The organism is Rhodococcus baikonurensis (assembly GCF_040489275.1).
Lineage (GTDB): Bacteria > Actinomycetota > Actinomycetes > Mycobacteriales > Mycobacteriaceae > Rhodococcus_F > Rhodococcus_F baikonurensis.
Genome location: NZ_JBEUOQ010000003.1, coordinates 567,927 through 624,216, shown reverse-complemented (window position 1 = coordinate 624,216; position 56,290 = coordinate 567,927). Strand labels below are relative to the sequence as shown.

At 62.8% G+C, this 56,290-nt stretch carries 58 protein-coding genes (2 of these 58 only partly in view); 16 read left to right on the top strand and 42 right to left on the bottom strand.

Annotated features, from left to right (window positions below):
- From ABWI03_RS10680 to mftA, 18 genes are all read right to left on the bottom strand, one after another.
- On the bottom strand, positions 1-903 hold the 5' portion of the coding sequence (locus tag ABWI03_RS10680; protein ID WP_298774395.1) for an HAD-IB family phosphatase. It extends 396 nt beyond the left edge of the window; the window shows 903 of its 1,299 coding nt (coding positions 1-903); the start codon lies at positions 901-903; its stop codon lies beyond the left edge, outside the window.
- Positions 904-985: 82 nt separating this feature from the next.
- Complete coding sequence (eutC, locus tag ABWI03_RS10675; protein ID WP_298774389.1) at positions 986-1,759, bottom strand: ethanolamine ammonia-lyase subunit EutC; 774 nt, start codon at positions 1,757-1,759, stop codon at positions 986-988.
- Entirely contained in the window at positions 1,756-3,180 is a 1,425-nt protein-coding gene (locus ABWI03_RS10670; RefSeq protein ID WP_019744243.1) for an ethanolamine ammonia-lyase subunit EutB, read from the bottom strand. The genes eutC and ABWI03_RS10670 overlap by 4 nt, the downstream gene beginning before the upstream one ends.
- A complete protein-coding gene (gene eat, locus ABWI03_RS10665; protein ID WP_003941913.1) occupies positions 3,177-4,649 on the bottom strand; it encodes an ethanolamine permease in 1,473 nt (490 codons plus the stop codon). Before eat ends, ABWI03_RS10670 begins: the two co-directional genes overlap by 4 nt.
- A 165-nt stretch (positions 4,650-4,814) precedes the next feature.
- A complete protein-coding gene (locus tag ABWI03_RS10660; protein ID WP_298774380.1) occupies positions 4,815-5,375 on the bottom strand; it encodes a DUF779 domain-containing protein in 561 nt (186 codons plus the stop codon).
- Between the two features lie 91 nt (positions 5,376-5,466).
- Positions 5,467-6,990 carry an aldehyde dehydrogenase gene (gene adh / locus ABWI03_RS10655; RefSeq protein ID WP_007730158.1) on the bottom strand — a complete coding sequence of 508 codons (1,524 nt, stop codon included), beginning with the start codon at positions 6,988-6,990 and terminating at the stop codon, positions 5,467-5,469.
- Between the two features lie 143 nt (positions 6,991-7,133).
- Positions 7,134-8,447 carry a sigma-54-dependent transcriptional regulator family protein gene (locus tag ABWI03_RS10650; RefSeq protein WP_007730155.1) on the bottom strand — a complete coding sequence of 438 codons (1,314 nt, stop codon included), beginning with the start codon at positions 8,445-8,447 and terminating at the stop codon, positions 7,134-7,136.
- Positions 8,448-8,552: 105 nt separating this feature from the next.
- Positions 8,553-10,034, bottom strand: a complete 1,482-nt coding sequence (gene mftG, locus ABWI03_RS10645; protein ID WP_298774373.1) for a mycofactocin dehydrogenase MftG — start codon at positions 10,032-10,034, stop codon at positions 8,553-8,555.
- Positions 10,031-11,428, bottom strand: a complete 1,398-nt coding sequence (gene mftF, locus ABWI03_RS10640) for a mycofactocin biosynthesis glycosyltransferase MftF (protein ID WP_166811277.1) — start codon at positions 11,426-11,428, stop codon at positions 10,031-10,033. The genes mftG and mftF overlap by 4 nt, the downstream gene beginning before the upstream one ends.
- Positions 11,429-11,525: 97 nt before the next feature.
- On the bottom strand, positions 11,526-12,218 hold the full coding sequence (mftE, locus tag ABWI03_RS10635; RefSeq protein ID WP_298774371.1) for a mycofactocin biosynthesis peptidyl-dipeptidase MftE: 693 nt from the start codon (positions 12,216-12,218) through the stop codon (positions 11,526-11,528).
- A 517-nt stretch (positions 12,219-12,735) separates the two neighbouring features.
- Positions 12,736-13,974 carry an HNH endonuclease signature motif containing protein gene (locus ABWI03_RS10630; RefSeq protein WP_298774369.1) on the bottom strand — a complete coding sequence of 413 codons (1,239 nt, stop codon included), beginning with the start codon at positions 13,972-13,974 and terminating at the stop codon, positions 12,736-12,738.
- Between the two features lie 52 nt (positions 13,975-14,026).
- A complete protein-coding gene (locus ABWI03_RS10625) occupies positions 14,027-15,976 on the bottom strand; it encodes a mycofactocin system FadH/OYE family oxidoreductase 2 (RefSeq protein WP_298774366.1) in 1,950 nt (649 codons plus the stop codon).
- Positions 15,976-16,803, bottom strand: coding sequence for a mycofactocin-coupled SDR family oxidoreductase (locus ABWI03_RS10620; protein ID WP_095970291.1), 828 nt, complete (start codon positions 16,801-16,803; stop codon positions 15,976-15,978). Before ABWI03_RS10620 ends, ABWI03_RS10625 begins: the two co-directional genes overlap by 1 nt.
- A complete protein-coding gene (locus ABWI03_RS10615) occupies positions 16,800-18,731 on the bottom strand; it encodes a mycofactocin system FadH/OYE family oxidoreductase 1 (protein WP_298774361.1) in 1,932 nt (643 codons plus the stop codon). Before ABWI03_RS10615 ends, ABWI03_RS10620 begins: the two co-directional genes overlap by 4 nt.
- Positions 18,732-18,757: 26 nt before the next feature.
- Positions 18,758-19,936, bottom strand: a complete 1,179-nt coding sequence (mftD, locus tag ABWI03_RS10610; protein WP_003942047.1) for a pre-mycofactocin synthase MftD — start codon at positions 19,934-19,936, stop codon at positions 18,758-18,760.
- A gap of 55 nt (positions 19,937-19,991) precedes the next feature.
- Positions 19,992-21,209, bottom strand: a complete 1,218-nt coding sequence (gene mftC / locus ABWI03_RS10605) for a mycofactocin radical SAM maturase (protein ID WP_003942089.1) — start codon at positions 21,207-21,209, stop codon at positions 19,992-19,994.
- A gap of 76 nt (positions 21,210-21,285) precedes the next feature.
- Entirely contained in the window at positions 21,286-21,573 is a 288-nt protein-coding gene (gene mftB, locus ABWI03_RS10600; RefSeq protein ID WP_007728309.1) for a mycofactocin biosynthesis chaperone MftB, read from the bottom strand.
- A complete protein-coding gene (gene mftA, locus ABWI03_RS10595; protein ID WP_063836238.1) occupies positions 21,558-21,653 on the bottom strand; it encodes a mycofactocin precursor MftA in 96 nt (31 codons plus the stop codon). The genes mftB and mftA overlap by 16 nt, the downstream gene beginning before the upstream one ends.
- A gap of 150 nt (positions 21,654-21,803) precedes the next feature.
- On the opposite strand from mftA, the gene mftR reads away from it, so the two are divergent.
- Together mftR and mftM are read left to right on the top strand one after the other, a co-directional pair.
- Positions 21,804-22,403 carry a mycofactocin system transcriptional regulator MftR gene (gene mftR, locus ABWI03_RS10590; RefSeq protein ID WP_021343507.1) on the top strand — a complete coding sequence of 200 codons (600 nt, stop codon included), beginning with the start codon at positions 21,804-21,806 and terminating at the stop codon, positions 22,401-22,403.
- A gap of 29 nt (positions 22,404-22,432) precedes the next feature.
- A complete protein-coding gene (gene mftM / locus ABWI03_RS10585; RefSeq protein WP_298774356.1) occupies positions 22,433-23,266 on the top strand; it encodes a mycofactocin oligosaccharide methyltransferase MftM in 834 nt (277 codons plus the stop codon).
- Between the two features lie 6 nt (positions 23,267-23,272).
- Here mftM and ABWI03_RS10580 read toward each other — a convergent pair whose 3' ends face one another.
- On the bottom strand, positions 23,273-23,476 hold the full coding sequence (locus tag ABWI03_RS10580; RefSeq protein ID WP_007728313.1) for a DUF4287 domain-containing protein: 204 nt from the start codon (positions 23,474-23,476) through the stop codon (positions 23,273-23,275).
- Positions 23,477-23,617: 141 nt separating this feature from the next.
- Here ABWI03_RS10580 and ABWI03_RS10575 point away from each other — a divergent pair, with 141 nt between their 5' ends.
- Positions 23,618-23,830, top strand: coding sequence for a TOBE domain-containing protein (locus tag ABWI03_RS10575; RefSeq protein ID WP_003942061.1), 213 nt, complete (start codon positions 23,618-23,620; stop codon positions 23,828-23,830).
- A gap of 16 nt (positions 23,831-23,846) precedes the next feature.
- Here ABWI03_RS10575 and ABWI03_RS10570 read toward each other — a convergent pair whose 3' ends face one another.
- Positions 23,847-24,272 (bottom strand): DUF6314 family protein, encoded by a 426-nt coding sequence (locus tag ABWI03_RS10570; RefSeq protein ID WP_298774354.1) that lies wholly within the window; start codon positions 24,270-24,272, stop codon positions 23,847-23,849.
- Positions 24,273-24,375: 103 nt separating this feature from the next.
- Here ABWI03_RS10570 and ABWI03_RS10565 point away from each other — a divergent pair, with 103 nt between their 5' ends.
- Positions 24,376-24,852 (top strand): MaoC/PaaZ C-terminal domain-containing protein, encoded by a 477-nt coding sequence (locus ABWI03_RS10565; protein ID WP_095970295.1) that lies wholly within the window; start codon positions 24,376-24,378, stop codon positions 24,850-24,852.
- A 233-nt stretch (positions 24,853-25,085) separates the two neighbouring features.
- The gene (locus tag ABWI03_RS10560) at positions 25,086-25,871 is read left to right on the top strand and encodes a thioesterase family protein (protein ID WP_298774351.1); all 786 of its coding nucleotides are present in this window, start codon (positions 25,086-25,088) and stop codon (positions 25,869-25,871) included.
- 11 nt (positions 25,872-25,882) lie between these two features.
- Here the strand turns inward: ABWI03_RS10560 and ABWI03_RS10555 are convergent, their stop codons facing one another.
- Positions 25,883-27,550, bottom strand: coding sequence for an ABC transporter permease (locus tag ABWI03_RS10555; RefSeq protein WP_298774349.1), 1,668 nt, complete (start codon positions 27,548-27,550; stop codon positions 25,883-25,885).
- Positions 27,547-28,482, bottom strand: a complete 936-nt coding sequence (locus ABWI03_RS10550) for an ABC transporter ATP-binding protein (protein WP_124568260.1) — start codon at positions 28,480-28,482, stop codon at positions 27,547-27,549. The genes ABWI03_RS10555 and ABWI03_RS10550 overlap by 4 nt, the downstream gene beginning before the upstream one ends.
- 68 nt (positions 28,483-28,550) lie before the next feature.
- Here ABWI03_RS10550 and ABWI03_RS10545 point away from each other — a divergent pair, with 68 nt between their 5' ends.
- Together ABWI03_RS10545 and ABWI03_RS10540 are read left to right on the top strand one after the other, a co-directional pair.
- Positions 28,551-29,045, top strand: a complete 495-nt coding sequence (locus ABWI03_RS10545) for a GbsR/MarR family transcriptional regulator (protein ID WP_007728322.1) — start codon at positions 28,551-28,553, stop codon at positions 29,043-29,045.
- Between the two features lie 83 nt (positions 29,046-29,128).
- A complete protein-coding gene (locus tag ABWI03_RS10540) occupies positions 29,129-29,668 on the top strand; it encodes an RNA polymerase subunit sigma (protein WP_166811255.1) in 540 nt (179 codons plus the stop codon).
- Here ABWI03_RS10540 and ABWI03_RS10535 read toward each other — a convergent pair.
- The 3 genes from ABWI03_RS10535 to ABWI03_RS10525 are packed head-to-tail and all read right to left on the bottom strand — an operon-like array spanning position 29,665 to position 32,973.
- On the bottom strand, positions 29,665-30,348 hold the full coding sequence (locus ABWI03_RS10535) for a MadR family response regulator transcription factor (RefSeq protein ID WP_124568258.1): 684 nt from the start codon (positions 30,346-30,348) through the stop codon (positions 29,665-29,667). The two genes, ABWI03_RS10540 and ABWI03_RS10535, sit on opposite strands and share 4 nt — an antisense overlap.
- A complete protein-coding gene (locus ABWI03_RS10530; RefSeq protein ID WP_095970300.1) occupies positions 30,345-31,736 on the bottom strand; it encodes a MadS family sensor histidine kinase in 1,392 nt (463 codons plus the stop codon). Before ABWI03_RS10530 ends, ABWI03_RS10535 begins: the two co-directional genes overlap by 4 nt.
- Before the next feature lie 31 nt (positions 31,737-31,767).
- Entirely contained in the window at positions 31,768-32,973 is a 1,206-nt protein-coding gene (locus ABWI03_RS10525) for an iron-containing alcohol dehydrogenase (protein ID WP_003942060.1), read from the bottom strand.
- Between the two features lie 434 nt (positions 32,974-33,407).
- Between ABWI03_RS10525 and ABWI03_RS10520 the strand changes: the two genes are divergently transcribed.
- Together ABWI03_RS10520 and ABWI03_RS10515 are read left to right on the top strand one after the other, a co-directional pair.
- On the top strand, positions 33,408-33,770 hold the full coding sequence (locus ABWI03_RS10520) for an RNHCP domain-containing protein (RefSeq protein WP_166811251.1): 363 nt from the start codon (positions 33,408-33,410) through the stop codon (positions 33,768-33,770).
- A 14-nt stretch (positions 33,771-33,784) separates the two neighbouring features.
- On the top strand, positions 33,785-34,204 hold the full coding sequence (locus ABWI03_RS10515) for an RNHCP domain-containing protein (protein WP_095970469.1): 420 nt from the start codon (positions 33,785-33,787) through the stop codon (positions 34,202-34,204).
- Here the strand turns inward: ABWI03_RS10515 and ABWI03_RS10510 are convergent.
- The 4 genes from ABWI03_RS10510 to mdo all read right to left on the bottom strand — a co-directional run bounded on the left by ABWI03_RS10510 (position 34,101) and on the right by mdo (position 38,539).
- Positions 34,101-34,502 carry a hypothetical protein gene (locus ABWI03_RS10510; RefSeq protein WP_298774336.1) on the bottom strand — a complete coding sequence of 134 codons (402 nt, stop codon included), beginning with the start codon at positions 34,500-34,502 and terminating at the stop codon, positions 34,101-34,103. The genes ABWI03_RS10515 and ABWI03_RS10510 overlap by 104 nt on opposite strands.
- Before the next feature lie 73 nt (positions 34,503-34,575).
- Entirely contained in the window at positions 34,576-36,099 is a 1,524-nt protein-coding gene (madC, locus tag ABWI03_RS10505) for a MadC family VWA domain-containing protein (protein ID WP_298774333.1), read from the bottom strand.
- The gene (locus ABWI03_RS10500; protein ID WP_124568254.1) at positions 36,096-37,178 is read right to left on the bottom strand and encodes a MadB family AAA-type ATPase; all 1,083 of its coding nucleotides are present in this window, start codon (positions 37,176-37,178) and stop codon (positions 36,096-36,098) included. The genes madC and ABWI03_RS10500 overlap by 4 nt, the downstream gene beginning before the upstream one ends.
- Before the next feature lie 86 nt (positions 37,179-37,264).
- Positions 37,265-38,539: an NDMA-dependent methanol dehydrogenase gene (gene mdo, locus ABWI03_RS10495; RefSeq protein WP_003942095.1), complete on the bottom strand. Its 1,275-nt coding sequence runs from the start codon at positions 38,537-38,539 to the stop codon at positions 37,265-37,267.
- Positions 38,540-38,900: 361 nt separating this feature from the next.
- Between mdo and ABWI03_RS10490 the strand changes: the two genes are divergently transcribed.
- A complete protein-coding gene (locus ABWI03_RS10490) occupies positions 38,901-39,956 on the top strand; it encodes a ferredoxin--NADP reductase (protein WP_095970470.1) in 1,056 nt (351 codons plus the stop codon).
- On the opposite strand, the gene ABWI03_RS10485 is transcribed toward ABWI03_RS10490, so the two are convergent.
- Entirely contained in the window at positions 39,928-41,235 is a 1,308-nt protein-coding gene (locus ABWI03_RS10485) for a glycosyltransferase 87 family protein (RefSeq protein WP_298774326.1), read from the bottom strand. The genes ABWI03_RS10490 and ABWI03_RS10485 overlap by 29 nt on opposite strands.
- 38 nt (positions 41,236-41,273) lie before the next feature.
- Positions 41,274-42,011, bottom strand: a complete 738-nt coding sequence (locus ABWI03_RS10480) for a DNA alkylation repair protein (RefSeq protein ID WP_298774323.1) — start codon at positions 42,009-42,011, stop codon at positions 41,274-41,276.
- Positions 42,012-42,371: 360 nt separating this feature from the next.
- On the opposite strand from ABWI03_RS10480, the gene ABWI03_RS10475 reads away from it, so the two are divergent.
- Positions 42,372-42,740 (top strand): SPW repeat domain-containing protein, encoded by a 369-nt coding sequence (locus tag ABWI03_RS10475; protein ID WP_019744276.1) that lies wholly within the window; start codon positions 42,372-42,374, stop codon positions 42,738-42,740.
- Between the two features lie 39 nt (positions 42,741-42,779).
- On the opposite strand, the gene ABWI03_RS10470 is transcribed toward ABWI03_RS10475, so the two are convergent.
- Entirely contained in the window at positions 42,780-43,544 is a 765-nt protein-coding gene (locus ABWI03_RS10470) for a glutamate racemase (RefSeq protein ID WP_298774315.1), read from the bottom strand.
- 42 nt (positions 43,545-43,586) lie between these two features.
- The gene (locus ABWI03_RS10465) at positions 43,587-44,765 is read right to left on the bottom strand and encodes an NAD(P)/FAD-dependent oxidoreductase (RefSeq protein ID WP_234036938.1); all 1,179 of its coding nucleotides are present in this window, start codon (positions 44,763-44,765) and stop codon (positions 43,587-43,589) included.
- A gap of 184 nt (positions 44,766-44,949) precedes the next feature.
- On the opposite strand from ABWI03_RS10465, the gene ABWI03_RS10460 reads away from it, so the two are divergent.
- The 5 genes from ABWI03_RS10460 to ABWI03_RS10440 are packed head-to-tail and all read left to right on the top strand — an operon-like array spanning position 44,950 to position 47,493.
- Entirely contained in the window at positions 44,950-45,417 is a 468-nt protein-coding gene (locus tag ABWI03_RS10460; protein ID WP_003941912.1) for an Asp23/Gls24 family envelope stress response protein, read from the top strand.
- The gene (locus ABWI03_RS10455) at positions 45,414-45,791 is read left to right on the top strand and encodes a hypothetical protein (protein ID WP_124568249.1); all 378 of its coding nucleotides are present in this window, start codon (positions 45,414-45,416) and stop codon (positions 45,789-45,791) included. The genes ABWI03_RS10460 and ABWI03_RS10455 overlap by 4 nt, the downstream gene beginning before the upstream one ends.
- A gap of 1 nt (position 45,792) precedes the next feature.
- A complete protein-coding gene (locus ABWI03_RS10450) occupies positions 45,793-45,972 on the top strand; it encodes a hypothetical protein (RefSeq protein ID WP_003942043.1) in 180 nt (59 codons plus the stop codon).
- Positions 45,959-46,933, top strand: coding sequence for a DUF6286 domain-containing Asp23/Gls24 family envelope stress response protein (locus ABWI03_RS10445; protein WP_124568248.1), 975 nt, complete (start codon positions 45,959-45,961; stop codon positions 46,931-46,933). The genes ABWI03_RS10450 and ABWI03_RS10445 overlap by 14 nt, the downstream gene beginning before the upstream one ends.
- The gene (locus ABWI03_RS10440) at positions 46,930-47,493 is read left to right on the top strand and encodes a hypothetical protein (RefSeq protein ID WP_298774305.1); all 564 of its coding nucleotides are present in this window, start codon (positions 46,930-46,932) and stop codon (positions 47,491-47,493) included. Before ABWI03_RS10445 ends, ABWI03_RS10440 begins: the two co-directional genes overlap by 4 nt.
- Before the next feature lie 116 nt (positions 47,494-47,609).
- On the opposite strand, the gene tuf is transcribed toward ABWI03_RS10440, so the two are convergent.
- The 9 genes from tuf to ABWI03_RS10395 form a co-directional block, all read right to left on the bottom strand.
- Complete coding sequence (gene tuf / locus ABWI03_RS10435; RefSeq protein ID WP_003941926.1) at positions 47,610-48,800, bottom strand: elongation factor Tu; 1,191 nt, start codon at positions 48,798-48,800, stop codon at positions 47,610-47,612.
- A gap of 125 nt (positions 48,801-48,925) precedes the next feature.
- Complete coding sequence (gene fusA / locus ABWI03_RS10430; RefSeq protein ID WP_007728394.1) at positions 48,926-51,028, bottom strand: elongation factor G; 2,103 nt, start codon at positions 51,026-51,028, stop codon at positions 48,926-48,928.
- Positions 51,029-51,228: 200 nt separating this feature from the next.
- Positions 51,229-51,699, bottom strand: a complete 471-nt coding sequence (gene rpsG, locus ABWI03_RS10425) for a 30S ribosomal protein S7 (RefSeq protein ID WP_003941856.1) — start codon at positions 51,697-51,699, stop codon at positions 51,229-51,231.
- On the bottom strand, positions 51,699-52,073 hold the full coding sequence (rpsL, locus tag ABWI03_RS10420; protein ID WP_003941908.1) for a 30S ribosomal protein S12: 375 nt from the start codon (positions 52,071-52,073) through the stop codon (positions 51,699-51,701). Before rpsL ends, rpsG begins: the two co-directional genes overlap by 1 nt.
- Positions 52,074-52,494: 421 nt before the next feature.
- Positions 52,495-52,995 (bottom strand): DUF3558 domain-containing protein, encoded by a 501-nt coding sequence (locus ABWI03_RS10415; protein WP_234036799.1) that lies wholly within the window; start codon positions 52,993-52,995, stop codon positions 52,495-52,497.
- A 23-nt stretch (positions 52,996-53,018) separates the two neighbouring features.
- Positions 53,019-53,567, bottom strand: coding sequence for a DUF3558 domain-containing protein (locus tag ABWI03_RS10410; protein WP_095970315.1), 549 nt, complete (start codon positions 53,565-53,567; stop codon positions 53,019-53,021).
- Positions 53,568-53,649: 82 nt separating this feature from the next.
- Positions 53,650-54,261, bottom strand: coding sequence for a TetR/AcrR family transcriptional regulator (locus tag ABWI03_RS10405; RefSeq protein WP_003942008.1), 612 nt, complete (start codon positions 54,259-54,261; stop codon positions 53,650-53,652).
- Between the two features lie 60 nt (positions 54,262-54,321).
- The gene (locus ABWI03_RS10400) at positions 54,322-55,107 is read right to left on the bottom strand and encodes an enoyl-CoA hydratase family protein (protein ID WP_283376710.1); all 786 of its coding nucleotides are present in this window, start codon (positions 55,105-55,107) and stop codon (positions 54,322-54,324) included.
- A gap of 25 nt (positions 55,108-55,132) precedes the next feature.
- On the bottom strand, positions 55,133-56,290 hold the 3' portion of the coding sequence (locus ABWI03_RS10395; RefSeq protein WP_033236424.1) for an acyl-CoA dehydrogenase family protein. 3 nt of this gene lie beyond the right edge of the window; the window shows 1,158 of its 1,161 coding nt (coding positions 4-1,161); the start codon falls outside the window, past its right edge — the gene reads right to left on this strand; it ends in the stop codon at positions 55,133-55,135.

Below are 56,290 nucleotides of genomic sequence, written 5' to 3'. Positions count from 1 at the left end.
GTCCGCAACGCCACCACATCCACGCAGGCGCCCGGACAGAACACCGTCCTCGACGATGGGCCGCACGCCCATCACGTGATCGGCGTCCAATCCCAGCTGTTCCGCCCAGACTCGAACGACCGGTTCGGCCGACGCGGAGATGATTCGCACGTCGAACCCATGAGCGCCGAGAGACTTCACCAAATCTTCGATCTGCGCGTAGTAGCGCACCGAGCCGTCGACTTCCGTCGTACCGACGATCTGATCGGATCCTTCTGCAGCAGCGAGATTCTCGGCACGCGCTGCGCGCGCGTACTCGGTGACCTCATCCTCGGTGTGCCCCGCCATCAACTGCACGGCCCACGCATACGCGGCCTTGGTCCGGCGGTGATCGTAGCCGTCGAATGCGGCCTGACCGTCGCGCGTCTTCTCCTCGAGCACCGCAACGATCTCGTCCGCGCAGTCGACGTCGGTGCTGGTTGCCAGGGGTTGACCCGGGGCGGTCTCCGAGCCACACGCGGCGGAAAGGGCGGCAGCGCCTGCTGGAGTCATGAAGCGACTGGTGGTTACCCAGTCGCCCCCGGCGGGCTGTAACACCTTGTTGTTCTTGATCATCCAGAATGCAGTGGCGCTTCCGATGTCGTTCTTGACAACTGTGTTGTCCCAGTCGAAGAGCGCCAACGGAGCACCGTCATCGACATCACCTGCAACTCCACACGTTCCGAACTCCGTCATCACGGCATCCAACCTCACACGGTTGTCGCCGTACCACGCCAGACTGGGATCCAACGCCGCGCAGGATGAACCACTCTGCGCTGCATCCTCTTTCGTGGCGCTCTCGGCCGAACTACATGCAGTTGCACTCAACAGGACACTACCTACGGCCAACGCGCACAGGGCGCGGGCATGCAGCGAACGGAACATCGATTCCCTCATTTTCGTCGTGATTCGGGTACGACGGCATACCCGAGTGTCGATCGACCCGGGTATGCCGTGCAGCTGTCAACTAATCGAGCGTCAGCACTTCTCCCGACGCAACGGCGTCGGCGCGAGAGGTGTCCTTGAGGTCGACGCCGGAGCGGCCCAATTGGCGCGCTCCCGCCACCAGCCCAAGGACAACACGAGCAGCCTGCTCGTATCCGAGACCCTCGGGTGGGTGGACATTGGAAATGCAGTTTCGATCCGCGTCGGTGCGACCGACGCGGGGGAGGTGAGTCAGATAGATACCGACGCTGTCCGCAACGGAGAGCCCTGGACGTTCGCCGATCAGGACGATCGCCGTCTGCACTCCCATCGCTGCGGCGATGTGATCGCCCAGCGCCACACGGGCGTTGGTAGCAATCACGGGCGGCGCGATGGAGTACCGCTCCCCCAACACCGTGACCAACGCGGACAGGAGTTGCTCGCCGTGGTCCATCAGTGCTCGCGGGGAGAGTCCGTCGGCGAGGATGAACCCGATTTCCTTGTCGGAACTCGCGATCGCGCTCAGGTCCGCGGGCCGGCGCCCTAGGTCGGGCCTCCGGAGATACTCGCTGCGGGTGGAGACGCTGCTCGCGACCACCACCGGAGCCCCGATACCCACCCCTTCGACCCGACTGGCGAGAGTCTCGGAATCGAGAGGCTCGTGGACCGCGTCGCGAGCTGCGGCGTGCGCCGCCTTGAATTCGAGAACCCGCTTGGTGGGCAACGAATCACCGGCGCGGCCCAACCCGATACGCGATTGTGTGGTCTTGCGCAGTGGACCCCAGAAATCGAGGATCGGTGCCTGATCTTCTGTCATGAGTTCACCGTCAGAGCCCGCAGCGGCGACATCTCGGCATCGATCGGAAGAACCCGACCGTTTGCGTCGGTCATCCCCAAATTGTGGAGCCAGGTCTCGAACTCCGGGGCAGGCTGCAAGCCGAGAACCTTACGCACGTACAGCGCGTCGTGGAACGCCAGACTTTGATAGCCGAGCATCACGTCGTCGGCGCCGGGCACCGCGATCACGAACGCCGCGCCGGCGACGCCCAGCAAGGTGAGCAGGTTGTCCATGTCGTCTTGATCGGCTTCGGCGTGGTTGGTGTAGCAGACGTCCACTCCCATCGGCAGCCCGAGGAGTTTTCCGCAGAAGTGATCTTCCAAGCCCGCGCGAATGATCTGCTTGCCGTCGTAGAGATACTCGGGACCGATGAAGCCGACCACGGTGTTGACCAGCAACGGTTCGAGATCACGTGCCACGGCGTATGCCCGTGTTTCGAGCGTCTGCTGATCGACCGGGGCTCCGCCGGTGCCGTAGTGGGCACCTGAACTGAGGGCGGATCCCTGCCCCGTCTCGAGGTACATGACGTTGTTGCCGACCGTTCCGCGGTTCAAGGAGCGCCCGGCCTCGTTGCCCTCACGCAGGAGCGGAATATTCACTCCGAAACCGGAATTGGCGCCTTCGGTACCGGCAATCGATTGGAAGACCAGATCGACCGGCACCCCCGATTCGATCAGTCCGATCGTGGTGGTCACGTGCGAGAGCACGCACGACTGAGTCGGGATCTCGAATCTCTGACGGATGTCGTCGAGCAGGTGGAGCAGATCCGAGGTGGCCTGGGGCGAGTCCGTCGCGGGGTTGATACCGATGACGGCGTCGCCACATCCCATCAGGAGACCGTCGAGCGTTGCCGCCGCAATGCCGCGTGGATCGTCCGTCGGGTGATTCGGCTGGAGTCGAGTGCTCAGCCGTCCAGGTAGCCCGATGGTCGTGCGGAACCCCGCGGTGACCGTGATGGCCTTCGCGACGGCGATCAGGTCCTGATTGCGCATGATCTTGCTGACCGCGGCAACCATTTCCGGGGTGAGTCCGGGACTCACGGCGGACAAGCGTGCGGAAGCTTCCGGCGCCGACGCAGTCTCGAGCAGCCAGTCCCGCAGTCCGCCAACCGTCAGGTGGGCCACCGGTGCAAAGGCGAGGCGATCGTGGCTGTCGATGATGAGCCGAGTTACCTCGTCGTCCTCGTACGGAACCAACAGATCTTCGAGGAATACGGTCAACGGAAGGTCAGCCAGAACCCATTGGGCAGCAGCACGTTCGGCGTCGGAACTTGCCGCGCATCCGGCGAGCTCGTCGCCCGAGCGCAGCGGTGTCGCTTTTGCCATCAGATCGACGAGACCGTCGAACGAGTAGTTGGTTCCGGATACCTGCTGGTGATACTTGGCCATCCCGCGACTCATCCCAATTCTTCTTCCGCCTGTGCAAGTACAGCAAACTCCTCGTCCGGCGAGTTGGCAACAAGGTGGTGGCGACTGTAGAGACCGAAGTACGCCATCAGAACTCCGAAGGCGACCAAGGTCAACAGTGCTGCAACGGGATCGACCAGGAAGGTGGCCACCACCGATACTGCCGCGATCACGAGCGCAAACGAGGTGGTGGCGATACCACCGGGCGTACGGTACGGGCGCGGCATGTTCGGCTCGCGCTTACGAAGGACGATGTGACTCACCATCATCAGGACGTAGCTCACTGCCGCGCCGAACACGGCCATGTTGAGCAACATGGCACCTTCACCGGTGAGTGAGAGCGCGAAGCCGATGATTCCGGGAACGACGAGAGCGAGAGTGGGCGCCTTGCGCTTGTTGGTCACCGACAGGTTTTTCGGCAGGTAACCGGCGCGGGAGAGCGCAAACGTCTGACGGGAGTACGCGTACATGATCGAGAAGAAGCTCGCGACCAGACCGGCGAGGCCGATGTAGTTGACGGCCTTCGCCGCTCCGCTGTCCCCCAGAGCCTCGACGAGCGGATTTCCGGAGGTCGACAGGGCGTCGGCGCCGAGCGCACCGGTGGCGAGGAAGAGAACCGTTGCGCCTGTGACGATCAGGATCAACATGCTGATGATGATGCCGCGGGGTACGTTCTTCTCCGGCTCACGCGCTTCCTCGGCGGCCAGTGGCACACCCTCGACAGCAAGGAAGAACCAGATCGCGAAGGGCACGGCGGCCCAGATTCCGAGCAGACCGAACGGCAGGAACGACGAAGATCCGACCGCGCTGGTGTCGACGGCGATATCGGTGAGGTTGGACGAATCGAAAAGGCCGACAGCCGAAACCGCGAACACGACCAGGCCGACGAGTGCAATGGCGGTGATGATGAACATCGCCTTGAGTGCCTCACCGGCGCCGGTGAGGTGAATGCCGATGAAGATCGCGTACACCGCGAGGTACACCCACCACCCGTCGGTGATCCCGAACAGGTTCAGGGATTCGACGTATGCACCGATGAAGGTCGCGATCGCCGCGGGCGCGATCGAGTACTCGATGAGAATTGCTGTGCCGGTGGCAAATCCGCCCCAGGGCCCCATAGCCCGTCTGGCGAACGTGTATCCGCCACCCGCGGCCGGAAGTGCCGACGACATCTCGGCCATGCCGAGCACCATCGCCAGGTACATACCCGCGATGACAACCGCCGCTATGAGAAGGCCACCGAAACCACCTTCGGCCAGACCGTTGTTCCAGCCGGCGTAGTCGCCGGAAATCACATAGCTGACGCCCAACCCCGCAAGCAGCACCCACCCTGCTGTTCCCTTTCGGAGTGTTCGTTTCTCCAGATACGAATTGTCTTCCGCATGGAAGTCTGCGCCGTCGTGGTGTGCACCCGCGGCACCGGCGTTTTTGCCGGTTGCGTGGTCGGAAAGAGACATGTCCATCCTCTGAATCGGTCAAGAATGAGACGACACACGGTGGATGCGTCGCGTGAAATGAACGGTATGTGGGCGATGTGCGGAGAAGGTCGCCTGGAGATGACCGTGCTGTTAACTGGCTGTCATGTGCGCGGCCCCGAGTCTGTTCAGATCTTCTTCAGGCGGCCGTTCTCAGGATCGGGCGGCCGTGCCCGGCACCGGGCAGGCATCGACGGCCTCGGCGACCACCTGGGGAACCGTCGGAGGCAAAGGTCGCACGCCCGCTTCCCAGTCAGCGCCTGCGAGAATGCTCGACGCGCCGAGTGCTTCGTTTTCGTCCGGTGTGAATGCCCTTGCTCGACTGAGGAATCTGAATCCCTCAGGAGACTCCAGGCTGAATCCACTACCGCGGCCGGGCACGACGTCCAGCACCAACTGGGTGTGCTTCCAGGCTTCGAACTGTGATCCGGAAATCCAGACCTGGACTGCGTCGGTTCCGGTGGGAAGGTCTTCGGGAATCTCCCCGACAGCAAGTCGGAGATCGACGATTCCGAGTAGTACGTCGCGGTCCCCGACGATGAATTCGCCTGAGGGATAACACATCGGGGCCGAGCCGTCGCAGCATCCGCCGGATTGATGCATCATCAGTTCGCCGTGAGTCCCGCTGAGGCGGCGCAGGAGGTCAGCCGCCCCAGCGGTGGTCACCAACCGGGGTGGAACGGCGCCGGTATCGGGTGTGTCCGTGGCGCTCATTCCAACCTCCGTGTGTTTGTGCAGGTTTCGCGTGTTGCAGTCGTGCTCACCGGCACCCGCAGCGAGGGGCTCACGGGTGCCGGTGGGTCGATCAGAAGAAGCCCTGAGCCTTCTGGGCGTAGCTGACCAGGAGGTTCTTGGTCTGCTGGTAGTGCGAGAGCATCATCAGGTGGTTCTCGCGGCCGATGCCGGACTGCTTGTATCCACCGAAAGCGGCGTGTGCCGGGTACTGGTGGTACGTGTTGGTCCAGACGCGACCGGCCTGGATGTCGCGGCCCGCGCGGTACGCAACTCCGCCGTCGCGGGACCAGACACCGGCACCCAAACCGTAGAGGGTGTCGTTGGCGATTTCGATGGCCTCGTCGTAGTCCTTGAACGAGGTGACCGAGACGACGGGTCCAAAGATCTCTTCCTGGAAGATGCGCATCTTGTTGTTGCCGGTGAACACCGTCGGCTGGACGTAGTAGCCGCCGGACAGGTCTCCGCCGAGTTCGGCCCGCTCGCCGCCCGTGATGACCTTGGCGCCTTCGGCCTTGCCGATCTCGATGTACGAGAGGATCTTCTCGAGCTGGTCGTTGCTGGCCTGCGCACCGATCATGGTGTCGGTGTCGAGCGGATCCCCTTGGCGCACAGCCTTCGTGCGGATGGCCGCCATTGCGAGGAACTCGTCGAAGATGTCTTCCTGGATCAGCGAACGTGACGGGCATGTGCAGACCTCGCCCTGGTTGAGGGCGAACATCGTGAAGCCCTCGAGTGCCTTGTCCTGGTAGTCGTCGTTGGAGGCGAGGACGTCGGAGAAGAAGATGTTGGGGCTCTTGCCACCGAGTTCGAGGGTCACGGGGATGAGGTTCTGCGACGCGTACTGCATGATCAGGCGACCTGTGGTGGTTTCACCGGTGAACGCGATCTTCTTGATACGCGGGCTCGACGCCAGCGGCTTGCCGGCCTCGACGCCGAAGCCGTTGACGATGTTGAGAACACCGGCAGGCAGCAGGTCACCGATGATGCCGATGAGGTGCAGGATCGACACGGGTGTCTGCTCGGCAGGCTTGAGCACGATGGCATTGCCGGCAGCGAGGGCGGGAGCAAGCTTCCACACGGCCATGAGGATCGGGAAGTTCCACGGAATGATCTGGCCGACTACGCCGAGCGGCTCGTGGAAGTGGTACGCCACGGTGTCGGAGTTGATTTCCGAAAGCGAACCTTCCTGTGCGCGAATGGCTCCCGCGAAGTAACGGAAGTGATCGATGGCGAGAGGAATGTCGGCGTTGAGGGTCTCGCGGATCGGCTTGCCGTTGTCCCACGACTCGGCGAGTGCGATCGATTCGAGGTTCTCCTCCATGCGATCAGCGATCTTGTTCAAGATGATCGCGCGCTCGGCGACCGAGGTCTTGCCCCAGGCCGGAGCTGCTGCGTGCGCTGCGTCGAGAGCGAGTTCGATGTCTTCTGCGGTGGAACGAGCCACGTCACAGAAATTCTGTCCGGTCACCGGTGTCGGGTTCTCGAAGTACTGACCCTTGACCGGAGCAACCCATTCGTTGCCGATCCAGTTGTCGTATCGAGACTGGAAGGACATGATCGCGTCGGCGGTACCTGGGCGGGCGTACACGGTCATTGCAAGCTCCTATGTAAACGTGATCTTCCTGGGCGCACCCACCAAATCGGTGACTGCAATCCCACCCCCCGGTGGGGTGTGATTCACAACACTAGGAGTTGCAACGTTGCAAGTACGTTGCGTGCGAGAAACGCAGATGATTCTCAGATGCCCAATTGGCGGTCGAGGAGATCAATTCTTGCCTGGACCTGTGAATACAGCGGAGATTGAGGATCCAATGTGGACAGGTAGGCCTCCCACACGACGGAGTCTTCGCGCCCATGTACGGACGTGGTCCACCGGGCCAGAAGGTTGGCGTCACCTCCACGCAGCAGTGCCGCCTGAACCCTGGTGCGTAGCTCTTCCCGCACCTCTTCGATGCCGGGAGAGGCCGAGCCTGCCAGCACCGGGCCCGAATACAGTTTCATCGCCGTCGCTGCGTCTCCGCGATCCAGCGCTGCCCGCACGTCGCCGACGTCTGTCGTGAACTCCGTGATGATCCGATAAGGACGCGAAGCCAAACGGTCGGCACCGAAAACCTTACGAAGACGCGACATTTCCGCACGAATGGTCACTGCGTCGAGTTCACCCTCGTCGAGCAGGACCGCAAGGTGGTCGGAGCTGAGCCCCTCCGGATGTTCGGAGAGCAGAAGGAGAATCTCGGCGTGACGCTGCGAAATCGGGATGCGGTCACCGCCGCGAACCAGCGTCGGCCGGCCTGCTCCGAATGTTTCGAGGCGCGGAGCCGTGGCGCTGAGCGGGATGGGCGAGTTCAAGAGGTGGAATCGCAATTCCGATTCGGCGGCCGCAACAGTTGCACGGATCAGTGACAGCACTTCGGGAACCGCGACCCTGGGACCACCGGTGATGTCGATGGCACCGAGGATTTGCCCAGTGGTGGGATCGTGGACGGGTGCGGCCGAACAACTCCAGTCGTGCACGGTTCGGTTGAAATGCTCGGATCCGAATATCTGTACGGAGTGATCGAGAGCAAGAGCCGTTCCCGGCGCATTGGTGCCGACACGATCTTCGCTCCAGTCGGCGCCTTCGACGAAGTTCATGGACAACGCCTTGTCCTTGGCCGAATTGTCACCCTCCACCCAGAGCAAACGACCGTGTGCGTCGCTGATCGCGATCAGCAATCCGGTCTCGGCAGCATCCTCCACCAGGAGTTTCCGAATCACCGGACGAATCAGTGACATGGGATGCGCGGAGCGATATTTTTCGAGCTCCAACCCTTCGAGCATCTCGGGGTTGCCGACAACATCAGGGTTTACCCCCTTGTTGCGGCTTCGCATCCAGGACTCGAGCACGACCGAACGGACATGGGAGTCGTCGGTCAGCCCTTGGCCGGGCACGCCGCGGGCATCGATGAACGACTGATGGGCAGACGAAAGTCGCCGCGCAAGTAACGCGACGTCATCGCCTGGCCTGACCGCCACCCACGGGTTGCCAGGCACAGCCTGTTCACGTGCCATATTTTGCGTTCCTCCGCTCCGTGGACCACTGTAACGCCGATCACAGCCCGTAGGCGAGAACGACCATTCGGTATGACTGTCGACCCGGCCCGCTGCCCCTCGCGGTCACTCGTCACCGATCAGGATGGCGCCTGCCCGTTCCGCGACCATCACCGCGGTCGCGTGTGGGCCGCGGGTCGGAATCGTCGGCAGGATTGACGTGTCAACAATACTGAGTCCTGTCGCGCCGATCACACGGCACCGATCATCGACGACTGCGAACGGGTCCGATTCGGCACCCATTACGCAGCTACCGGACATGTGCAAGGACGTACCGAGGCGAGATTCGATCCACTCGTCGGTGTACTCCACGACGGGGCGGCCGATCAACCCGGTCTCGGCGATCGACTCGAGAAGGTTCTCGGCGATCTGCATTCCTTCCCGAATGGCTGCTCGATCGTGCGTCGACGCGACGTAGTTGTATCGAATACGCGGCGCCCCAGCGGGATCCCCCGATGCCAGTTCGATACTTCCCCGGCTGCGCGGCGCCATGAGGACCACTCCGACGCCGTGATCCATTCGAGGCACACCGGGAACCAAATCCGTGAAAGATGCGGTGTACGGACGGATTTCAAGCTCGGCTAGATTGAGAGCAGTCTCCAGCACCGGTGTCTGCGAGCGAATCGTGCGAGGCGTCGAAAAATGGTAAGGCAGCAGCACTTCCGGATGGTCGACGAAGTTCTGTCCGACGCCAGGCCTGTCGAGAATGACGGAAACTCCTTGCTCTGCAAGTTGTTCCGCCGGACCAACACCGGAATTCAAGAGAATGTGCGGCGTCGCCACAGCACCCGAACACACGATCACGTGGTCGGCACGAATGCGTCGGACGTTGCCGTCGTCGAGAACGTCGACGCCGATCGCACGGGTTCCCGAGAATACGATGCGAATGACGTTAATTCCGGATTGCACCCGCAAATTCGGGCGGTGCAACGCCGGCATCAGATACCCGATCGCAGTACTGATCCGACGATGATCCGCCACGTTCAGTGGCACTCGGCCGACGCCGAACGAGTCCGGCGCATTCTTGTCGACGTCGTCGGGAAAGCCCGCTGCGAGCGCTGCCGCCTGGAATTCGCCGCTCAGTGGATGCAGTTGGTCCCACGCTCGACGCTCGACCGGGATCGGACCGGCCGTCCCGTGGAACTCGCCCTCGAAATCACGATCCGTCTCAGACTTCTTGAAGTACGGCAAGACGTCGTCGTATCCCCATGAGCTCGGCCAATTCTCGAAATCTGCACGGGTCGCGCGGGTGAAGTACGCACCGTTGACGGCCCCGGACCCACCGAGTGTCCGCCCGCGCGCAATCGTGGACGCCCGACGCGGTGTCAGTTCGACCGGATACGTCCACGTGTATTCGCTCGCAGGTCCGACCGGCAATCGGTACGGATCACCCAGGACGTCCGGAAGTTCGAGCGCCGAACGATATCCACTTCCCGATTCGAGGAGCATCACTGTGGCGGATGGATCTTCACTGAGCCTGGCTGCGACGACGCAGCCACACGTGCCACCACCGACAACCAGGAAGTCTGCGTAGTCGGCTTCTGTCACTTGGTGATTCGAGGTTTCAGTGCCGCCCAGTCACGGGCGTCGAACGCGCCCCGCCAGAGTCCGGCTCCGTACGCGATGTCGTCTGCTCGTTTGAACAAGACGTACCGAACCGGACCCAACCCGCCCGGCTCACGGTGGCGATACCAGTCCACCACACCTTCGGTGACGGCCGCGGCGACGGCCAGTCGCCGAATTCGACGGGAGGCGATCACCGCCAGGAGCGTCACGGGCCAGTAGTGACGGCACATCGCCGAGGCGAGTTGCCAGAATCCTCCGACAAACCCTTGCGCAGTGAGGATCGCTGCGATCCGGGTGGGCTGACTCAGGCCGTTGAACATCTTTCGCAGGCGATACACGGTGAAGAGCAGTGCGCCCAACGCACCCGCAAGACCGGAACGGGTCAGTGTTGCGGCGGCGATGCACGCGAAGAGCGTCGAGAACGACATCGCCATCGGCGGAACCGAACCCTCGTGTCTTGCAGCCAACGGCGCCGCACCCGTGCCGTAGAACGCTCTCCTGGCGAACCACTTGTCGAACTGAACTCGATGATCGTGGGCGACATGCGCTACCGGTTCGTACCTCAGTCGCCAACCCGCAGCCTGCAGTCGCCAGCAGAAATCGACGTCCTCGGCTACTTCGAGACTCTCGTCGAAACCGTTGCATTCGAGCGCCACGTCGCGCCGGACGATCACGGCCGCGCTGGGGACATAGGCGACCGGACTGCCCGACTTCACCGCAGCTTCCTTGCGTCCGAGGTCGAGCGACGATCGCATGTTCTCGTACCGCGCCAGCGCCGTCCCGTACGGATCGAGGGCGACGATGCGGGGTGCAACAAGGGCAACCCCTGGATCGCTGAAGTGGCCCAACATCAACTCGAGCCAACCGGCACGCGGTATGACGTCGGAGTCGAGGAAAGCTACGAAACGTGTTTGGGCCGAACGCAATCCCGAGTTTCTCGCTGCCGATGGTCCGCGGGCGCTCTCGTGCCGCACTACTGTGATGGTGCCGGTGCCCGGGCAGGCGCGACGAGGCTCCACCGGCACTTCCGAACCGTCGTCGACAACGATGACGGTCAGATCCTTGAGGACGGGCAGCAACCGTTCGACGCCGGCCTGATTGTCCTTGACCGGAATCACGACGGTGACATCGGCAGCGGACGGCGTCGACATCGGACGAGGATTCGCAACGCCTGAATCGAGGAGGTGCCGAGCAACCGCAGCGCTCTGCTGATCGACCACCTCGAGGAAGCCGTCACCGATCATCGCCGCAGCCGTCGGAGCCAGCTTGAGCATCCGTGTCGGAGAGCCGCCGATGAGCACCCGGCCGCCCGAGTACGTGCGCACCTTGGGGTCCAACCGAATGCCGAAGCCGTCGGGGAGTCTTGCTGGTCGCATCAGATGATCGTAAGGGACGTAGCCCGTCGTGCTGCAACTCGTCGCAGCCTCGAAAGCCGTCGCAGGTGGACCGTCCGCCCCCACTCGGTCGTGGTCGTCACCGAAGCCTCCCATCTGGACCAGGCTCCCACCGGGCCAGTCCATCCGTCACGCGTCCTACCAACTCACCGAAGATGTATGCGCCGTCTTCGGCGGTAGCCCCGACTGGATTGCCGAGAACGCCGTTTTGCGACACAGCGACCATACCGCCCGAACGCATTCCTGGCATCAGGTCCGCGATAGGAGACAAATTTCCTGACTCAGCAAGGCTCATGTGCACCAAATCGGGCGAAAGGTGCAGCAATAGGCTCGTTTCAGTGTGTCCCGCGTGCGCATCGGCACCCGCAACAGCGCACGGCACCCACGCGGCGTCACGTCCCTCGTATCGAAGAAGTGCCACAGCTTTGGCCAGCGCGGGACCGTTTCCGCCATGGCCGTTGACGAACAGCACCCGCTTCGTCCACCTGAACGCCGACCTTCCGTATTCGACGACGAGGGTTTCCATGGCCTCGGTACCGATCGAAATCGTGCCGGCAAACCCTTCGTGTTCGCCGCTCGCCCCGTATTCGATCGCTGGTGCCACGACGACGTCGGGCAGAGCCTGTGCGACTGCTCTCGCGATCCGCGTGTCGGTATCGAGAGGCAGGTGCGGTCCGTGTTGTTCGAAAGAACCGACCGGGACCACGACGGTGAGCGCAGTGCCCTCGAGCGCAGGACTCGGGATGGCAGCAAGGTCACGCAGGAAACTCATCCCCCGATCGTATTGTGCACAGCTCCTCAAGCACTCGGCTCCACCCGAATCGATTGGATTGTGGTGGTGGCATTAACTGTTGCGACGGCAGTTCCGGTTTCGGTCAGAAGTTCTCCTGCGAGAAAAGCGAGGGATGCACCACGTCTCACGACACGGCCACGCCCGATGTATGCGCCGGGGAGGGCACGCTCGGGGAATTGAACATGCAACGACGCTGTCGGCGCGAACTGGTCGGGTTCGAGAGTGGCTACCGATGCGGGACCAAGAATGCGGGACCATGAGTGAATCCCACTTCGAACGTGGAGGACTCAGGATCTATCGCGCGAAGTGTCCAACCGAGTATGTCGCTGCCGGAGAGGGCGGGAATGCCCATTGACCGCATCCCAGAATGGCCCCTTGCGTTTCATCGCTCATGTATAGCCTGACCCCGGCTCTACCACCCCGAAACACAGCATGCGTGTGCTCCGGGGCATGCCTCGTCCCCGGTTCACACGCTGCCATTTTCAAATATGCCCGTTCAGGCCGCGGTGGGTGGACTGTTCCCGCCGATCGGCTGCTGATACGGGTCGATCGACATCGGCGGATAGAACACCGTCTTCCGATCCGGGCCGATCTCCACCCGCCACTGCGTGTGGTGCAGCGTTCGATGATGGTGGCCGCACAACAAGATCAGATTATCGAGATCCGTTGGGCCACCATCACTCCAATGAACAATATGATGGGCATCGCACCACCCCGACGGCGTCCCACACCCCGGAAACGCGCACCCACCATCACGAACTGCCAACGCCCGCCGCTGCGGCACCGTCGCGGTTCTCGCTTCCTTGCCGCAGTCGAGCGGAACACCGTTCCCGTCCAGGAGGATCCGGGTGACGGTGCAGTCGCAGGCCAGCATCCGGGCCGTGTCGATACTGATCGGGCCCACCCAATCCGTCCACGCGAACCCCAACTCCTCGGTCGACGGCAGCAAGTCCTTCAACGCTTGCAGGTCTGTCATGTCTTTCGCACTGGCCGTGACCGTGATGTGCGGTTTCACCCCACCCTCGAACGGACCCAACCCCGCCCGCTCATACCGCCGCAGTAGTTCACAAAACCCGTCCGCGCGCCGTAAAGCAGGCCTGCGGGTGTCTTTGACGCCGTCCTTCTCCGGTGTCGGAGCGGACAGGCTCGACAGCAACGTGATCAGACGGGCCCCGTTCACCGCATCCAAATCACCCTTGACTGTGACCCGCCCGTACAAGCCTTTCGAAGCGTAGAACTCGTTACGCTCCGAATCCTCGCCTACCGGGACCCCGTCCTCGCGTGTGCCGTACTGCTTCTCGATCCGCCGGATCGCCGCACGCACCGCATCACAATCCGCGATGTTCTTCGACGCCAACGACAGCAAAATCCCCCGGGCCTTGTCGACATCGGCCAGGGTCATGTTCTTGGGCGGATGCTGACAAAACGACGCCACCTGACGCGCCTTCAACGATTCCACATCACCGCGATGAAACGCATCGCCCACCACAGGTTCGAGCATCAGCAACCGCGCCAGGCCCACCAGCAGGCTGCACTCACCGATCTCCAAATTCGTCGACCCATGCAACCACTGCACGATCGCCCGAAAACCCTTCCCACCGAGAACATCCCGGGAAAACATCTCCACGATCAGCAACACCATCCGCGACTGCAACTCGTGACGGACACGCACCAGATCCAGAACCTCACCCTTGAGGTCCTCACCATCCAGCTGCCACGCATCCCGACTGTCCATACCCAAAGTTTAATCGAACATACTTTCGATAACCAGGGACATATCGGACGACTTATATCGCCAACGCAGCCCGATGCCCCTCGATGACGGCTGCATGTGAACGTCTCGGGGACAACGCATCACCGATACGAAATATCTCGAAAGAACTTCCCTGCAAGGTGTTCCACAAATCGTCGACAGGTTCCTGCTGTGTCGCGAAGACCACCCAGTCGACCGCAACTTCCTCGACCACACCCGTCGGAAGGTGAACCAAGCTCACGAGCGGCGAAGCTCCACCGCTCACCGACGTCACCATCAGATCCGTCCGTTGCATGATCGACTTCTCGAACGCCCGGCGGTTCCACCCCTCGAAATCCAGGGTGATGCTCAGATCTTGGGCAACCACCATGCCGTTGGTCGCGATCGTGACAGTGCAACCTCGATCAGCGAGGAATTCCGCCACCGACGTGCCTTGATGGAATCCCAACTCGTCGTACACGAGCACCGTTCCACTCGGCAGAACCCTGCCGTCGAGAACGTCTCGAACACTCACCACACGCTCTGATCCACGCGCCCAGGCCGGTCGCACAGGCCGCGCTCCGGTTGCAATCACGACCACGTCGGGCGCCTGCTCCTCCACGATCGTGAGATCAGCTCCAGCACCCAGCTCGATCGTCACACCGCTTCGGCGACACTCCGATTCGAGATTCCGGACGAGGTCGGCGAGCTCGCGGCGAGCCGATACCACCGAGGCGGTGAGAATCTGTCCGCCAAGTCTTCGTTCACGCTCGAACAGCGTCACCGCATGACCTCGCTGGGCCGCGGTGGCCGCAGCTTGCAGGCCGGCCGGGCCTCCGCCGACCACCAGCACAGTGCGACCTCGTCGCCGCGGCATCGGCAGCGGTACCGATTCCCGACCAGCGCGCGGGTTTTCCGTGCACCCCAACCAACGTCCCAGACCCATCCGCCCGACACATTCCTGGTTGCAGGACAGGCAGGTTCGCACCTGTGCCGATTGTCCGGCACGCGCCTTGTTCACAAAATCCGGATCGGCGATCTGCCCGCGAACTACGCCCACCAGATCGCACACACCGTCCTCGAGTGCAGCTTCAGCGTGCTCTGGTGTCGTGAAACGGCCGACACCGACGACCGGAAGATCGACCGCTTCCTTGATCGCAGACGGGACGAAGTTGGCGTAGCCAGTGGGCACCGCCATCGACGCTTCGACCAGATGCAATGTTTCCGTGGCCATTCCGACGGTGGTGTTGATGTAGTCGACGTGACCGTCAGCTTCGACGAGTCGCGCGGTGGCTACTGCGTCGGACAGTTCGATCCCACCCCGCGTTCCTTCGTATCCACTGAGGCGCACGCCGAGCACACGATCCGGACCGATGGCCTCACGCAGTACCCCGAGCACTTCGAGAAGGAAACGCGCACGATGTGCCACGCCCCCGCCGTAGCGATCGGTGCGCAGGTTGGTCGAGGGTGCGAGAAAGGCGCGCACGATGGACGACTGCGACGCCTGCAGTTCCACCCCGTCGAAGCCACCGGCGACGCAGTTGCGCGCAACAAGGGCGAACCCTTCGAGAATCTCGGCGATGTCCGCGTCGTCGACAGCCTTGGGCACCTCGCGGAACAACGGATCGGCGACGGCGCTCGGCGCCCACAGCGGCAATCGTGAGTAGGTTCCAGCGCCCTGACCCCCATTGTGGTTGATCTGCGCGAGAATCGATGAACCATGTGCATGAACGGCGTCGGTGATCCGCCGGTATCCCTCGATCGCTTCGGGCCGATAGCCCGCAATCATCTTCTCGTACGGTCGATCCGAAGGATGCGTCGAGTGCTCCTCGGTGATGATCAGACCCGCACCACCGCGTGCCCGCGCCTCGTAGTAGCTCGCGTGCTGCTCCGTCGGCAACCCGCTCTCCGCGTAATTGGTCAGGTGCGCGGAGAACACGACCCGATTGCGGAGTGTCAGGTTGCCCAGGCGCAGTGGCGCGAAGAGGCGCGGGTACGGCGTCATCAGACCTTGGAGTTTCCTTGATCGAGCGCGATATGACTTGCCGTGACGGTGCGTGAACCGTCACCGGCGAGCCACAGGACGGTGTCGGCGATCTCGTCGGGTTCGGCGAACGCGATGTCCGAGAGGATCGGAGTGAAGTTGGGAAGGTACTGCGGGAACTTGGCAAACACCTCGAGCGCACCCTGGTCGACACCCATCGGCGTGTTGACTCCGTAAGGATGGATCGAGTTGACCCTGATCTTGTACTCCCCCAGTTCCTTTGCCGCGGCCTGCGTCAGACCGACGAGACCGAACTTGGCGCTCGCGTAGTGCGCTTGCCCGGGCAGCGCCTTGAGTCCTGCCACCGAACTGACCACGATGATCGATCCACCGCGCCCACCTTCGATGATCGCCGGTACCGAGGCCTTGAGGGTTTTCCAGACTCCGGTCAGGTTGATGTCGATCAGGGTTTCCCACTGCTCGTCCGACATTTCCCAGAATCGATTCCAGTTACAGACCCCGGCATTGGCGACCACGATGTCGAGACGTCCGAACTGCTCGACACCGTCCTTGACCACCGCGGTGAGCGCTGCACCGTCACGGACATCGACCTCGCGAGCGAGGATCTTCCCACCCTCCGCTTCGACCAGACGTACCGTCTCGGCAAAGTCCTCGGAAGTTGCTGCGTCGTAAGAATTGTCCGACGCCACCGACGCGCACACGTCGACTGCGATGATCGCCGCTCCCTCGCGCGCCATCTTGACTGCGTGCGCACGTCCTTGACCGCGCGCTGCGCCGGTGATGAAAGCAACGCGACCTTCGAGCGAACGAACTGAACCCTGTGTCATGAGATAGCCCTCTCTGCAGAATTGAAACTCGTTCTAGTAGTAAACCCTGCACACCGCCCTTCGCGGATGGATTCGAGAACAGTTCTCGGAGCAACCGAGTCACCCACCTGGATGTCGGCCGCCTCCCCCAGCGTTTCGTTCGGCAGACGAGGCGAACAGTCGATCACCACTTCGCACTCGAGCTGTGAGCGCTCACCGGTATGGACGTGTTCGACGCAGACGGCCCCTGAGGCGATTTCGACGACACGCGACGCGAGCACCCTGGTGATCCCGGCCCGCTGGACGCGAGTGTTGGCGCCGACCAGATCCCCACTCGCGCCGAGCCGCGAGCCGACGATGCTGTCCGGGGTGACAATCGAGACGGAAGCGCCCTGGGCCGCGAGTGCTTCTGCGAGGGCCACTGCGACCGGTCCACCGAGCGGATCGATCAGCACGACCGGACCCGGCCCCACGGGGCTCAACTTCTCGAAGGCTTCCGACGCATCCAGCCACCGAACCGAGTCGTCGACCGGATACGTCGGCGGCCGCGCAGCACTACCGGTGGCCACCACAACCAGCTCGCCCCGACGGCGTGCCTCGCCCAGGTCCTGCACGTCGACCGCCGCCCCGGTCCGCATCGTCACGCCGCTACGACGGCATTCGTCCTCGAGCCACTGCGCGAGGAGTGCGAACCGGCCGCGGCCGTCACCTTGTGCAAAAGCTCGGATCATGCCGCCGAACTGCGATGAACTCTCGACGAGTGTGACCGAGTGTCCCGCCACCGCTGAGATCCGCGCCGCCTCCATCCCGGCGGGGCCACCCCCCACTATCAGCACGGCTTCCGGTGTCGAAATCTGCTCTCGCTCATCGAGGTCCACCGTCTCGAAACCCGCGCTCGGATTCCCGACGCACGTCACGACAGGATTGCGAGGATCACGCACGAGGCACGTCTGATTGCAGAGCACACACGGCCGGGGGCGATCGCCGCGCGCGGCTTTCACGACCAGGTCCGGGTCTGCGATCTGGGCCCTGGTCATCTCGACGAACTCGGCTACCTGCAGTGCTGCGTGAGCGTCGGCGATGTCCACGACGCTCCCCTGCAGGACAACGGGAATCGACACCGCGGCCTTGATCTCACGGCACAGGTCGAGGTTGAAGTTCGTCGGGCAGTGAAAGTCGGGGCGGTACCTGTCAGACGAATAGAGTCCGCCACGAACGACAACAAGGAGATCGAGGAGCGGAGACACTTCACGCGCAATACCGATGGCAAGATCGGGCGTCAGGCCCGCCCATGGCGCTTCCTCGTCGCAGGACAACCGCAAGGAGACAACGCGATCCGGCCCTAGTTCGTCACGCACGGCCGAAAGGATCTCGCGAACAAGGGCAACGCGATCAGTACCGTATCGGTCGTGCCGAGTGTTGGTCAGGCCCGAAAGGAATTGCCGCAGAATACTTCGAGGGCCGGCATCGAGTTCCACTCCGTCCATTCCCGAAGCGACGGCCAGCGCCGACGCTTCGCAGAAGCCGGCTGTCAGCTGGTCGATTTCCGGCTGTCCCATTGCCATCGGCAATTCGCGAGTCACCGGGTCGGCCACTCTTGACGGTCCCCACAGCACCGATTGAGAGTATGCACTGGAACCCTGCATCCCGGTATGCCCCAGCCCGGCAAGAACCAACGCTCCGTACGGAGCGCACGCAGTCGCGATCGACTGCCACCCCGGGCCACATTGCGACGCCAGCGGTGCCCGCTCGTACGGCCAGTCGTCGGCAAGTACCGACGCCACTTCGGTGACGACGATCCCGGCACCGCCTTCGGCGCGGCGCTGGTAATACGCCCGGTGACGATCGGAAAGCGAGCGCCCCACAGCAAGATTGGTCTCGTGCGGACCGAAAACAACCCTGGACCGGACTCTGCGTCCGGCCAGGGTTGTGTGTTCGTGAAGGCTCAACTCACAGCTCGATCAGAGCCGGAGATTCAGCTCGCACCCAGCGTGCGGGTGAAGCCTTCCGGGATCACCAGATCCGCCGGACTCAGCTCGGTGATGGACGAGTGGCCGAGACCCATCAGCCCCGAGTCGATGCCCATCCGCATCAGGTCGAGCACGTTCTCGACACCGGCCTGTCCGTTTGCCGAGAGACCCCACAGGTAGGCGCGCCCGAGCATGACGGCCTTGGCTCCGAGTGCGAGCGCCTTGACGACGTCGCCGCCGCGTCGAATACCGCCGTCGAGAACAACTTCCACCTGATCGCCCACGGCCTCGGCGATGCCCGGGAGCACGCGGATCGGCGCCGGGGTGCCGTCGAGGTTGTTACCACCGTGGTTGGAGACCGAAATAGCGGAGACACCGGCGTCGACAGCTCGCTTCGCGTCGTCGATGCGCATGATGCCCTTGAGCATGAACGGTCCACCCCACTGCTCACGCAGCCAGGCGATGTCTTCCCACGTCGGAAGCGGAGTCTGCATCCACTCGCCGTACGCGCCGAAGAACGTCGGTGCCGGCTGGCCGGGAGCCGCGAGGTTGGGTGTGGTCAGATCCGGGATCTTGCCGGTCTTGGCGAACTCCAGCAACCACTTCGGACGCATGATGCCCTCGGGGGCGAACTGGAACATCGCCTTGAGATCCATCTTCTCGGGGATGGACGGGCTGCCCCAGTCGCGACCGTACGAGAAGGACCAGTCGGTGGTGATGATCAGGCCCTTGGCACCGGCAGCGCGAGCGCGCTCCATACGCTGGAGAAGCACGTCGCGGCTGCCGACCCAATACATCTGGAAGAAGACCTGCGGGTTGGCCGCGGCAACTTCTTCGATGGACTTGCTGGCGAAAGAACTCAGTCCGATGGCTGTTCCCCGTGCTGCAGCCGCACGAGCTACAGCTACCTCACCGTCAGGGTGCACTGCCTGCACACCGGTCGGTGAAATCATGACGGGCAACGAAATGTCCTGGCCCATAATGGTGGTGGACATCTCGCGCTTGTCCGACAGTCCCGCAGCGTGGGGAGCGAAACCCAGTTCGCTGAATGCCGCGACGTTGTCGTCGACAGTCAGCCCTTTCTCGGATCCCGCCACCAACGCCGCGTACACGGACTTGGGCAACCTCTTCTTCGCACGGCGCTGTGCTTCTGCCACCGTCTCGAAGAAAGCATTCTTAGCCATTGAACTGACCTCTCTGGGGTGCAGCTTTCGCCGCACTGTCGGTATCGCGCAGTAGTTACTGCATTCCCGCAAGCGGGTTTTCGTCACAAATCTTGGCGGGCGGACGCATCATCAGTGTCAGGGGCACGGATGCACGTGGGGTCTTGCGTTGACCGGAACGGGAGTGATCGACACTGGACTTCGGGACCTCTCCCGCCGACGCCAATGCCATTTCACCGTTGCCGATGACGCACTCGGGGTCGGGTCCGTCCATCGGCAGTCCGGTGAAGAACTTGGCCGCCATGCAGCCGCCGCGGCAGGAGTCGTAGTGGTTGCACTTGCTGCAGGCGCCACCGGTCTGCGGCGAGCGCAGCTCCTCGAACAGGTCCGAGTGCTGCCAGACTTCCTGGAATCCACCGTCTTTCACGATGTTTCCGGCAAGGAACTGCTCGTGAATCGCGAACGGGCACGCGTACACGTCACCGACCGGATCGATCAGGCACACGACTCGGCCCGCACCACAGAGATTGAGACCAGGCAGTGCATCGCCGAAGGCGGAGAGGTGGAAGAACGAGTCGCCCGTCAGGACGCCTTCACCATTGGCCACCAGCCAGTTGTAGAGCTCACGCTGCTGCTCGGGGCGTGGGTGCAGGTCGTCCCACACGTCGGCGCCGCGGCCCGAAGGACGCAGTCGAGTGATGCGCAGGGTCGCGTCGTACTTGTCCGCGAGAGCCTTGAACTCGTCGAGCTGACTGACATTGTGCCGCGTGACGACCACCGAAATCTTGGCGTCCTTGAAGCCGGCTTCCTTCAGGTTCGCGAGAGCGCGCTCAGCCATCGCGAACGAACCAGGCCCGCGCACAGCGTCATTGACCTCAGCGGTGGCACCGTCGATGGAAATCTGCACGTCGACGTAGTCACTGGCGGCGAGGCGCGCCGCGACCTTCTTGTCGATCTTCACTCCGTTGGTGGAGAACTTCACACCGACCTGGTGGTCCGTCGCGTAGTCGACGAGCTCCCAGAAGTCGGAGCGTACCGTCGGCTCGCCGCCACCGATGTTGACGTAGAAAACCTGCATACGCTGCAGCTCGTCGATGATGGACTTGCACTGTTCGGTGCTCAGCTCGTTGGGGTCACGACGACCCGAAGACGAAAGGCAGTGCACGCAGGACAGGTTGCAGGCGTAGGTGAGTTCCCACGTCAGGCAGATCGGGGCGTCGAGTCCGAGTTCGAACTGATCGACGAGGCGACCCACCTTGGCGGGCGGGGAGGGCTGTTCAAGAACTGAGGTCATGGCTGTGTCCTCGCGAAGAAATGAAGCGGGCGAACGTGCAGAAGGGCTGTTCCGCACGTGGGGGCGAGCGTCTGGCTCAGACAGGCACGATCATGTGCGAATCGGCGAGAGTGCTCAGCGCGCGGGCATATTGGGGAGCCGCGTCATCTTCGATGCCTTGCGCACGTAGTGCGGACCGGACATCAGGATGGTCTGGCAACGCCTTGACCACCGCAACGATGGTCGTGTTCTTCAGGAACGACAGCTTGCGCGTTCCGAAGTGGTAGAGCAACGCCCCGAAAGGTTCGGGGCGAAGCGCTACCTGCGGGTGGAGTTTCCACCCCGCATCGAGATCCAAAGCAGACACGGTCAGTACACGCCGCACATGCCGTCGATGGAAACTTCCTCCACGAGGGACTCCTCGACGAGGTCGTTCTCGAGCGCCTTGTTGTCACGATCTGACATGGATTCCTCCTGCGGTCGCACTCCGTCTGGAAGTCTGTAGATCAGACTTCCAACCTGGGAGTTGGTGGTCACTAGTGGGACTTCACTGTGACTCGGTTCACCACTGTAATGGCATCGAGTGCAGAATGACACACATGGAGCGAAAAAAGTATGCGTAGCCGCAAGAAACCGTCCGCTCGGATAGGTCGTCGCCCCTCCACAACGAAGGAGGGAATCAGCACGATCGGCATCGAACTGTTCTCCACAGTCGGCTTCAACGAGGTGAGCGTCGACCAGATAGCCGACGCCGCCGGCATCGCGCGTCGGACCTTCTTTCGCTACTTCCCGTCCAAGAACGCAGTTCCCTGGGGAGACTTCGACGGGCATCTCGACGAGATGCGCGAGCACCTGGACTCACTGCCCGCCGACATCCCGTTGGTAGACGCACTCGAATCCGCATTGCTGACGTTCAACACCTTCCCACCGGAAGAGACTGCGGTACATCGCAAACGGATGGAATTGATCCTCGAAGTTCCGACACTTCAGGCATACTCTGTGGTGATGTACGAAGGTTGGCGGCAAGTGGTCGCCGACTACGTCGCACGCCGAATGGATCTCGAGCCGACCGATCACGGCCCACGCACGGTCGGCTATCTTCTGCTCGGGGTGGCCATGTCGGCGTACGAACAGTGGCTCACCGACGATTCACTCGAGCTACCGGAACTCTTGAAAACGGGTACGCAGTCCCTGCGGACCGGCATCAGCACCTGAGAAAGCATCACCACCTGAGAAAGGCGATCATGTCCACCATCACGAACGAACCGGTCCTGGATTCGCTGGCACCGTCGACGCCGGGCTTGTGGTCGTTCGGGCATGTCACCGTCGAACGCGTCGAGTCCGGTCCGATCTCGCTGGATCGCCGGGGCGGTCGCCTCCACGTCAGACACTCCCTCACTCCCGCCGATCTGAGTGAGCGACTCGTCGCCGGAGTCACCTCGTCGATCCAGGACGCGGAGTTCGGTCAGGACGAATTCGAGTTGACGATGGTCGGCCTGGTTCGCTCCACCGTGGACGGCGCTCTCGAATCCTGGACCACGTACTACCGGAACTCCCTTGCCGAACTACTGGACGGCACTGCAGATTTCGCGCCAATTCACGACAAAGCCGAAGAACTGGTTCGCGGTTCCGTGCTCGATCTGGGTTCCTGCTTCGGTTTCCTGCCACTACGGCTCGCGCGCGCCGGAATGGACGTGACCGCCACGGACATCCTGCCCGGAACGATGATCCTGCTCGACGCGGTAGCCCCCGAACTCGGCATCACGATCGACACGGTGATCTGCGATGCGGGTGAAGTACCGGCACCGGACAACAGCGCCGACACCGTCACCGCGATTCATCTCCTCGAGCACGTCGACGACGCAGTCGGCGAGGCCGTGATCGCGCAGGCACTCCGAATCGCACGTCAGCGGGTCGTCATAGCCGTCCCCTTCGAGGACGAAGCCACCGCGTGCCACGGCCACATCCGCACTTTCGATCTCGAGTCGCTGCAGGCGGTCGGCCGGCAGACCGGTGTGCCGTTCGAGGTATTCGAGCATCACGGCGGCTGGTTGGTGCTGGACGCTGCTGCCGCCTGAGGCGACTCACCCTTCTTTCAAGGTATGCGCGACAAGGGCATTCGCGTGTCCATGACCCATACCGTGCTCCGACTTCAACCAATTCACCAATTCCATGTGCTTGGTGAGGTCTGAGCTTCTGATCAGCTCTTGCCACTCACCGATCGGCCGACCGTACTTCTTCTCGATCGACGGAAAATACGACGCCGGGCCTTTCACGGGTTCAGTCATGACCGGAATCTACCTCCACCGCCCGACAATATTCGCGCACCGGCGGCGCCCGCATGTCCGCACCTGCGGAATTACTGGGTCGATACGCGACCGTCGGATTATGGTCGGAGTACACCCGCCCGAGAGCACAGGAGTTCAGCAATGCGACTGTCCACACGAAATCAACTCACCGGCACCATCACCGAGGTCAACCTCGGCACCGTCATGGCAACGGTCAAGGTGAAATTGGACGGCGGCAACCAGATCGTGACTTCGTCGATCACCCGCGATGCCGCGCTGGATCTCGACCTCGAACCAGGCCAAGCTGCAACGGTATTCGTGAAGTCCACCGAGGTGACGATCGGCGTCGAATAACTGGCACGACCGCTGTTCAGGGCCGAGTGAGATGCGTGGTCATCGTGTAGTCCTTGCTCGGCCCCGTCACGGTCCAGACCACAGCCCAAGCCGATCCATCCACGGCAGTGATGTCGATCCGCCCGCGATAGGTGTCCGCACCACACAGGTGCTCGACTTCCTCTCCCGGCGCCCAGTCGTGAAACTCTCTGCCGTCTTCGAAGGTCACGGCCCACTCGAGGCCGCGCTTCGCGATGAACAGAGTCCGGAACACGGGCAGTTCCACATCGCCGTCACGCAGAGTGCCACTCTCGTACCAGCGCATCCGACCGTCACCGGCGTCGGAGATAGTGGTCTCGCCGAAGACTTTCTTGGTGGAACCGGAAAGGCGGTCGACGATGTCGCGCTCGAAGTGCCACGTCCCTGCCAGCGCCCTCGGCTCGATCTTCGCGTCGTCAACCATGTAGCGATTCTAGTGACCCTGGACAAGGACTTGCGAAGGAGCCGAACACACTGCGGGAGTATGTTCCGAGTACACCCGTAACACGCAGGAGATTTGCACAACCATGAACGATTCGGCCGCCCTTCACAAACGCACAGTGTTCGCCGAGGATCTCGAGATCGGCCAAGTGATCCCTTTGGGCTCGTATTCGGTGACCGAAGAGGAGATCGTCGAGTTCGCAACCCAGTGGGATCCCCAGTGGTTTCACATCGACAAGGAAGCCGCCGGGTCCGGTGTCTTCGGCGGGTTGATCGCCAGCGGGCTGCACACCCTGTCGATCTGCCAGAAATTGGTGGTCGCCGGCCTCTACGACCAATGGAACGTGATCGCCGGAAAGACCATGCGCGACGTGAGCTTCCTACGTCCACTTCGCCCCGGTGACACCCTCAGCGGAAAGGTCACCGTCGACAACGTCGTGTTCGACAATCGCGCGCGGGGATTGGTCACCATCACAGCGAAATTGGTCGATGCACACGGCAATCGCGTTCTCGACGTGGTCACTGACGCCTACCTGCACTGTCGCCCGACTCGCGGACAGTGAATTATCGGTAAATTCCGCACCGCAATGCCTGAATTGCCGTACTTTCAGTGACGTTGCGACGCAACAATACCCATCCCCGCAAACAGGAGTTCCTCACACATGAGCAGCCTCGGCGAGATCAATCCCCTCGGCATTCTTCAGATCCTCATCTACATGCTCTTCGGTGGGTCGTCCAGCACTCCCGAGTAGACCCTAGCTTGCTATTGCCATAGTCAGCATCTACTGTGCTGACTATGGCAATTACTAGTCAGGCCTCCGTGACGGCCGTGCCGTCAATCGACGCAGCGCGTCATCACACCGAGTTCGACTCCAGCTGGCGAAGTTTCGACGGCATTCAGGGCGGACTCGCCGTAGCACGGATGCTGCGAGTTGCCGCCGACGCGTCCGGAGCCGAACCTATGGCGGTGACGGCACACCTGGACCGCCCCGTCCCTCCGGGGCCGGCCGAGTTGACCGTCGGCGAGATGCGGGGCGGGCGGACTGTCAGTTGCCACGTCACGCTGACCGATGCGGGATCCGCCCTCGTTCGGTTGGCCCGCGACACAGGAGCCACGACGCTGTCCGCCCCCGGAATCGAGCCGAGTCCGGTCGACCCGGCAACCCTGCCACCGCTGGAGATCCCGGTGGACTTCGTGCCGTTCTCCCAGCACCTCGACATCCGTCCGATCAATTCCGCGAGGCCGTTCGCCGGTGGCGACTCCCCGGAATTCGACGTCTGGATCCGATTGCTGACCGACCTCGATTTCACGGCCCAGGAGCGCGCCGCCGTTCTGCTCGACGCGCTTCCGCCCGGACTGTTCGCGACGCTGACGACGCCCGTGGCCATTCCCACCGTCGAGTTCACCGCGCATTTCATGCCGGAGTCCGTCACGGCAGATCACTCACCGTCCCAGTGGTATCGCCTGCGTCATGGCACCGTGTGGGCAACCGACACACTCTGCGTCGACGAAACCGAATTATTCGACGCCGCAGGACGGCTCGCTGCTCGGGCTCGCCAGCTTCGTCGAATTCTGAGTTGAGTTCAGCTCTCCTACACCTGGATGTCGCGACGACGGAAAGCAACAAGCGATGCTGTCGAAAGTGATACTGCCACAACGATCATTGCCAGCAGGGGTAGAACTGTCACCGGCTCGGCAGGGGCACCCGGCACGTGGGTGAAGGGCGACAGATCCAGCACTACCTGCGGAAGCTTCAGCAACGTGCCGAGTTGCCCGAGCACGATGCATGCCGCCAGGATTCCCCAGGAGAGCGCCGATGCGTAGGCCGGAAACAGTCCGAAAGCCAACGACACCAACCCCACGACTACGAGCACCGCAGGCAGATAGGCCAAGGCAGCGCCGGTCATTCGGAGTGTGTTGCCGCCGATGTCGTCCGTGACGAGCCCGAAGGCAAATCCGGTGAAGGCACCCATCAGGACGTGCGCAAGGACCACACCGCCCACAACCACACCCAGGTGGGAAAGCATCCACCTCCACCGAGACAAGGAGGTTGACAGCAACGGTTCGAGCCGTCCCGATGTTTCCTCGCCCCGCATCCGGAGAAGACTCTGGACCGAATACGCCGCGATCACTGTCGACGTGAGCCCCAGAGCGGTGGCCAGGTAGGAATCCACCAGATCCGTTCCGCCGCCACCAAGTTTCTCGAACATCTCCGCGGTTTGCTCCGACGATCCCACCATCGCGTCGATCTCGTTGCCCACAGCGCCGTACGCGAACCCGAGAATGACAACGGCAAAGATCCACCAGAACATCGTCATTCGTTGCATCCGCCAGGCCAGGCCCCAGGCGGAAGGCAACCACGATGCCGCGGTCGGTGGGCCGGGTCGGGGCTGAACGAGTCCCGCTCCCTGATCGCGATGACCGATGAGAACAAACGCCACCACCACGTGTACGGCCGCAAATCCGATCAGCAACAACAGGATCCACCAGGCGTCGTCGTCGAACGGTCTGATCTGTTGTGCCCATCCAATCGGCGAGAGCCACGACAACCAACCGCTCACTACGCGAGTTCCATCGTCGACGACCGTACTGTTCACGTCACCGATCGCGCGCAGCATGAAGGCAACGCCGATCGCGGCACCCGCCAGACCGTTGGCCGTGCGAGCACCGTCGGTGATCTGCGCAGTCACCGCCGCCACACCGGCAAACGCGATTCCGGTACCGCCAACCGAGGCACCCAGCGCAAGCGAACCACCGACCGGCAGACCGACGGCCATCGCCCCCAGCGCGATTCCCAGTGCCAGAACGACGTTCGCACCGACCGTGACGATCAGCGCGGAGGTGAGGAGCGCTCGTCTACCAACCACCGCTGCACCGATCATCTCGGCGCGGCCGGTCTCCTCGTTCTGTCGCGTATGACGAACCACCGCAAGCGTGCTCATCAATGCCGCCACCAACGCGAACACGAGCACCGACTGGCTGGCGACTATCGCGCCCTGCGAATCGCCGGACACGATTCCGTTGGTCGCCAGCGCTACCGGCGAGACCGCGGAACTGACTGCGATGTTTCGCAATTCCTCGGGTGTCTTATACAGCCCGGTCACACTGGCGACGACGAGCAACATGAACAAGACGATCGAGATGACCCACACGGAAAGCTGAATTCGGTCCCGACGCAAAGCGAGCCGGACCAGTCGGCGCGTACCGGTGAATTGGCTCGCCGACGCCGGTACCGGTGGAGCGGCCTCGACGACGGTCACGGCCGCACTCCGGTCTCGGCTCGCAGGTGGACCGAAGTCTCCCTTGCCCGCTCGTCACCGTAGTGCCGCAAGAAAAGTTCTTCGAGTGTCGGCGGAGTGGAGCTGAGCGCAACGATCCCGAAGCCGACCAAGTACGTCATGAGAGGTCCGAGTTGCGCGCTGTCGACTTCGCAGGTGACATGGTTCCCGTCGATCACCGCGTCGTGGACACCGCCGAGCCCGTCGAGGCTACCGATCGGTCGCTGCGTCTCCGCCGAGACGGACGTGCGCGTGAGATGTCTGAGTTCGGACAGCGTTCCCTCTTCCACCGTCCGCCCGTCGCGGATGATGCTCACGCGATCGCACAGCGCTTCGACCTCGGCGAGGATATGGCTCGACAGCAGGACCGTCTTCCCGGCGTGAGCCACCTCCTCGACGCAATCCTGAAACACCGCTTCCATCAACGGGTCGAGCCCCGATGTCGGTTCGTCGAGGACGTAAAGGTCGACGTCGGACGAGAACGCCGCCACGAGTGCAACCTTCTGCCGGTTACCTTTCGAGTACGTCCGCGCTTTCTTGGTCGGGTCGAGTTCGAAGCGCTCGAGCAACTCGCTTCGACGTTTTCGGTCGAGGCCACCACGCAGACCGGCCAGCAGATCGATGGCCTCCCCGCCGGTGAGATTGGGCCACAGGTTCACGTCACCAGGCACGTAAGCGAGACGTCGATGCAAAGTCACGGCGTCTCGCCACGGATCGCCGCCGAGGACGGTTGCGTCTCCGGAATCAGAGCGGAGCAGGCCGAGGAGTACCCGAATGGTGGTGGATTTTCCGGAGCCGTTCGGCCCCAGGAATCCGTGCACTTCGCCCGTCGAGACGTCAAGGTCGAGGCCATCCAGCGCGCGGGTGGTACCGAACGTCTTGACGAGGTTCTTCACTGAAATCGCCGCACCCATGAACTTGACCGTACGCCGATTTCACAAATGTGTGAAGATAGAAAAAGAGGAAAGATCGAAGGGTTCCGATGACCGACACCAGCCATACCGTTGCACCGGACGAGAGCCGCCATTATGTCGAGCGACTCTCACTCGTACTGAGCGACATGGGTTTTCCGCCGATGCCCGCCCGCGTCTGGGCCGCATTGATGACCAGCGAGACGCCCTCGTCCACGCCAGGAGATCTCGGATCTCGGTTGGGCGTGAGCCCCGCCGCCATTTCCGGTGCCGTCAGATACCTCCAGCAAGTCGGGTTGATCGAGCGTGTGGCCGTCCCCGGATCGAGGCGTCAGCACTACTGCGTCAGCGTCGACATGTGGGCCGACGCGTTTGTCACGAAACAGTCCTCGCTCTACCAGGTCTCGGCAGTGGCGGACGAGGGCATTCGGGTCCTCGGTGAAGGAACGACGGCCGGCGATCGTATGGCAGATCTGCGCGACTTCTTCGACTTCATGGCCGCGGAAATGCCGCGCATGCTCGCGGACTGGCGCTCCCGGCGAAAAGACCGGACACCTGGCAGGTAACTTCAGGTTTACCCGCAATTTCGGCGGGGTACCTCAATTCTCGTTCCAGCATGGTGAGGCGCGGCGTACTCGAGGAGTTGCTGATGAAGCTGTCGATCAGGGGCGCGAACACTTCACCGACTTCACCGTCAGTACGTACCGCTTCACCCGAGATCTGTGAACGATCGATTTCCTTGAACCGCACCGCCGCCGAGGCATTCGCCGGCGACCACCGAGCGCTCGCGAAACTCCTGGCCCGCGTGCACCCTCGCGTCGTTCTCTACTATCGCGCCAGGCTCCTCGGGACGTCTGTAGCAACATTCGCCGACGATCTCGCCCATCAATGCACCCTGGACGTCGTCACACGAATGTCCGACACGATCTCCGCCGACACGCGCATCGAGACTTTCGCTTACGAGTTGGCCTCTCGACGCATTGCATCAATTCCCCAGTCACACAACACCGACGGGCGATTCAAACGCCCGCGCCGCCTGACCGACGACCAACGTGAGGTTCTCATATTGCGAATCGCAGTGGGTCTGACTGCCGAGATGACCGCGTCGACTCTGCGCACGACTCGATCGAGAGTGCTGCTCGTACAGCATCAGGCACTGCGCGCCTGGACCGTCTCCGAGCGCAGCTAGATCAGACCTTGCTTACTCGCGGCGTAGACAGCCTCTGCTCGACGGCTCACCTCGAGTTTGCGCATGATGTTGCTGACGTGAAACTTGACGGTGGTAGGTGAGATGAACAATCGCTCACCGATCTTGATGTTGGACAGACCGTTTGCGAGAAGCCGCAATACTTCCAGTTCGCGATCGGTCAACCGTTCCTTGGTTGCCGATTGCCCGTTGAGCGAACGGACGACAGCAGATGCGCTGCGAGAGTCGAACGCACTCTCACCCCGCGAGACCGCCCTGATCGCACGCACCAGTTCGGTGGTGTCGACATCCTTGACGACGTAGCCACGAGCGCCTGCGTGCACCGCTCGCACCACCAGTTGATCATCGAGAAAGGTGGTGAGAACCAACAGTCCCAGCCCGGGATGTGCCGAGGACAGCTGACCGCAGAGGGTCAGCCCCTCGTAATCGGAACTGGCGGAGAGTTTGAGATCCATCAGGACGATGTCCGGACCGACCTTGTCGACCACCGCGAGCGCCTCGGCCAGGGACGACGCCTCCCCCACGATCTCGAGGTCGCTTTCGCGCTCGAGCACCGAGCGGAGTCCTTGCCGAAGTATCGCGTGGTCGTCGACCAGGACTATGCGAACCGAACTTTGAACCGGCGACGTTCCACGGGTGACGACGGGACGAGCAGTGGTCATGATTCCTCGCTCTCGATTTCAGGTGTAGAGCAAAGGTTTTCCATGCCCGAGTCCAGCGGCGGCGCCTGCGGTAGCGGTAGTGGCAGTCGTACGAGAATCTGAATCCCACCGATCCGTGCCCGCCGCACTTCCAACGCGCCACCCAACTCCGAGGTTCGCGCCTGCATGTTCGCCAGTCCGCGGTGGCGACCGTCGACATCGTTGGTGGCTGCGAGTTTGAGGATCAGACGCATTCGCGCGGGGTCGCCGTCACCGTCGTCGGAGACCGACAGCAACACGGAGTCCGCGCGATAGGTCAGACGAAGCACCGCCCGATTCGCATGAGCATGAACCGCTGCGTTGAACAGGGCTTCTCCGGCGATCCGGAGAAGGGCATGTTCGGCATCGCCCGGAAGCTCCGTCGGGGTACCGCCGACGCGAACGCTGACCGCCAACTCGTCCGGCATGTGAACCACGCCGAGTTGCTCGAGCATCTCGGGCAGCGACGTCCGGTCCGCGTCCGAGGAATGATTGAGAGCGTAGATCGCCGAGCGAAGCTGCTCGACCGCACGCCTGGTCAAATCCTTGGCCAAGTCCAGTCTTTCACTGCGTTCCGCCTCCGGGATGTCGCTGCGGCAGACCTCGATCTGCATGCCGGCCGACAACACGGCCTGTGTCACGCTGTCGTGAAGTTCGCGGGCGATCCGGTGCCGTTCGTCGTCGACCACCTGATGCCGGTGCGCCACACCGAGTTGACGCTGCGTGGACTCCAATTCGCTGTTGCGCACCGCGAGGTCGGCTGCAGTGCGATTTGCCTCCGCGTACGCATCTTCGGCTCGTTCGAGCAGTAGTTGTCCGCGCTGATAGAGCGCCGAGTTCTGCAGAGCCACGGCAGTTTGGCTGGCCAAAATGCTCAGCACGGCTCCGTCCGTCGTGTCGAGCGTCCGGTTGGCCGGTGTCCAGGCTGCAAAGGCTCCGACCACGCCGCCGCCGAGCACGATCGGCACAAACGCGTAGTGTGCGTCGATCACCGAGTTGGACTCGATTCTCCCGTACCGGATGTCGTCGAGGCATTCGACGACGTCCTCCGGAAGCGGTGGTCCCTCCACGTTGTCGACCAGGAACGGCGTCGCATCCGGACCGAGAACCAATCGGCGTGGCCCGGCGTCCGGCAAGGTCCCGTCGGCCAAGGCGAACACTATCCAGTTGGCACTCAGATGAGCGCGGGCAGCTTCCGCGACCGCGCAGACCAGGGTTTCCGGCCCTTCGACGGTTCGCACCAAAGCCCGCGAGATCAACTCCAACGCATGCACGACGCGTTCGAGGCGCTCCGCCGCACCGCGATACTGCGGATAGAACGAACTCTTCCCCGACCGTAATCCGGTGAGCCTGGACAGGTCCGCGGTCATCGTCCGCACCGATTCACAACGCACCTCTTCTTCACAAGGCACCTCGGAACAACGCCACCATCTGCTCCTGCGTCGCTTCCCTGGGATTGGTGGACATGCAGGCGTCGAGCAACGCGAAGCTGGCGAGCCTGCTCAGATCTTCCTCGCGAACACCCAACTCCCCCAGACCCTTCGGCACGCCGACCTCGCGCGCGAGCCGTTCGACCCGGTCGGCCACTGCCAGCGCTGCTTCCTCCGGGGTGCCGCGCTGCTCGGGAAGACTCAACGCAGCAGCGATGGCAACGAAGGGGGCGGCGTCCGTCGTGGAATTGAACCGGATGACGTGGGGCAACAGAATCCCGTTGATGACGCCGTGCGGCAGGTCGAGCATGCCGCCCACCTGATGACTCATGGCGTGCGCGGCGCCGAGTATCGCGTTGGTGAACGCCAAACCGGCCTCGAGGCTGGCCTGCGCCATCACAGACCGCGCTTCCATCTCCATCGGGTCCTGGATCGTGTGCACCAGATTCTCCGTCACGAGGCCGACAGCGCGGAGCGCGTGATGATCGGTCAAAGGATTGTGCGCCAGCGATACGAAGGCTTCGATTCCGTGCGTCAGTGCGTCCAATCCTGTTGCCGCATTGAGCCACTCGGGCATCGTCGTCAGCAACCGCGGATCGATGACCGTCACATCTGGCACCAGCGCCCGGCCGATGATGGTGATCTTGGTGCCGCGGGTCGTGTCCGTGACGATGCAGAACTGCGACACGTCCGCACCGGTGCCGGACGTGGTGGGAACCATCACCAACGGCGGGATCGGTTTTGTCGCCTGATCGACGCCTTCGTAGTCGAGGATGTTGCCGCCGTTGGCAGCGAGGACGGCGACACCTTTAGCCGCGTCGATGACGGAACCGCCACCGAGCGCGATGATGACGTCACACTCACCTTCCTGGTACACCTCGAATCCAGCCGCGATCTCGAAGTCCTTGGGGTTGGGCGTCAGCCCTGACCACACCGTCGCGGTCAATCCCTGCTCCGTGAGATGGTCCTCGAGTTCGCTGACCCATCCCGCGTCGATCAAGCCGGGATCGGTGACCAGAAACGGGCGGAACCCGCCGAACCGCAGAGTCGCGTGTGCTGCCTCGACCAGGGAACCGATACCGAAGACGATCTCGGGGGCGTGAAATTTGACCAGTCGAGCAGCAGTGCCGCGGCGATGAACACCGTGGTTCACAGCATCCGGATATGCCACGGACACGACCCCACTCTCCTCTCGCTGCCCTGAGATCTCCGCTCGGGAACTTTCCGTCCGTCGCTCTCAGTGCATCAACTCTCACGTGCACCAACAGGTGTGATTCACCTTACAATCGCTGGCCCCGAGCCTACGCGGACGTCAGTCGCCGCACACCCACCGAAGGAGAGGCGCCTACCTACCCGTTCAGGCAGGTACACATCGCCGAAAAATAGATGGCGCGGCGATCGGGTCGCGTTGTACTTTCGGTTGCGGCCAGAGCGGTCCGCAGTACCGATCCAGAAGGTGTTTATGACCCAGCCCGCGCCGAGCGCGCCTCCCGCCTTTGCACAGTCCGCGACCTCGACCCTCACCTGCTGATCCCCGAGACGACGGACTGACAGCGCGAGGCCCCTCGGCCTGCTCCTACCTGCCTTGTTCACTCAGCTAGGAGTTCTCCAGTGCCTCAATCACACAAATCCATCTCGAAAACCGACACCTTCTCCTGCGTACAGTGCGGACTCACCGTCATGACGTACGGCCCCGAGGGCGATCGCCGAAACCATTGCCCCAGTTGCCTGCATTCCTTACACCTGTTCGACCAGGTGGACGGTGGGCCGTCAGACTGCGGCATGCGCATGGCTCCCATTTCGATCGCTGTGCTGCGCAGTGGCGATTGGATGATCATCCACCGCTGCGCACAGTGCCTCGAGCTCACCTCCAACCCCGTCAGCCGAGACGACAACCAGTTGTTGTTGATGAGAATGGCAGTGCGTCCTCTCGCGCAACCGCCCTTCCCGCTCGAAGCCTTCGGCGACCTGTGAGGGGTGAACCGCAGATGCCACGTAGGAACCCCACCACCCGGTCCCGGCGGACACCGCAACGCACCAAACACGTATTACACGGAACAGGTGGCGAGCACGGATCGAGTTTCCGTTGTCTCACATGCCGTTTGGACATCTCCACCGAGGCGCCGGGTACCGCTCATCGGAACCACTGCCCGAACTGCCTGGCCAGCCGCCACGTGGATGGTCGCGTTCCGGGCGACCGAGCACAACAGTGCAGAGGTGCCATGGCGGCGCTGTGCTTGTCGGTCCGGCGAGACGGTGAATGGATGCTCGTTCACCAGTGCGTCGAGTGCAATACCTTGAAAGTCAACAGGATCGCCGGCGACGACAACGCCTTGGTCCTGCTGCGCTTGGCGCTACGCCCGTTGGCGGATCCCCGACTGGGCTCGCGAGCATTGCTAGCGCTCTGATCGATCGTCCGGCCACCACGAACACGATCCCGGCAAGCAAGCCGACCGCTGTCGGACCGAGTACCAATCCCGAATACAGCCACGGGGCAGGCTCTGCCGGAAAGAGGTCTATGAAATCGGGTCCGGTGAACGTCGGGTCGGAAAACGGTTCCCGATAGGATCCGCCGGTCAGAATGTGAGGTGATGCCAACGAGTTCCACCACCACTGAAACACGCCGAGCGCCACCAGCCCGCACACGGCGCCGAGCACGGTCAGTGCCGCGATCGGTCGCCAGATCGATCCCCTGATTTCAGACATGAGATCAAACTAGTTCACGACAGATCGCAGTGATATCAGTGAAGTGCAGTGACATCAGTGAAGTGCGATGACATCAGCGAAGTGCATGCCCTAGTTCGGCCGCCTTTGCCATCAGTTGCGCAGCATCTCGGGCAACGACAACCTCGTCGCAGATCTCCGAATACTCCGGCATCGCGCACGACGCCTGGTTCCAGTAGCGCTGTGGTTCCGGCGTGATCCAAGCCAGACGGTGGACCTTGCGTCGCACCTCTTCCAGCTTGTCCACCTGCGGGGGCAACCCGTTGCACCGACCGTCGCCCACGATGATGACGGAAGTTCTCGAGTTCAAGGTGTTTCCGTGTTCGTCCAACAATTCTGTGAGCACCCGCCCGTAGTCGCTGCTGGCTTCCAGATCCAGGCCCGGGTGCGCGAGCACCGCTGCCAATGCACCGTCACCACTACTGGCGAGCAGGGTGTCGGTCACGTCGACCGGACGATCGACGAACGCGAGAACTTCACAACGATCAGCCCGGCGATGCATTGCCTGAGCCAAGCGCAGAGTGAACGCGGTGATGGGGCGCACGGACAGCGACACGTCTGCGATCAAAAGCAGTCGGACTCGATCGGGGCGAGGAGCTTTCACGACCAGATGGAAGGGTATCCCGTCGGTGCGCAGGCTCGAACGCACCGTGCGTCGCATGTCGAGATGTCCTCGAGAGCGCTCCCGAGGACGAGGCCTGGACGGTCCTCTCATCCGCCGAAGCACCTCGTGGCACGCGAGTTCGATGTCGTTGTGCGTTGCGCCTGCAGCAGATTCACTGTCGGGCGCGTCGGGAGCGGATTCGGCGAGTGCAGCGGCCGAGAGCGCTTGTACGAACGCTTCGACCGCCTCGACGAGCCGGTTCAATTGTGCTTGCGTGAGTGGCCCGTCGTCGGAGACGTCCGCATACGCTTTGCTCGGGTCGTAGGCATCCAACCAGGCGAGGATCGACGTCGGATCGTCCCACGACAACGAGCCGACCACTGCTGCAGCAACACTGGTGCTCAGGTCACCGACCACTGCCGACGCGGCACGATCAACGTCGACCGTGTAACTGACTCCCCGCCGGCCTGTCTCCGAACCGGTATCGACCGACAGTTCCGCATCGCTGGATGTCATCGATACGTCGTCGTCGTCCTTGTGCGGGTTGAACCCCTTCTCCGCCTCCGGAGTGTCGAAGTAGTCGCCGACCTCGGCTGCACGCTCGTTGTACTCGGCATACCGGCCTACTTCTTGATCCTCGTCGATCCCGAGGGCGGTGGGCAGACCGTCCGCCACTTCGGCTCGCGACGCCGGCCGTTCGGCGTGGGCCTTCTCCGCAGGCGGCCGGAACAACGCGTCGAACGCCCGCTCGAAACCGGCCTGCTCGTGAGAGTATTTGGCGCACACTGCCCGAAGGCAGGCTCGTAACGTCTCACGATCCGAAGCGCCCACCATCGCGAGCACACGCCGAACTTCGATGACCTCGGCCGGTGACGCGGAAACTCCGGCCGCCCTCAGCAATCGGCCGAAACTCGCGGACACCACGTCGAGGACAAACGACGGCTGCCACACGGCGAGGCCACCGAGCGTCGTCATCGCGTCGAACGGATTCCGCTGCCGCCGCGGATTCCCTGTTGATGGGGGTCTCGTCCACCGGTCCCCCGGAACACGGCCGTCGTCGTGTTGGCGGGTTTGCTTGCCACCGTTGCTCGCTCGATCGGCTCACCACCGTCACGCGACGGAGATTCGAGAAGCTTTCCGTCGAATCGTTCCTTGGCCAGCGTCACATCCGACGAGTACTTGAGCAACGCCGTGAGCAGGATGTCGCGCACCTTGGCGTCGGAAGCGGTGTCGAATCCACTGGCCGCGAGGACTGTTGCCGCCCTGGCTGCGTCGATGACCTCCGAGATGGAGGGACTTTTGCGCAGCGGGAGGTCACGCAGGATGCGAGCCAATTCGACAACCTCGGTGGCAGTAGCGGCGTCCACTTCCGGCGCTCGCGCAGTGACGATCTCGCGTTCACGCTCCGACGTCGGATAGCCGAGATGGTAATGCAGGCAACGACGCTTGAGCGCGGGCGAGAGTTCGCGAGTGTCGTTGGATGTCAGGATGACCCAGGGCTGCGAACGGGCCACGAACGTACCGACCTCGGGAATGGTGATCTGCTGTTCGGCGAGAATCTCGAGGAGCAACGCTTCCATCGATTCCTCGGTGCGGTCCACCTCGTCGACCAGAAGCACGACCGGCTCGGGTGAGAGGATCGCTTCGAGCAGCGGCCGCACGGACAGGAAGTTCTCGGAGTACAAACCGAAATCCTGATCGGCGAGAAACTTCGACGCTTCGGCGACACTGTCGAATTCGGAAACCTGATCACTGATCCGGTCGCGGAGCATCTGCACGTGCAGGAGTTGCTTCGCGTAGTCCCATTCGTACAGGGCGCGATTGTCGTCCAACCCTTCGTAGCACTGCAAGCGCACCAGCTTGCGTCCGCCGATCGCAGCCAGCGACTTCGCCAGTTCCGTCTTGCCGACACCCGCCGGCCCTTCGAGCAGGAGCGGACGCCCCAGCGCCGTCGCCAGATGAACGACTACCGCGAACTCGTCATCGGCAATGTAATCCTGCTCCCGCAGAGCGTCTTTCACTTCGATTCCGCTGGAGAAACTGCGACCGGACATGGAATACCTTTCGATAGGGGCACAGCCCCTGTGCGCGGTTAGGGAGCCTCTGGACTCCTTAACCGCGCACGGGGCCGAAGGCCCTGCTAGAAGTACGACTTGTTGATCGCGTGATCGACAACCGGGATCATCGACTCCACGGTGACCTCACGGGGATTACCCGGGGTGCACCAGTCGTCCTGAATGTGCTCGGAGATGGCGCGCACAGTCTTCTCGTCACCCTTGATGACATCACCACGACCCTCGTACTTCTTGGTGTTCATCTGGTTCTTCGCGTACGAGTCGGTGCGGACCTGACCGAAGTTGTCGGGGATACCGACGTCCTTGGCCAGTCGGATGGCAGCCTCGACGGCAGCATCTGCGGCCTGAACCGTGGTGAGGTTGCGAGTGTCGACACCGAGTGCGCCGGCCAACTGGGCGTAGCGCTCGTAGCGCGAAGGCAGGTTGTACTCCCACACACGCGGCAACGCGATGGCGTTGTTCAAACCGTGGTGGCTGTCGAAGAAAGCACTGACCGCGTGCGAGATCGAGTGAACGATGCCGAGGCCACCGGAGTTGAAGGCCTGTCCGGCAATGTACTGCGCGTTCATCATTCCCTCGCGAGCCTTGAGGTTACGCGGCTCGAAGACAGCCTCGCGCAGGTTCTTCGCGACCAACTCGACCGAGTAGATCGCATTACCGAGCGAAGGCGCGAAATCGAGACGAGACACGAAAGGCTCACTGCCGTGCGCGAGTACGTCGAAGCCGCAGTACGCGGTGAAGTGCTGAGGGCAGGTGTAGTAGAGCAGCGGATCGTCGATCGCCAAGGTGACAATGGTCGCCTCGTCGAAGCCCACCCACTTGTGCGGGTTGTTCATGTCCGACGTGTCGGTGATGACGTATGCCCACGACGTCTCGGAACCCGTTCCGGCCGTGGTGGATACGGCGATGTGCGGCGGGTTCTCCTTGTTGGTGGACTTGGCGAAGCCCTCGAACTCGTTGATGTTGCGACCGTCGTGTGCGATCACGACGCGAGCACCCTTGGCGGCGTCGTGGCTCGAACCACCACCGATCGAGATGATCGAGTCGCACTTCTCCTTCTGGTAGAGAGCCGCGGCCTCCATGACGTTGTAGTCCTTGGGATTCGACTCGACCTTGTCGTAGAGCACGACCTCGACACCCTGGTACTCGATCTTGCCGACGAGTTCCTCGATGATGCCCGAACCGCGCAGACCGGTTGTCATCAGGAGGGTGCGCTTGAAGCCGAGATTCTTGGCCTCCACACCGATGATGTCGTGAGCGCCCACACCCATCAGGGCGCGCGGGAAGGGGTGGAACTCCTTGATGGGAAAGTCCCAGATCTGGTTGAGCTCGATAGCCATCGGTATCTCCTCAGGGATGTGCACGAATGTGACTACGGGAGGGATTCGAGCCGATCCTTTGTGACCGGCGTCTCACCTGGTTCCCACTGTGTACCGACAAACAGCCCGTGCACAGGCTTCGGCAGCTCAACCGCCCGGACGCCGCCCGTGAACCGCCCGTTCGGGCAGGTGATCGCCGCCCCGGACCGCCAGGACGGTTGGATCAGACCGCCGTGGTTCCCGCTGATCGGGAACGTGTTGCTCGGCGACTACGATCCCCAGTAGCTTTTCATCACTGCTAACATTGAACTAGAACACGTTCTAGATGTTGCACTTCACTGACCTGCGCTTTACCCAGCTTCACGAGAGGACTAGCTTCGCGATGACGACAGTCGAGGTACCGCACAGCTCGCGATCGGCGGTACTCACCGTGTCCGGAGTCATCGAAGAGACTTCCGACGCCCGGTCGCTGGTGTTCGAGATTCCCGCAGAACTGAAGGACAAGTTCGACTACAAGCCCGGTCAATTCCTGACCCTGCGCATCCCGAGCGATCAGACCGGCTCGGTCGCACGCTGCTACTCCCTGGCCAGTTCGCCCTTCACCGACGACGCCCCCAAGGTGACCGTCAAGCGAACCGTCGACGGTTACGGCTCCAACTGGTTGTGCGACAAGCTCCAGGTCGGCGACACCATCGAAGTGCTGCCGCCGTCAGGTGTCTTCACGCCCAAGTCGCTCGATCACGACTTCCTGCTCTTCGGTGCAGGCAGCGGAATCACTCCGGTGATCTCGATCCTCAAGTCCGCCCTCACGCAGGGCAACGGCAACGTCGTGCTGATCTACGCGAATCGCGACGAGAAGTCCGTCATCTTCGGCGCCGAACTTCGCGAGTTGGCAGCGCAACACCCCGGCCGCCTCACGGTGGTCCACTGGATCGAAACCGTGCAGGGACTCCCCGCCGTCTCACAGTTGGCGACACTGGCCAAGCCATTTGTCGCGTACGAGGCCTTCATGTGCGGTCCAGGCCCCTTCATGGACGCCGTCCACAAGGCACTGGCAGAGGCCGGCATGCCCCGCACGCAGGTTCACGCCGAGGTCTTCAATTCACTCGCCGGCGACCCGTTTCGTGACGTCGAGGTAGCCGAGGTCTCCGACGAAGAAGCAGCCGACGCCGCAACCGTCGAGGTCGAACTGGACGGTGAAACCCACACCCTCGTCTGGCCGCGCAAGCAGACGCTCGTCGACATCATGCTCGCCAAGGGTCTCGATGTTCCGTACTCCTGCCAGGAAGGTGAGTGCGGGTCGTGTGCCTGCACCGTCACCGAAGGCGAAGTTCAGATGGACAACTCCGAAATCCTCGACGCCGAGGACGTGGCGAACGGCTACATCCTCGGTTGCCAGGCGAAGCCGATCACCGATCACCTGAAGATCGAGTTCTGAACCCTGCTTCGATGCATGACGGCCCCTGATTCCCTGCGGAATCGGGGGCTTTGTCATCATCCGAGCCATCTTCGGAGTCCCGCCCCGACACCCACGCAGGCGCCGTCGTGGGCAACCGCCACAGTGCGAAGATCAGTACCAGGGTCACGATCAGGAAACCCTCCCGCAGGACCAACCCCACCGGCAGCAGGAGAGGCGACGTCTCGATGAACTGCTGGCCCATGCTCGGCCCGCAGTAGACGATTGCCAAGCCCAGAGCGGCCGAACCGAACTGCAGCGGCGATCGAAGCCGAAAGAGAACCGTGACGGCAGCAGGCACGAGATACACCCAGTGGTGAATCCAGCTGATCGGCGAAAGAATCGGCGCGCTCAATCCGATCACCAACGCCGCATCGACCGCGCGCCCGACGCGATAGACGTCTCGGGCGATCCAGAGCGCTACCGCCGCACACAGCACTGTCAACGGCATCGTCAGAGACGCTGTCCATGTGCCCAGCGCCGCAAGTCCGCCCTGCAGCGAACTGTTGCCGGCGCTCGCGATCGCCTGCCCACTCAAATCCACCCGGTCACTGAGATTCCAGACGACGTCCGACCAGAAGGTCCAGCTGACGGCCGGGTCCACCACTGCCGCGACGGCAGTCGCCGCGGCAAATCCGATCGAACTCCAGATCGCGAGTCGCCACTGCTTCGTGACGACGAAGTAGGCGACGAACAGCGCCGGCGTCAGCTTGATCGCGGCCGCGATACCGATCAGAAGTCCTCGCGGAAACCACCGGCCGAACCTCGAATGCTCACTACGGGTCACGTCGAGCAGTACGAGCACCATGAGCACCAGGTTCACCTGGCCGAAAGAGATGTGTGCACTGACGATGGGCGTCACCGACACGGCCAGGACCAATGCCGCCATGACGAGCGGCCTCTTCGGGACGCGAGCGGGAGTGAACCTCGCAACCGTCCACACCACCGCCGCGATGCACAAGCCCGACCACAGCAGATAGGCCGTCCACCAGCCGAAGAGAACAGTCGGCCAGAGGAAGATCGCCGCGAACGGGGTGTAGGTGAACGGCATGCCCTCGTCGACGATCAACGGGCCGACAAGATTGCCCTCGTAGATGTTCGATCCCGCTGCGAATGCCTGGGCGGCGTAGCGGTAGACGAGAAAATCTACGGGTTCGACGGCTCGAACGGAGTACACCAGATAACACAGAGCTGCGACGCCGGCAGCGATCAGTGAACCGATCGTCACAATTCGAGACGCCTCGACACGGGTGGCGGGCATACCGAGAATCGTCCCACAACCTACCGAGCGGTACTTCGCTAGCGGGCCGCTCGGAAGTGCGCTCGCTCGTCTGCGGTCAGGTGTTCGCACGCGTAGCTCAGCGCTGTGCGTCCCATGTCTGCTGCATTCTCTGCGAGGAAGTCGGTCAGCAAATCCCGATCCACCCGTTTGCCGACCTCGCGGAGCATCCAACCCATGGCTTTCTGTGTCAGGTCCCGTCGATCGCCCAGCACCTGCGCGGCGAGCTCGAGCGTGGTCGACGCGTCGCCACGAGTGATGAACCCGTACGTCGTCAGCAGCGCCACCCGTCGTCGCCACAGGTCACCCGAATCGGAAAGCTCGAAGATCAGCCGACGATCTCGGTCGTACAACCAGCCGCCGAGGATCTGTCCGGCGGACGAATCCACGAGATCCCAATTGTTCACCCGCCCGTCCTCGACAGCGCCGAGATAGAAGTCGGCGATGCGGGCGCGACTCTCGCCGTCGAAAAATTTTGGGCGACTGACCTTTTCGAATTGAGCAACCAGGATCAGCAGCCCGGCCAACCGGTGCTCGTGGACGTCGCTGTCGAGAAGGAGGCGTACCTGAGGCAACGCGAGGCCGACATGTTTCTTCACCACCGAGCGCGTCTTCGGCACTCGCACTCCGATGAACACGTCACCCTCGCCGTACTCCCCCGGCTCCGTCTTGAAGAACCGCTGTAGATAGACGGCATCCGCGGGATCCGCGAGATCGGCCAACTGCTCGATCACGTCCTGGGCACTCGATTGCGTCACTCCAGAACCTTCTCACGGGTTGCGGTGCGAACTCTTAGATTCTCTCAGCGTCCTCACACCGTGCGCCCTGCTCGGCCACAGGTCGGCAGACGACACTCGAGGACAGTCAGTGAAAGGACCACCCATGATCACCGCCGCTATCGCATTCACCACTCTCACCCTCATGGCACTCTCGGGACATATCGCGGCAAGCGCTCCGCGCGGCCTCGTGGCAATCCGGACGAATGGTCACAAATCTTGATATTCAAGCCTCCGCACCGCTTCTAACTGCAACGCGAATGCAATTGGCGGAGAGTTGATCTCGACTTGCCGCGGGCGTGTACTACAGGTGGACACACTCTCGTCTTTGGAGGTCTCGTCATGAAGTCGTGGAATCGAATGCAAGATGCCGTCGCGGTGGTTCTCGGCGTCTTTGCGGCTCTCTCGCCGATGTGGCTCGACACCACCGATCGGGCAATGTGGTCACTCGTCGTCCTGGGTGTCCTGGTTGCACTGTCGGGTCTGGCACACATGGCTCGTCCGGACATGGCCATGGCGGATTACGCGATGGGCGTTTTCGGCGTCTTGATGTTCATTTCACCCTGGGTCATGAACTTCGACGCGCTACGCGGTGCGTCGTGGACGGCCTGGGTGGTCGGGGTCCTGACCGTTGTGGTCGCGGTGAGTGCGATGCCGGTGATGAGTGCGCGGATGCATCACGGGGGTCACGGCGGCGTAGCTGCCCATTGACAGAGCGGCGTAGCTGCCCATTGACAGGGGGCGGCTGGATCAGGCTTTGATCGCGCCCAACAACCGCCCGGCGTCGAAGGCTTCGGCGCTGGGCGGTAGTGCGCCCGGACGACCGCTCACGAAAACCTCGACGGTTCCCGATCCTTCACCCGCGGCACCGAGCCCGTCGATCCGCCGCAAAGTCTGTCGTGCAACGGCTTCGGCGCTGTCGAAGAGTGTGACGTCGGCGGGTAACCGCGCTGCGATTTCTTCGGCGAGCAGTGGGTAGTGCGTGCAGCCGAGGACAACGCCGCTGACGTCGTCCGGTGTTCGCGCCACTGCGGAATCGATGGCAGCGAGTGCGGCAGCGCGATCACCGAGATCTATCGAATCGGCGAGGCCGTGGCACGGCACTCCGACGACCTTTGCGCCGTTTCCGAACTGTTCGATCAGATCAGCTTGGTACCGGCTGGCGGTCGTGGCGGCTGTAGCCCAGATCGCCACGGAATCGCACGCGGCGGCGGCGGGCTTGATCGCGGGCACCGTTCCGATGACCGGCACCCCCGGTCCGACCAGTTCGCGGACGTGCGGCAGCGCGGTGACGCTGGCGGTATTGCACGGAAGAACGATGACCTGTGCCCCACGATCGAGGCTCCGCCGCACAGCACCGAGTACCCGGTCGACGACCCACGGCTCGGGCTTGGGGCCCCAGGGGGCGCCGTCCGGATCCAGGGACAGCACCAGATCGAGATCCGGGCGCAGGCGTCTGAGCCACGCAGAGGTAGGGAGCAGGCCCAGTCCCGAGTCGATGAGTGCAACGATCACCGCACAAATCTATCGTCTCGGAACCGGTCCTGCCGCATCCGTTCAGGCCGGTGTGGACTCCAACACGTCCGAGATGGGCGTGCCGGCCGCGATCTTTGCACGCATCTTCATCACCGCTCCCGCACTGCCTCCGCCGACGACAGCCGCCAACACGCCGTCGCGCTCGTAGTAGGCGACGAACTTGCGGCCGTCGTCCTTGACGATGTGAACGGTGTCCGTGGGTGCGACGGTGCCCAATGCCTGGATCTTGACGTCGTACTGATCGCTCCAGAAGTACGGAACCTGCGCCGGAGCATCCGGATCACCCGTTCCGGTGATCGCTCCCGCCAGGATCTTGGCCTGGTCGCCCGCATTGGTCCAGTGCTCGACGCGCTTGCGTCGATCACCGATCTGCCAGGACGCGACGTCGCCGACCGCCCATACGTGTTCGGTACTGGTGCGGCCGACGCCGTCGCAGAGCACTCCGTTGTCGAGTTCGATTCCCGAACCGTCGAGCCACCCCGTTACCGGCACCGAACCGACTCCGATCGCGACCACGTCGACCGGGATCTCCGAACCGTCGCTCAAGGTCGCAGCGGCAACCGCTCCGTCGCCGGACAACGAGGTCAAGCCGGTACCGACGCGGACGTCGATGCCCTCGTTCCGATGCAGACGCTCGACGAGGGCGCCGACAGTGGGGCCGAGTACCGACGCCAGCGGCGTCGGCTGAGGTTCGAGCAAGACGACGTCGACGCCGTGAGACTTCATGCTCGCGGCCAGTTCACAGCCGATGAAGCCGGCCCCGACGATCAGCGCACGCTTGCCGGGGGCCAGATCGGCGCGAAGAGCCAACGCTTCCTCGATGGAGCGCAGCACGTGTACCCCCGAGAGGTCCGGAAGGCCGGCGATGCGACGCGGCGTCAGTCCGGTCGCGATCACCAACTCGTCGTAGTCCAGGGTGGATCCGTCGGCGAACGCCACCGACTTCGCCGCAGTGTTCACGGACGTCGCCGGCGAACCGAGCTTGAGGTCGACCTTGTTCTCGACGTAGAACTCGGCCGGACGCAAGGTCGTCTCGTCCTTGTCACCGCGGATCACTTCCTTCGACAACGGAGGCCTGTCGTAAGGCAGATGCGTTTCCCCACCGGCGAGCGTCAACTCACCCTCGAAACCCGCTCGCCGTAGTTCCTCGACGGTCCGCAGCCCCGACAAACCCGCACCCACGATCACTATCCGTGCCACCACGTACCACCCTGTCCGACCCACGTCACTTGCAGCGCTCACTATGAACGCCGTCACTATTTGCCTCCGACTCTGCCATACCAAATGCCGGAGTAGGTGTGGTGCATCCCGCATGGCCACCTACCAGTCACTACAGTTGGAGATACTTCAGACGCACGCACTGACACATGAGCAGGGAGCCCCCATGACCAGCGATTCCAGTGAAAAGAACAGCGTCCGATTCGGCGCCGACGGTGGCGCGGAACTAGTCAGCACCCAGGGCAAGACGATCATCGCCGACGCCGTGGTCGCCAAGATCGCCGGTATAGCAACACGCGAGATCAACGGCGTGTACGACGTCGGCGGGGGCACAGCGCGTGCGGTAGGGGCACTTCGCGACCGCATTCCGGGCGCCCGCGTCAACCATGCCCAGGGCGTGGCGGTGGAAGTGGGCGAGAAACAAGCCGCCATCGACATCGGCATTGTCGCCGAATACGGCGTCGCACTCCACGAACTGGCGGTGGGTATCCGTCGAAACGTCATTGCCGCAGTCGAAAGCATGACCGGCCTCGAGGTCACCGAGGTCAACATCACGGTCTTCGACGTCATGCTCTTCGAGGATGCCGAGAGCGGCGGCAGTACCGATCCGGAAGCCAAGCCGAGGGTTCAGTGAGTACCGCCGACGCCGGCCGCGAGATCGACGCGGCCGAGGTTGTCGCCGACGCAGTTCTTGCGATCCCGGAAGTGGCAGATCTACACGGCGGACAGTTCGGCGAGGTGGGAACCTACCTACCGGGACGTCGAATCACCGGCGTTGTCGTCGACGAAAACTCTTGTGCTGTACACATTTCCGTTCACTACCCGGCCGACGTTCGCAGCGTCGCCGAACGTGTCCGAGCGGTGGTGGCGAGATTGGTCGACGTACCGGTGAACGTGACGGTCGGAGACCTGTCGACAGCGGGATACCTACCGGATGTTTCCGAAAGTGCAGTCACCGAGCCTGCCACCGTCACCGACATTGCACCGAACATTCGAGAAGGGAACTGACATGAACAGCACCACCGTCGGACTGCTGGTCGGTCTGCTCCTCGCGCTCGCCGGAATCATGGGTGGGTTCAGCGGATTCGTCTTCGCAGTCCTGCTCGGCGCCGCCGGTATGGCGATCGGAGCACACCGCGACGGGCATCTCGATCTCGGCGCGATCCTCCGAAGCCGTGGCCGTGGCTGAGCCGTCCGATCCCAGCGCAGCGGACGATCCTGGCCTACGCGGCTCGTTGGTCATCAAGGACCGTGCGATGGCCAAGATCGCCACGGCCGCAGCGGTGAACGTTCCGGGAGTGGTCCGTCAGTCAGGCGGTTTGACCCGCCTGACCGGGCGCGACCTTCCGCGAGCCGACATCTCGATGGGCAGTGACGCCGTGGCCATCAATCTGTTCCTCGCTGTGTCTTGGCCGTGTTCGGTCACCGACCTGACGGGCCGCGTGCGGGCAGAAGTCGGACGCAGTGTCGAGTCGCTGACCGGCCTGCCCCTCCACGACATGAACGTCATGATCGCGGCAACCGAGGGCACCGACGAGTCATGTGCTTCGGGCGTCGAAATCGCCGAAGGCCCGGCGCAGGAGGCACTCTCGGATCCGATTCCACCCCGAGTTCCCTCCGCGAACCCGGCGGCCGCGGTTTCGGCCGTCGTCATCGCGTGCGGTCTACTCGCACTCGCCTTCGTGGTCTCGCGCGAATGGTTCATCAACCGCGGAACTTTCGAATCGGCACCCTGGATCCGAAACTCCGTGGAGTGGACGTCGCGGCTGCACTGGCAACCTTGGCTGCTTCCGGTAGCGATCGCTGCCGTTGTCGCGGGTGTGGTCCTGATAATGTCGGCGATCAAACGGCGCGCGAAAACCCATGTCCCACTGGGTAACCCGAAAGCATCGACGGTATGGATGCGACCGACGGACATTGCACGCCTGTGCAGTAGCCACGCAGCGGTCGTTCCCGGCGTCGATTCGGCCCACACGAGCGTCGACCGCAGACACGTCAAAGTCCACATCGAATCGACCGGTGGCGATCGGGCCGAACTTGCCGCGGCCGTGGACGCGGCAGTACGACCACATCTCGCGATACTGCAGCAGCCACTGCAACTTTCGGTTGTCGTGCGAGAAGCTGCCGTACGACGAAAGGACGCCTCGTGAACCGTTGGATTTCCGCGGTCGATCGGACCATCGTCCTGATTTTCGGAATCGTGCTCCTGGCGGCAGGCGCCTACGCCATCGCATGGGACGCGGGTGCCTCACTGATTCGAACCTGGGTGTCACGACTCGATCGGGAGGTCCTCTTCGGCCTTCCGGAGGAGCCTTGGTGGCACTGGGTGCTGTCCGGCACCTTCGTACTCTGCGTCTTCACCGGTTTCGGGCTGTTGTACTTGAACCTTCGCCGGCGCCGAACGAGCGCAGTCACGTTGCGGCACAACGAATCCGGTACCGACGTCAGTGTGGATCTGGGACCAGTCGCCGACGGCGTGGCCTCCGAACTCGCGCAACTGCCGGGCGTGCGAAGCACCCGAAGCAAAGCGACGGTCGATCGCGGACTGCCGACGCTGTGCGTCATCGTCACGGCGGACCCGGCGATCGACGTCGTCGGCTTCACTACTCAGGCCGAAGGCATCGCCCGTGCGACCAGGCGAAGCCTCGACGGCTCACCCGTCGCGGTACAGGTCCTGTTACATCTCGACCGGGTCGAAGCAACGAAGTAGGCAAGAACCTCACCAGCCACCAGACCGCCTGACTACAGACACAGAAAAGGCGCTCACTCCCCGAAGGGAATGAGCGCCTTTCTCAGTGCTGTGAATCAGCTAGCGAGACAAGAGTCTCACTTGATGATCTTGGCAACCTTGCCGGCGCCGACCGTACGGCCGCCTTCGCGAATTGCGAAGCGCAGGCCCTCGTCCATGGCGACAGGCTGGATGAGCTTGACGGACATCTCGGTGTTGTCACCGGGCATGACCATCTCGGTGCCCTCAGGCAGCGTCACGACGCCCGTAACGTCCGTGGTACGGAAGTAGAACTGCGGGCGGTAGTTGTTGAAGAACGGGGTGTGGCGGCCGCCCTCGTCCTTCGACAGGATGTATGCCTGGCCCTCGAACTCCGTGTGGGGAGTCGTGGTGCCCGGCTTGACGACAACCTGTCCACGCTCGACATCTTCGCGCTTGATGCCACGAACGAGCAGTCCGACGTTGTCGCCGGCCTGGCCCGAGTCGAGCAGCTTGCGGAACATCTCGATACCCGTGACCGTGGTCTTGGTCGAGGTTTCCTTGATGCCGACGATCTCGACCTCTTCGTTGACGTTGACAACGCCACGCTCGATACGACCGGTGACAACGGTGCCACGGCCGGTGATCGTGAAGACATCCTCGACGGGCATGAGGAAGGGCTTCTCGGTCTCACGAATCGGGTCCGGGATGGACTCGTCGACAGCAGCCATCAGGTCGAGAATGGACTGCGTCCACTTCGGGTCACCCTCGAGTGCCTTGAGTGCCGAGATCGGAATGACGGGGGCTTCCTCGTCGAATTCCTGAGCGGCCAGCAGTTCGCGGACCTCCATCTCGACGAGCTCGAGGATCTCGTCGTCGTCAACCATGTCGGCCTTGTTCAGGGCGACGAGGATGTAAGGAACGCCAACCTGGCGAGCGAGCAGGACATGCTCGCGCGTCTGGGGCATCGGGCCGTCGGTAGCTGCGACGACGAGGATAGCGCCGTCCATCTGAGCTGCGCCGGTGATCATGTTCTTGATGTAGTCGGCGTGACCCGGTGCATCGACGTGCGCGTAGTGGCGCTTTTCCGTCTGGTACTCAACATGCGAGATGTTGATCGTGATGCCACGAGCCTTTTCCTCGGGAGCCTTGTCGATCTGATCGAAGGCCGAAGCCTCGTTCAGGTCGGGGAATGCATCCGCGAGAACCTTGGTGATGGCCGCCGTCGTCGTGGTCTTGCCGTGGTCGACGTGACCAATGGTGCCGATGTTCACGTGCGGCTTCGTCCGCTCGAACTTCGCCTTCGCCACTTTGTGTCCTCCTGGACTGTTGTTGCTTGCCGTATGCAGCAGTGCGGTTGGTTGTTACTTGGTCGTGCTTCGTGCCGGAAGAAACCGAGGTCACTTGCCGGCGCGGGCTGGGGAGCTCGCTGTGCTTACTCGCCCGTCGCCTTGGCGATGATTTCCTTCGAGACGTTCGCGGGAACCTCTGCGTAGGAATCGAACACCATGGAGAAGTTCGCTCGGCCCTGGGTCTTCGACCGCAGGTCACCGATGTAACCGAACATCTCCGAGAGCGGAACCAGCGCCTTCACGACACGGGCACCACTGCGTTCCTCCATGGCCTGGATCTGGCCACGGCGGGAGTTGAGGTCGCCGATCACGTCGCCCATGTACTCCTCGGGCGTTGTGACCTCGACAGCCATGAGCGGCTCGAGAATGACGGGGCCGGCCTTGCGGGCGGCTTCCTTCAGTGCCTGCGAACCGGCAACCTTGAACGCCATTTCCGAGGAGTCGACGTCGTGGTAAGCACCATCGAGCAGCGACAGCTTCAGGTTCACGAGCGGGTAGCCGGCGAGAACACCGTACTGCATCGCGTCCTGCGCACCGGCATCCACGGAGGGGATGTACTCGCGCGGGATACGTCCGCCGGAGACCTTGTTCTCGAACTCGTAGGTAGCACCGTCTTCGCCCACGAAAGGCTCCAGAGCGATGATGACCTTTGCGAACTGGCCCGAGCCACCCGTCTGCTTCTTGTGGGTGTAGTCGTGCTTCTCGACCTTCTTGGTGATGGTCTCGCGGTACGCAACCTGCGGCTTACCGACGTTCGCCTCGACCTTGAACTCGCGGCGCATGCGGTCGACGAGGATGTCGAGGTGGAGCTCGCCCATACCGCCGATGACGGTCTGGCCGGTCTCTTCGTCGAGTTCGACCGAGAAGGTCGGATCCTCTTCGGCGAGCTTCTGGATCGCGACGCCCAGCTTTTCCTGGTCGGACTTGGTCTTGGGCTCGATGGAGACCTGGATGACCGGCGCGGGGAACGACATCGACTCGAGGACGATGGGGCTCGCCTGATCGCACAAGGTGTCACCGGTGGTGGTGTCCTTGAGGCCGATCATCGCGTAGATGTGGCCGGCTACGGCCTCGTCTACCGGGTTCTCCTTGTTGGCGTGCATCTGGAAGAGCTTTCCGATGCGCTCCTTCTTGCCCTTGGTGGCATTGAGCACCTGAGCACCCGGATCGATACGACCCGAGTAGACGCGCACGAAGGTCAGCTTGCCGAAGAACGGGTGAGCAGCGATCTTGAAGGCGAGAGCCGAGAACGGCTCGTCCTTGCTCGGCTTGCGAGTGATCTCTACTTCTTCGTCACCGAGCTTGTGGCCGATGACCTCACCGATGTCCAACGGGTTCGGAAGGTAGTCGATGACAGCGTCGAGCATGGGCTGAACGCCCTTGTTCTTGAACGCGGAGCCACAGAGAACCGGGTACAGCTCGGAGGCGACCGTCATCTTGCGGATGGCGCCCTTGATCTCCTCGATGGTCAGCTCTTCGCCGCCGAAGTACTTCTCCATGAGAGCTTCGTCGGACTCGGCAACCGTTTCGAGCAGCTTCTCGCGGTACTCGGCAGCCTTCTCGACGAGATCCGCGGGGATCTCCTCGATGGTCGGAGCGGTTCCCGTCGGGACCACGCCGCGCCAGGTGATGGCCTTCATCTCGACCAGGTCGACGACGCCGTCGAAGTCGTCCTCAGCGCCGATGGGCAGCTGGAGAACGAGCGGCTTCGCGCCCAAGCGGTCGATGATGGTCTGGACTGTGAAGTAGAAGTCCGCGCCCATCTTGTCCATCTTGTTGACGAAGCAGATGCGCGGAACGTCGTACTTGGCAGCCTGACGCCAAACCTGCTCGGACTGCGGCTCGACACCCTCTTTACCGTCGAAGACAGCAACTGCGCCGTCGAGCACGCGCAGCGACCGCTCCACCTCGACCGTGAAGTCGACGTGGCCGGGGGTGTCGATGATGTTGATCTGGTTGTTGTTCCAGAAGCAAGTCACGGCGGCAGACGTGATCGTGATGCCGCGTTCCTTCTCCTGCTCCATCCAGTCCGTCGTCGACGCACCGTCGTGCGTCTCACCGATCTTGTAATTGACACCGGTGTAGAACAGGATGCGCTCGGTGGTGGTGGTCTTGCCGGCATCGATGTGCGCCATGATGCCGATGTTGCGGACCTTGTTCAGGTCAGTCAGCACTTCCTGTGCCACAGGTTTCTTCCCCGCTCGTTGCTTGGTTTTCGGGTGTCGGCCTTATCGGTGTGTTCCACCGTCAGGGCCATGGTCTTTCAATTATGTCTCTGCCGAGGCGAACCTGGCCACCTGCGTCCGGAATCCGTCGCGATGATCAGGCCGCCAACGGCGACAAGCGTCGGAGCCCCACCCGATGGCAGTTGCTCCGACGCTTTACATCACCAGCGGTAGTGGGCGAATGCCTTGTTGGCTTCGGCCATCTTGTGAGTGTCTTCGCGACGCTTCACAGCTGCACCGAGGCCATTGCTGGCATCGAGGAGCTCGTTGGCGAGACGCTCGACCATGGTCTTCTCACGACGTGCACGCGAGAAGGTGACCAGCCAGCGCAGTGCCAGCGTGGTGGAACGACCGGGGCGAACCTCGACCGGCACCTGGTAGGTAGCGCCACCGACGCGGCGGCTACGAACCTCGAGTGCAGGCTTGACGTTGTCCAGGGCGCGCTTGAGAGTGACGACCGGATCGGTGCCGGTCTTCTCGCGTGCCTGCTCGAGAGCCTGGTACACGATTCGCTCTGCGGTGGACTTCTTGCCGTCCAGCAGGATCTTGTTGACGAGCTGCGTCACCAACGGGGAACCGTAAACCGGGTCGTTGATGAGCGGGCGCTTCGGAGCGGGGCCCTTACGTGGCATTAGCTCTTCTCCTTCTTGGCGCCGTAGCGGCTGCGTGCCTGCTTGCGACCCTTGACACCCTGGGTGTCGAGGGAGCCGCGGATGATCTTGTAGCGGACACCCGGGAGGTCCTTCACACGACCGCCACGGACGAGCACCATGGAGTGCTCCTGAAGGTTGTGACCTTCGCCGGGGATGTACGCGGTGACCTCGACCGAAGTCGTGAGGCGAACACGTGCGACCTTACGGAGCGCGGAGTTCGGCTTCTTGGGGGTGGTGGTGTACACGCGAGTGCACACGCCACGACGCTGCGGGCTGCCCTTGAGGGCTGCCGTCTTGACCTTGGCGGTCTTGTCGCGGCGACCCTTGCGGACCAGCTGGTTGATGGTTGGCATTTACCGGCTTTCTTGTGACGAACAGACTGCTCGAGCGAACTCGGGCCGTTCGAAAACGTGGCTGTTCTGAAATTAGGGATCTAGCAGTTGGAGCAAGAGAGCTGCTGCTCCTCACCCACCTCAGAGTGTGTACTCAGCACTTTCATGCCGTGCACCGCCCCCGAGGTCGGGCGTGTCGCATACCCCCACACAGGCAGCCGGATGCTCGTTCATCAGCAGATTCTGCTCGAACGCGCGCACGGCAATACCTAGCTAGGCACACAGATCGGCCCGGGCATGCCGGACACGACCCATAACGATACCTGTCGGCGCGCCACGAGGTCAAAGCGAGGCCACGGTGATAGTGACCTCACGCCCTGACCACCCACTCTGAGCGCCACTCTGAGCGCGCAGTGCGACCACCCGATCGGACCGGTCGCGATCAGATGCTGCGGTTCAACGTCAAAGCGCCGAGCTTTGCCGCCGCGTCGCACGGATCCGCGCCGCCTTGTGGCTCGGTGACCCACCACCCGAACACTCCCCCGGCCGGTGCGCTCGCGCTCACCCCGCAACTCTGCGGATCGGCCGGCTGGCGGACCTGGTACCCGCCACTGCCGTTGATGTCGATTTTCGCCACCACGTATCCGAGATGTTCGAAAGCAGCGCGCTCGTGATCGAGTGTGCCCGTCTCGAACCAGTTGAAGGTGATCTTGATCGGACCCGCGGCGCCGATGCCGTCCCAACGGCAGATAGCGCCGAAGAACCCACGCCCGACGGCGTCGGCACCCACGGCGCCGGCGATCTGCTCGTCGGTGACGGCTTCGCATTCTTGGAGGACGTTCGCGAATTCCTGGCTGTCGCTACCGCCGTAGCTGCCCTCCGCGCGGGGAGTCCCGGTAACCACCGAGCCGCAGCCTGTCAGCAGAACCAGCGACCCGGCCACGGCGAGTCCGATCCTTACTCGCTTCACTGTGCCCTCGACACTGTTTTTTCCATCAGATCCCGTGCCACCGTGCACGGATCCGCGGTCGGTGGCAGCAAACCGTAGGTGATCGACCAGTGCACGAAGTCTCCGCCGAACGCGATACCCAACTCGCACAACGAACCTGCCGTGGACGCGATGAAGCCCTGGTGTCCACCGATCGTGATGTCGTCGGCGGGGCGTCCGAGCAGGTCGGACCCAGCCCGTTCGCGGCCGATCGGGCTTCCGCGGTACCAGGAGAAACTGACGCTCGGACCGTTCGAGCCGGCGACTTCCCACTGGCAACCGACGCCGTTGCGCGTCGTCGTCGCGAAAGCGCCGAGATTGAAGGCGCTGACAACTTCTTCGTCGGTCACCGAGCCGCATTCGGCGAACATCGGTCCGGGATCCGTAGGTGCGAGTGCCTGCGAACCCGCTCCGTCGCCCGGCTGATCGACGGACCCGTCGTCGGAGCTGCATCCGACCACAGCCGAGAGCACGGCGGCCGAGACCAATACCGAAGTCCCGATCGAGGTGAGAGTGCGTGCGGCCATGGAGCCGACTGTACTTCGCGGTGGCCCCCGACACACGCCACGTGCGCGTCGCGCGCATCGGTGCGCCCACGCCGCTGCCGATTCAGGGAGTTGCGACCGGTACCCGAACCAGCGTGGAATCCAATTGCGCGGCCCACTGTTTGACCACCTCGGTGCGTCGGCGCGAGTCGTCGGTCAAGACGTCTGCAAGCCCCAGCCCACGGGCCAGGTCCAGGGTCGCCTGTACCAAGCGGTGCGTCACGGGATCGGAGTCGTCGACTCCCAGACTCTCGACGGCCATCCGGTGCGCGATCCGCCCGAACCGTTCCTCGAGGGGCAACACGCGAGCCCGCAGGTCGGGGTCCGAGGCGGCGGCCGTCCACACCTGCAGTGCTGCCTTGAACAGAGTCCCGGTGTAGTACTCGACCAACCGCGAAATGATCGCCTCTGTCCGTCCGGCACCCACCGGAAGGTCGGTGGATTCCTTGCGTGCCTGGTCCATCCTGGCGTCGAACATCACCTCGAGCGCCGCGGTGATGAGGTCCTCACGCGTCGGGAAGTGATGCTGCATCGCACCGCGGGACACCCCGGCACGCTGCGCGACGACGCTCATCGTCGTTGCGCTCCATCCGAGTTCGGCGAGACACTCCACAGTCACCTCCAGCAGGTGGGAGCGCGTGACTCGACTTCGGTCCTGCTTGGGCTCTCGAGTCATCGCGCCGCCATCCCTTCTACTGCTGTGTTCCAGCGCTTCTGTGTCCCAGCTGCGCAGTTTCTACTGCGCCCAGGCCGCTGGACGCTTCTGCAAGAAAGACATCATGCCCTCACGAGCCTCGTCGGACGAAAACAGCCGAGCCGATTGCGCGATCATCTCCTCGCCGTCCCGGTCGAATCCGGCCAGGACCGAACGCGTCGTGATCCACTTCGATTCGGCAAGCCCTTGCGGTGAACATTGGCGCAGGGTCCCGAGCAGCTCGGTGATCGACTCCCCCGTGTCCTGCGACGCGGCGGTGACGAGTCCGATGGATTCGGCCTCGTGCTGGCCGAACTTCTCTCCGGTGAGTAGATAGCGGCTCGCAGATCGCTGGTCGAGCCTCGGTAGGACGGTGAGCGAAATGATGGACGCTGCCAAACCCAACCGTGATTCCGTCACCGCGAAGGTGCTCGCCGGTCCGGCGACGACGATGTCGCACGCCCCGACAAGACCCATACCCCCGGCCCGGACGTGACCGTCGATCCGCCCGATCACCGGCTTGGGAAGCTCGAGAATGCTGCGCAAGAGCGTCAACATTCCCCGTCCTCGCTCCTTGACGGCCTCCTCCGGAGATGCCGACGACCCCGAGGCCTCACTGAGATCGGCTCCCGCGCAGAATGTTCCACCGGTGTGAGTGAGCACCACGGCTCGAACTTCCGGATCGGCCGCCGCCGACGTCAGCCCAGCCTGCAACTCCGTGACCAACCGCGTCGAAATCGCGTTGCGGTTGTGTGGTGAGTCGAGAGTGATCGTGGCCGCACCGCCCGATACGTCGTACCGTACGTATGGCTTGTCCTCGTCCGTCATGCTTCGCCCTTTCTCGTGAGACCGTCTAGTAGGACCGAGGCAGACCGAGAGAGTGTTGCGAGACGAAGTTGAGGATCATCTCGCGGCTCACCGGGGCAACGCGGGCGATACGTGCCGCGCCGAGCATGGCAGCCAACCCGTATTCCTTCGTCAGGCCTGCGCCGCCGTGCGTCTGGATCGCCTGATCGAGTGCCTTGATGCTGGCTTCGGCGGCCGCGTACTTCGCCATGTTCGCGGCTTCGGCAGCACCGAAATCGTCGCCACTGTCGTAGAGCACCGCAGCCTTCTGCATCATCAGCTTGGCGAGCTCGAGTTCGATCTTCACCTGGGCGAGTGGATGCGAAATACCTTGGTGCGCACCGATCGGCGTCTTCCAGACGGTGCGCTCGTTCGCGAACTTCACCGCAGCGTTCAGGGCGTAACGGCCCATTCCGATGGCCATCGACGCACCCAGGATGCGCTCGGGGTTCAGGCCGGCGAACAACTGCATCAGAGCGGCATCGGCTTCGCCGACCAGAGCGTCGGCCGGCAGACGCACATCGTCGAGAAAGAGGATGAACTGGTGGTCCGGTTCGATGATGTCCATCTCCATCTGCGTCTTCACGAATCCGGGAGAATCCGTGGGGACGATGAACAGAGCGGGCTTGAGCTTGCCGGTCTTGGAGTCCTCGGTGCGCGCAACGATGAGAACCGCATCAGCCTGATCGACACCCGAGATGTAAATCTTGTTCCCGCTCAGGATCCAGTCTTCTCCGTCACGCCGAGCAGTCGTCGTGATCTGATGCGAGTTGGAACCAGCGTCCGCCTCGGTGATTCCGAACGCCATGATCTTGGATCCGTCGGCGAGGCTGGGTAGCCATTGCTGCTTCTGCTCCGCCGTGCCGTACTTGCCGATGATGGTGCCGCAGATGGCCGGCGAGACGACAACCAGGAGCAGACCGGCACCCTGTGCCGCCAATTCCTCCTGCACCAGCGCGAGTTCGTAGATCCCCGCACCGCCGCCGCCGTATTCCTCCGGCAGGTTGACGCCGAGGAATCCGAGTTTGCCCGCCTCGTTCCACAATTCGGTGAGCGGCTCACCCTTTCGTGCCTTGGGCAGCACGTAGTCGACGTAGTTGAAGCGCTCACCCAGTTTGGAAACGGATGCCCGCAGTTCCTTCTGCTCTTCGGTTTCGATGAAACT

What these genes read in the sequence shown, in the direction of transcription:
- eutC (WP_298774389.1), bottom strand. Translation starts at nt 1,759, where the DNA reads ATGACAGAAGATCAGGCACCGATCCTCGATTTCTGGGGTCCACTGCGC.
- ABWI03_RS10670 (WP_019744243.1), bottom strand. Translation starts at nt 3,180, where the DNA reads ATGAGTCGCGGGATGGCCAAGTATCACCAGCAGGTATCCGGAACCAAC.
- eat (WP_003941913.1), bottom strand. Translation starts at nt 4,649, where the DNA reads ATGGACATGTCTCTTTCCGACCACGCAACCGGCAAAAACGCCGGTGCC.
- ABWI03_RS10660 (WP_298774380.1), bottom strand. Translation starts at nt 5,375, where the DNA reads ATGAGCGCCACGGACACACCCGATACCGGCGCCGTTCCACCCCGGTTG.
- adh (WP_007730158.1), bottom strand. Translation starts at nt 6,990, where the DNA reads ATGACCGTGTACGCCCGCCCAGGTACCGCCGACGCGATCATGTCCTTC.
- ABWI03_RS10650 (WP_007730155.1), bottom strand. Translation starts at nt 8,447, where the DNA reads ATGGCACGTGAACAGGCTGTGCCTGGCAACCCGTGGGTGGCGGTCAGG.
- mftF (WP_166811277.1), bottom strand. Translation starts at nt 11,428, where the DNA reads ATGCGACCAGCAAGACTCCCCGACGGCTTCGGCATTCGGTTGGACCCC.
- mftE (WP_298774371.1), bottom strand. Translation starts at nt 12,218, where the DNA reads ATGAGTTTCCTGCGTGACCTTGCTGCCATCCCGAGTCCTGCGCTCGAG.
- ABWI03_RS10630 (WP_298774369.1), bottom strand. Translation starts at nt 13,974, where the DNA reads ATGGACAGTCGGGATGCGTGGCAGCTGGATGGTGAGGACCTCAAGGGT.
- ABWI03_RS10625 (WP_298774366.1), bottom strand. Translation starts at nt 15,976, where the DNA reads ATGACGCCGTACCCGCGCCTCTTCGCGCCACTGCGCCTGGGCAACCTG.
- ABWI03_RS10620 (WP_095970291.1), bottom strand. Translation starts at nt 16,803, where the DNA reads ATGACACAGGGTTCAGTTCGTTCGCTCGAAGGTCGCGTTGCTTTCATC.
- mftD (WP_003942047.1), bottom strand. Translation starts at nt 19,936, where the DNA reads ATGGCTAAGAATGCTTTCTTCGAGACGGTGGCAGAAGCACAGCGCCGT.
- mftC (WP_003942089.1), bottom strand. Translation starts at nt 21,209, where the DNA reads ATGACCTCAGTTCTTGAACAGCCCTCCCCGCCCGCCAAGGTGGGTCGC.
- mftA (WP_063836238.1), bottom strand. Translation starts at nt 21,653, where the DNA reads ATGTCAGATCGTGACAACAAGGCGCTCGAGAACGACCTCGTCGAGGAG.
- mftR (WP_021343507.1), top strand. Translation starts at nt 21,804, where the DNA reads ATGCGTAGCCGCAAGAAACCGTCCGCTCGGATAGGTCGTCGCCCCTCC.
- mftM (WP_298774356.1), top strand. Translation starts at nt 22,433, where the DNA reads ATGTCCACCATCACGAACGAACCGGTCCTGGATTCGCTGGCACCGTCG.
- ABWI03_RS10580 (WP_007728313.1), bottom strand. Translation starts at nt 23,476, where the DNA reads ATGACTGAACCCGTGAAAGGCCCGGCGTCGTATTTTCCGTCGATCGAG.
- ABWI03_RS10575 (WP_003942061.1), top strand. Translation starts at nt 23,618, where the DNA reads ATGCGACTGTCCACACGAAATCAACTCACCGGCACCATCACCGAGGTC.
- ABWI03_RS10570 (WP_298774354.1), bottom strand. Translation starts at nt 24,272, where the DNA reads ATGGTTGACGACGCGAAGATCGAGCCGAGGGCGCTGGCAGGGACGTGG.
- ABWI03_RS10565 (WP_095970295.1), top strand. Translation starts at nt 24,376, where the DNA reads ATGAACGATTCGGCCGCCCTTCACAAACGCACAGTGTTCGCCGAGGAT.
- ABWI03_RS10560 (WP_298774351.1), top strand. Translation starts at nt 25,086, where the DNA reads ATGGCAATTACTAGTCAGGCCTCCGTGACGGCCGTGCCGTCAATCGAC.
- ABWI03_RS10550 (WP_124568260.1), bottom strand. Translation starts at nt 28,482, where the DNA reads ATGGGTGCGGCGATTTCAGTGAAGAACCTCGTCAAGACGTTCGGTACC.
- ABWI03_RS10545 (WP_007728322.1), top strand. Translation starts at nt 28,551, where the DNA reads ATGACCGACACCAGCCATACCGTTGCACCGGACGAGAGCCGCCATTAT.
- ABWI03_RS10540 (WP_166811255.1), top strand. Translation starts at nt 29,129, where the DNA reads ATGAAGCTGTCGATCAGGGGCGCGAACACTTCACCGACTTCACCGTCA.
- ABWI03_RS10535 (WP_124568258.1), bottom strand. Translation starts at nt 30,348, where the DNA reads ATGACCACTGCTCGTCCCGTCGTCACCCGTGGAACGTCGCCGGTTCAA.
- ABWI03_RS10530 (WP_095970300.1), bottom strand. Translation starts at nt 31,736, where the DNA reads ATGACCGCGGACCTGTCCAGGCTCACCGGATTACGGTCGGGGAAGAGT.
- ABWI03_RS10515 (WP_095970469.1), top strand. Translation starts at nt 33,785, where the DNA reads ATGCCACGTAGGAACCCCACCACCCGGTCCCGGCGGACACCGCAACGC.
- ABWI03_RS10510 (WP_298774336.1), bottom strand. Translation starts at nt 34,502, where the DNA reads ATGTCTGAAATCAGGGGATCGATCTGGCGACCGATCGCGGCACTGACC.
- madC (WP_298774333.1), bottom strand. Translation starts at nt 36,099, where the DNA reads ATGACGACGCTCGGTGGCCTCGCCGTGTGGCAGCCGTCGTTTGTCCTC.
- ABWI03_RS10500 (WP_124568254.1), bottom strand. Translation starts at nt 37,178, where the DNA reads ATGTCCGGTCGCAGTTTCTCCAGCGGAATCGAAGTGAAAGACGCTCTG.
- mdo (WP_003942095.1), bottom strand. Translation starts at nt 38,539, where the DNA reads ATGGCTATCGAGCTCAACCAGATCTGGGACTTTCCCATCAAGGAGTTC.
- ABWI03_RS10490 (WP_095970470.1), top strand. Translation starts at nt 38,901, where the DNA reads ATGACGACAGTCGAGGTACCGCACAGCTCGCGATCGGCGGTACTCACC.
- ABWI03_RS10485 (WP_298774326.1), bottom strand. Translation starts at nt 41,235, where the DNA reads ATGCCCGCCACCCGTGTCGAGGCGTCTCGAATTGTGACGATCGGTTCA.
- ABWI03_RS10475 (WP_019744276.1), top strand. Translation starts at nt 42,372, where the DNA reads ATGAAGTCGTGGAATCGAATGCAAGATGCCGTCGCGGTGGTTCTCGGC.
- ABWI03_RS10460 (WP_003941912.1), top strand. Translation starts at nt 44,950, where the DNA reads ATGACCAGCGATTCCAGTGAAAAGAACAGCGTCCGATTCGGCGCCGAC.
- ABWI03_RS10450 (WP_003942043.1), top strand. Translation starts at nt 45,793, where the DNA reads ATGAACAGCACCACCGTCGGACTGCTGGTCGGTCTGCTCCTCGCGCTC.
- rpsG (WP_003941856.1), bottom strand. Translation starts at nt 51,699, where the DNA reads ATGCCACGTAAGGGCCCCGCTCCGAAGCGCCCGCTCATCAACGACCCG.
- rpsL (WP_003941908.1), bottom strand. Translation starts at nt 52,073, where the DNA reads ATGCCAACCATCAACCAGCTGGTCCGCAAGGGTCGCCGCGACAAGACC.
- ABWI03_RS10410 (WP_095970315.1), bottom strand. Translation starts at nt 53,567, where the DNA reads ATGGCCGCACGCACTCTCACCTCGATCGGGACTTCGGTATTGGTCTCG.
- ABWI03_RS10405 (WP_003942008.1), bottom strand. Translation starts at nt 54,261, where the DNA reads ATGACTCGAGAGCCCAAGCAGGACCGAAGTCGAGTCACGCGCTCCCAC.
- ABWI03_RS10400 (WP_283376710.1), bottom strand. Translation starts at nt 55,107, where the DNA reads ATGACGGACGAGGACAAGCCATACGTACGGTACGACGTATCGGGCGGT.